This window comes from Myroides odoratus, assembly GCF_001549985.1.
In the GTDB taxonomy this organism is placed as follows: Bacteria; Bacteroidota; Bacteroidia; order Flavobacteriales; family Flavobacteriaceae; genus Flavobacterium; species Flavobacterium odoratum_A.
Genome location: NZ_LROZ01000004.1, coordinates 1 through 57,671, shown reverse-complemented (window position 1 = coordinate 57,671; position 57,671 = coordinate 1). Strand labels below are relative to the sequence as shown.

The following is a 57,671-nucleotide window of genomic DNA, read 5'->3' as shown; positions in this document are numbered from 1 at the left end:
AAATTTTCTAAATTACATTGACGATACGAATACTAATAATATTTTTAACGTCATCACCCAACTTCCTTTTGGTGACATGGAAGAAATGATTGAGAAAATAATTAGTATTAATCCAGATGTAATTGTCTGTGATTTCTTATTAAATGAAAATATTGGTGCATTAGGCCATAATGTACCATATAATGGAGTTCAATTAGTAGAGGAATTCTTAAATATCAGACATAAGTTTCCTTGCTTTGTTTTAACAGCAAAAGATAAAGACGCACTAAGTGATAGTGAGGATGTAAACCTTGTTTATACTAAAAGCTTAATGACTACTGAAATTGCGGATACAAAAGCCAAAGTTAAATTTACAGATAGATTAATTAAACAAATTGAACATTACAAGGCAAGAATTAAGGATTCTCAAGAAGAACTAACCAAATTATTAGAATTTCGTAAACAAGGTAATGTAGATTTTGAGGTAGAGAAGAGAATTATTGAATTAGATGATATTTTAGAGAAGTCTATTGATGCCACACATTCAATCCCTAGTGAGTTTAAAACGTTTTCAAATACACAACGCCTTGATAGTATCTTAAATAAAGTTGAGGAAATGCTAAAAAAAATAGATGAAGATGGCAAATAATTTTAGAAATCAAACGCCTGTAAGAACGTTTGACAAAAGGTATCAAAGGTATCGAAGTTATAAAAAACCTTTAGCTAAAGATTTTAATAATCGATGTGGTTATACTGATTGTCCTGATTTTTGGTTCGGAGGAAAGAATACTTTTCATATAGACCATTTTAAACCTATCTCTAAAAACCCTGCTCTTGAAACAGATTATTCTAATTTGGTTTATTGCTGTTCCTATGTAAACATATTAAAATCAGATGATGAAGGCGATTATATAGATCCATGTAACACAGATTTTAACGAATATTTTGAAAGAGATAATGATGGAACAATACTGCCTAAAGCTGGCCTTAAAGAAGCAAATTATATGCATAGCAAGTTGCAACTACATTTAAGGAGATATAGTTTAATTTGGAAATTGGATGAAATGTATGTAAAAATCCTTAAACTCCAAGAGCAAATTAATAATCCGAAAAACATAAAGATACAAAAGGATTTAAAAATCTTAAATAGTGATTTATCAGAAGAATTTTTCACATACCTAAAATATTTAAAAAAAGAACAATAATTGAGTAAGAACATATATAAATATCTTGAATCATATTCTAATTTCCCAAAAGAAGTGGATAGGCTCATTGTGTCTGCTTTTATTGAGATCAATAATTTAAATCTATTCCATAATCTGCTTCTAAAAGATTATTCCATAACGACAAGAAATACAAAAAAGAGAGAAAAACTAAACGAATTTATTCTAATTATTCAAAATGAAATTCAAGTTTTTAATATTGAAAAATTAATAGAACTTTTCGAATTCGTTATTTCTCCTTCAGACAGAATTGTAAATGGTGCAATATATACCCCTACTGAAATTAGAGAATATATTGTAAATGAATCATTTAACAGAAAAGATATTAACTTAAATAATATTCAAGTTGCTGATATAGCATGTGGTTGTTCAGGTTTTTTATATACAGCAGCAAAAGAATTAAAGAAAAGAACTAATAATACATATCAATATATATTTGAAAATCAAGTTTTTGGTTTAGATATTCAACAATATTCTGTAACTCGTAGTAAATTATTATTGAGTTTATTAGCCTTATCTGATGGAGAGGATATCGAAGAATTTTATTTAAATATTCATCAAGGAGATGCTTTACTTTTTAACTGGCAAGATGTCATTAATGATTTTAACGGTTTTGATATTATCGTTGGTAACCCTCCTTATGTTTCTGCTCGTAATTTAGATGAGGATGCTAAAAAAAACATAAAAAATTGGGAAGTTTGTTCTACGGGGAATCCTGATTTGTATATTCCATTTTTTCAAATAGGGTATGAAAATTTAGCGCTAAATGGTATTCTTGGTTTTATTACAATGAATACTTTTTTTAAAAGTCTAAATGGTAGAGCACTGAGAAGTTATTTTGCAAGAAATAATACTTCTATGAAAATCATTGACTTTGGTACTCTTCAAATATTTAAATCAAAGAGTACCTATACTTGTGTCTGCTTTTTAGAAAAAATAGAGCGAGATTATATTGAATATTATAAATCAATCAATAAAGAGTTACCAACAAATGTAAATTTATATCAAAAAATTAATTATCAAAATTTAGATGCTAGAAAAGGTTGGAATCTTCATAATAATGAAATTATTTCTAGAATTGAATCTATAGGAAGTCCTTTTGGAGAAAAATATAAAACCCGACATGGAATTGCAACTCTTAAAAATGATGTTTACATTTTTAAGCCGGTAGAAGAGGATGATGATTTTTATTACCTACAAAATGGAAGTTTATATCCGATTGAAAAAGGAATATGTAGAGATATTTTAAACTCGAATAAATTGAGTAGAAATGTTAATTTTGATAATGTAGTAGAAAAAATTTTGTTTCCATATAATGATGAAATGAAACCTAAAGTATTAGAAGAAGATTTTTTAGTAGAAACATACCCAAGAGCATTCGATTATTTACAAAAAAAACGATTAATTCTTTCTGAAAGAGATAAAGGAAAAGGAAAGTATGAAAAATGGTTTGCATTTGGTAGAACACAATCACTAGAAAAAGTAGGTAATAAATTGTTTTTTCCCAAATTTTCTGATAAAACACCTAGTTATTTAATTAGTGATGACGATAATTTAATGTTCTATAACGGACAAGCAATAATTGGTCACTCCGAAGAAGAAATGCAATTAATTAAGAAGATTATGGAATCAAGATTGTTTTGGTATTATATTAAAACAACAAGTAAACCATATTCCTCAGCATATTATTCATTAAATGGAACTTATATCAAAAATTTTGGTATTCCTGATTTTTCTGAATATGATATAGATTTTTTGATAAATGAACCTAATAAAAATATTATTGATGCCTTTTTAGAGGATTATTATAATATCAAACTATAGCTCTACATGTTTTAAATTATAATATAGAACAGCTCAAATACATGATGTTTTGGCAATAAGTTAAGAATTTCAAAGCTTCTGTCATAGCCTAAATCTTTCCTAATTAGATACTCACCCCAAATCAAAAAAGTTAACATTCCTATTTATAGGATATAAGAAATAAAAGAGGCTAACCCTCTTTCTCCACATTATAGTACCTAATTAAAGTTTAAAAACAAGACAAAAGCCTGAAAAATTAATTGATTTTCAGGCTTTTATATTTTAATGATCGATTCAATATATTTAAAAGTACTCAAAATATAAATACCTAATTCGAGGCACTATATTTCACAGTGATCTTTTTTTCTTTTTTCGTTTAATTTTCTGTTCAAACATTAGCTCGTCATAATCTACTTCTTGATGATTATCAAGTAGGTTAAATAATGATATATATTCAGTAGTATTAAAGCTTATTGAATCAGTATCCAAATACTCAAATATGGAATGCAATTCAATTTCTTTTGAGTCCATATGTTTTTTAAAGATCTCTTGACTTTGTGTTTTTATAGTTGAATTAATTTGTTCCTCTGTCCTACTCCATTTCTCATTCAGCCTATTAGCCGATAATTCTTTATTTAAATCGGAGCCTTTATAGACACTTTTTGAGTTATGATCAATAAAAGTTACCCCATAGATTCGATTACCCTTGTTTTGAATGATAATTGCGTTTATACCTTGATTTAATAGCTCTTCTTTAAATTCTTTTTGTGAGTTTGTAGCATTCAAAACTATTTCGATAGTATGTTTTAGGTTAGCTTTTGTTGTAGATTTTTGTAAGGTTTCTTTCGATTTCTTGAAATGCTTTTCAAGCTCTTGATAGCTTGCATTTTTTCCGAAAAGTGAAGCCTTAAAAGGATTACTTACCTTCTCCCCTTTTTCATTTAATGCAAAATACACTAAGCCTTGTTTTACTTGTCCGTTGTAAATTGCCTCTACCTTTTCTGCTCTGATATTAAATAGAGATAATAAAGCATTGTAGCTTGTTAAGCTGTCATAATGATAGTATTTGGGTAAGTAGCGTATAACCGAGGCTAATTGAGTTTTTAGATTGTGCTTGGTGTAGTCAACTGGTGTAAATAGAGTTTGCTTAGATTCTTTATTTGTCCGATTGACTGATGAAGTTAGGTTAAACTGCTTTTCAATTTCACGGCAAACTTTCATTGATTTTAAATGGTCATACTTATCGTCAATTTTCTTTCCTTGTAAGTCTGTAGAAACGGTAACGATATGAATGTGCTCTCTTTCTATATCGCTATGTTTATAGACAATATAAGGTTGGTTCTTATATCCCACCTCCTTCATATACTCTTTAGCTATATCGTTTAACATATCATCGGATAATTTATCATTAGGATTGGGATTTAAAGAAATATGCCTCACCACTTTTTCTGTCTTGTTATTTAAAAATAAATAAGGCTCAAAGTGTTTATAGAGTTGAGCGATGTAGTTTAAAGCATTGCTGGGTTCTGGTAAGTTGTTTGTAGACAAAACAATCCCTTGTCCTTTATCAACTTTTAATTGATTATAGGACAAAGCTCCTATAAGATTACTTCCTTTACCAATCTTTGCAATCATAACTTATGGGTTAATATTAAGATGCTTGTCTTCAAACTCCTTAGTTAATTTGATTATATAATAGCAAAGCTTGGATAAGTCTTTGGTATATTCTTCAAGTCTTGAGATAGAACGCTTCGCTCTATTTTCGGAGAAATACTGGTTACATAGTTTAACCATTTGGTTGTAGTTCACTCCTACTGCCCTAAATTGATTAAATAACTTAGTAAGAGCTGCCTGATATTGCAAGGCAGCAACATCTATTTTGACTGTTTTAACCTCTCTATCTAAAAGCATAGAAACAAGAAAGCTTGCTTTGTTTGTCATTCCTGATGATGCAAACAAAGCAAGCAGTCTTTTGTTTTCTGATTCGGTGAGCCTAAAAACATGTCTGTATTTTTTAGGATTGGATTTTAATTTTCTTCCTCCTTTGGTTTTAGTGGTCGTTTGCATGGTTTCTTATCTTTGTTTGTGTCAAAATAAGCATTACCTGTACTACTAAACTTCTAATGACTCTAAGGGGTTGTATTTGGAATTATGTAGCAAACCATAATGTGAATCTATTTTGTCACAGATAACCAATCAACAAAATCACATAAATCAAGCAATTCTTCTTGTTTTAATCGAACTACGGTATTAGCGCTACCTCCAGCTGCATAAAGCACTTCGTGTTTTTTTAAAGATTCATCAAAATAGATTTTGGTTGATCCCTTTACCTTAAAAGGGCAGACTCCTCCAACTTTATGACCTACTAACTCTTCTACATCTTCATATTTAAGCATCTTGGCTTTGATACCAAAAGTGTCTTTAAAGGCTTTATTATCGATTTTACTATTTCCTGAAGCGACGACAAGAATAGCAGTTCCCTCTTCTGGGGCATAAAGCGTTATACTCTTTGCTATTTGGTCGCTATCACAACCAATCGCAATTGCAGCTTCACCTACAGTAGCTGTACTTTGTTCAAATTCAATAAAACAATCTTCAAAACCCATGCTTTTTAGATAGTCTTTCACTTTTAAATGGTTCATAATACTTAATCTTGATTTTTAAAAATAGAAATTATAATGCAATTGACAAATTTTAATGGTGAAGACTTGTTTTCTATGAAAGCCAAATAATACCTTATGATTCCAATGTCAGACTTTGAGATTGATACACTACTACTTTAAATCGTTAATCTTAATTACATTTATTATGCAATCAGAAGACGATTTAAAAGCCCTTGCTAAAATCCTGGCATTTATGCGAGCAGTAAGTATTCTTATTATGCTTATGCATCTATACTGGTATTGTTATTCTTTCCTTTTAAACCTTGGAATTACACACACCATTGTAGATCGAATACTGATGAATTTCAATCGAACAGCAGGACTGTTTTCTCATTTACTTTATACTAAACTCTTCTGTTTGGTTTTACTCTCTTTAAGCCTGTGGGGAGGCAAAGGCGTAAAACATGAAAAGATAACCGTTTCTAAAATCACTCTTGTTTTTTCAGTTGGTTTTAGTTTATTCTTTTTCAACTTCTTTTTACTTGATTTTGGATATTCTTGGAGCGCTATACTGTATATATCAAGTACGTTTTTAGGCTATATCTTACTTCTGGTAGCCGGTGCTTGGATTAGTAGACTCCTAAATGATAATCTCATGCAAGACGTATTCAATTTTGAAAACGAAAGTTTTATGCAAGAGACCTGCTTAATCGAAAATGAATACTCCGTAAACTTACCTTCAAGATTTTACTACAAAGGCAAATGGAACAGTGGTTGGATAAACATCGTTAATCCATTTAGGGCGACTATTGTTCTTGGTACTCCTGGTTCTGGTAAATCCTATGCTGTGGTCAATAGCTTTATTAAACAGCAAATTGAAAAAGGATTTTCCATGTATATCTATGATTTTAAATTCGATGATTTATCAACCATCGCTTATAATCATTTGCTTTTACACAAAGACAAATACGCTATTGTGCCTAAGTTTTATGTCATAAACTTTGATGATCCAAGTCGTAGTCATCGCTGTAATCCGATTAATCCGTCTTTTATGACTGATATATCTGATGCCTATGAATCAGCCTACACTATTATGCTGAATCTAAACCGCTCCTGGATCCAAAAACAAGGAGATTTTTTTGTGGAATCGCCAATCATTTTATTAGCTGCCATTATTTGGTTTTTAAAACTTTATCAAAATGGAAAATACTGCACCTTTCCTCATGCGATAGAACTTCTTAATAAAAAATATGCGGATGTATTTACTATTTTAACTTCCTACTCCGATTTAGAAAATTATCTATCCCCTTTTATGGACGCTTGGGAAGGTGGAGCGCAAGATCAATTACAAGGGCAGATAGCCTCGGCTAAAATACCGCTGTCTCGTATGATCTCATCATCACTATACTGGGTAATGACAGGAGATGATTTTACTTTGGATATTAATAATCCAGCAGCACCTAAAATACTCTGTGTTGGAAACAATCCAGATAGACAGAATATCTACTCTGCGGCACTTGGCCTGTATAACTCACGTATTGTAAAACTAATTAATAAAAAAGGACAACTTAAGAGCTCTGTTATTATTGATGAGTTACCAACAATCTACTTTAGAGGTCTTGATAATCTCATTGCCACAGCTCGTAGTAATAAAGTAGCTGTATGTTTGGGTTTTCAAGATTTTTCTCAACTCAACAGAGATTATGGAGATAAGGAAAGTAAAGTCATTCAAAATACTGTTGGTAATATCTTCTCAGGGCAAGTAGTTGGTGATACGGCTAAAGCCTTATCAGAACGCTTTGGTAAAATCCTTCAAAAACGACAAAGCATATCCATTAATAGAAACGACCGTTCTACCTCCTTCTCTACCCAGCTTGATACCCTTATTCCTGCATCTAAAATAGCCACTCTTACCCAAGGAATGTTTGTAGGGGCTGTATCTGATAATTTTGATGAGCGTATAGAACAAAAGATATTTCACTGTGAGATAGTTGTTGATAATGACAAAGTTTCTAAAGAAATGAAAGCCTACCAAAAGATACCTCAGATAACTTCTTTCTTAGATGCTAAGGGCAATAACACCTTAGATGAAACGATTCAAGCCAATTACAGACAAATTAAACTTGATATTGAGTCAATTATTGAATCAGAGCTAAAACGCATTGAAAATGACCCTGAATTGGCCCATTTGATTAATAAGAAGAAGTAAACCTTTCTTTTTATCCTTTGGGCTTATAATGGTTTTATTTTTTATCAATTATATCACTAAGCTAGGTAACACTTCGCGGTTCGCTTTCAAAAAATTCCCCCATAAATGCTTGACCTTGTCTTCGCTTTATTGCGTTGCTTTTTGAGCTTGCTTAAGCATTACCTGTAGCTGCTCCATAATTAATTTAAAAATATAATATTATGGAAAGTACAGTTTTAAACAGCAAATGGTTAGTGGCATCAGAGATTGAACTAATCTACAAATCTAAAGTTAAAACATCTGAAAGACCTAAGATTGTATCGTCACAATCTGCTTTTGAAATAGCCTTAAAAGCATGGGATGAAAATAAAATTGAATTATTAGAACAATTCAAAGTACTCATGCTGTCAAATAGTAATAGAGTACTTGGTGTACTTGAAATTTCATCAGGTGGTATTACAGGAACTGTGGTTGACCTTCGATTGATCTTTGCTGCTCTTTTAAAAGCAAAAGCAACGGCTTTTATCTTAGTGCACAATCATCCATCTGGGAAATTAAATCCAAGTGAGGCAGATAAGCAGATTACTGCCAAGATTAAACAAGCAAGTCAAGTGCTTGATATTGCTCTTTTAGATCATTTGATAATAACTTCTGAGAGTTATTACTCTTTTGTAGATGAAGGCGTCTTATGACGCCTTCATTTTTTTACATCAAAAGCTTTCAGTTGATTATAAACGATTCAAAATTTTGGAGTATCAAATTTTGGTTCTATTAATGGTTTATCAATTTTAATTGATAATGGCATAGGAAAATCTACCCCCATTATGATGGCTTCACCAGAACCCAAGGAAGGTAGAAACGACAATGTTTCCTTGTTAGCTGTAGAGCAAGCACTTGAAATTGCCTCTTTATCATAATGATTAATAAGTCGATGAGTTACAAATGTACCCATTTGACTTAATGTTCCTATTGGTATATCCCTTGGCATTTGAGTAGCTAAACATAAAAACAAACCATACTTTCGACTTTCTTTTGCTATACTGTCAAAAGCACTTAATTCAGTACTTTCAAAATATTCATCTTTTACCTTTTTATTTAAAAATTGATGTGCTTCATCAACAAATAAAACCAATGGTTTTTCTCTAAAGGCAAGTGTTCTTGACTTATTCAATAAATACCTTCCCAAAGCATTTGCTAAAATTTCTCTTGCTTGAAAATCATAAGGAACATCCTCGAAACTTATTCGTAATACATTTTTATCAGGATTTATAAGAAAAGTATCTATTATATCAATAAGATTTAATGTTACAGGGGCATTAAATCCAAACATCCCAGAAAATTTTTCATTTGAAATGACATTATTTACTCTAATAATTAAGCTAGTCGAATTACTAAAATTCCTCTCATCTCTACTATTTGACCATCGATTATTAAAGACTTGAAAACATTCATTAACTATCTGTTTGTGTAGTAATGAAATGTCAAAATCATTAAGATTAAAATTCTCTATATTGGTCTTATAAATATAACTTGCATTATTAAATGGAGCTGTAAATTGATCCTGTTTAATAATTAGTCCATTATTTATTAAAACATTTTGTGCTCTAAATGTAAAAATGTCATTTAAACCATCATTTCGATGTGTATGAGCAGCTTTATTATCCATTAAACATTTAGACAATTTTAAAGACTTTATTGCATCAAGTAGAACAGGTTGCTGTACTTGACCAGATGGTTTAAATAATACAAATAAATCATTTATTGTAAGGTTTTGATAAGGAAAAAAACTATTTGTAATAAGTTTAGTACTTTCAACTTTTATATTTGTGTCAAAACTCCCGTATTCCCCAGTTGGATCAATAATAATTGCTTTCGAGTTTGTCTCAATAATTCCTTCTATAAACTTACTTATTGTGAAACTCTTACCTCCACCAGTGGTTCCTACTACTGCACAATGTCTAGCAAATAATGATTGTAATGACAAATCAACAGGAACATTTTTATCATAAATCAAATTTCCTAATTTTATCGTGGGTGCTGTTTCTAAATCTTCTGTATTAACACCAAACTTCTTAAAATGTGTTGCTAAAAATTCAGAAGAACAGATAAAAACTTTTGATCCAATCAAAGGCAAAGAATTAACTCCTTTTTCAATGTCTAAAGGATTAAATAAATCGAAGGATAATAATACTTCCAATCTACCTGTTGGATGAAACTCTTTAGTTGAGAAAGTTTTCTCACTCAGTTCCAACCTTTCTTTTTCAGGCAGAGAAATTTCCAACAGTTTACAAAGGAATCCTTTATCTTCTCCTTCAATTACAACATAATTCCCTACAAGACCGCCTTTTAAAATTTCAGAATTATGGTAAAAAGACTTCATTAAAATTGAAGATGGAAAATGGATCTTTATAAAAGAAGGGGATACATGATTAACATATCCTAAAAAATGACTATGTTGAAATGGATTTATCTTCATGTTTAAACAGTTGGTAAGTTTATAACTATTTGTTTATTTGTATCATGATTATAGGTTTGTAAATCAGGATAATGATTAGAAAATTCTTCGAATGTTTCTGCTACTATTGAAATATTAGAATATTTTTTAGCTGCTTCAATGAAAGTTTTTAGGTTGACATTACTTTCATCAATACTACGATTAATTATCATTAGTTGAAAACCTGGATTTTGTTCCAAAGCCTCTATAATAGAAGTAACAATATGTTTATCGCCAAAGCTAAATCCAATCGTAACCAAGAATACATTTTCCTTTCTTAAACTATTTTGAAATCGTGACATCATTTCAAAATAAGGCTGTTCATAGGAACTTTCGTATTTTGATTGATGTGGATAAATCATCAAAGGAGATTCGATTCCTTCACGTTGATAAATTTTATTGTCGATTTTCTCCCAATTTACTGAACCATGTAACTTATATAAATGAAAAACCTTTTCTATAAAATTATCTTCTTCTTTAACTCTACTTTGATTCCTACTTACTATATCATAATCAAAATTTCTTCCACTAAAAACTCTAGGAATCCCAAATGAAAAACCATCTATTATTGTGAAATTATTTCTACTCGCTGCTTGTTCAAACATTGTATCATAATTCAATGTAAATAATCTAAATCTCGGGAGTGTAACCTTTCTCTTTGTCATTTTATTCAACAAAATAGAATGTGGCGCATTATCTGGAAGATTTAGCATACAAGCATTTCTAATAAAATTTTTTATTCTATCCACACAATCTACTAAATCAATTCCATCTTCATCAATATAGGGTATTGCAGGAGTCGCCATTGATAAAACCTTCTCTAGATTTTTAACAATAGATCCATCAGGCCATTTATCATCATACTTGATAACTTCTAATAATTGACTGAATAATTCAGTACTTAATTCTGCTTCAACACCATCCCATAAGCTAACCATTGATTGACCAACTTTACCATCAATCCCCCAATCTATAGATGAGCCTGCACCAGTAAGTAAAACAAGATTTTCAAATTGATGGTTTAAAGTTTTGGCATATTTATTTCTTTTGGTTGCAATAGCATAATCTATTCTATTTTCAGTACTTCCTTTAAAATCATGTTCTTTATTGTCAATAAATACTTTTATGTCTCCAGGATTTGAATCATCATAAGCTACAGAGCTTTTATTATTTAGTAATAGTGTTTTCATTAGTAGGTAAATTTTAAGATAAGATGTCTAAATTACTAAACAATATAACATTCTCTATAATTAAGAATCTAATAATTGAATATTTAGCTATGCTTTCTAATAAGACCAAGCATAAATAGTAACACAATTCCACATTTTACCTGTTACAACCTCGCTTCTGGTATTTCAATAGGCAAAGTTTTTTAGCTTTTTATCTCTTACAAGTTCAAGTCCTTTGAATTACTTCAATAAATCTTCCTCAAGCTTTGAGCGTATTTATTTTATAAAACTTGATAGGATCTAAAAATCAAAACTCAAGTGCCATGAAATTAACCAGACCCTAAGGTCATAATATTATGTATCATGGAAAATTTAATGCACTCAAAAGTTTATGTTGGTACTCATGCTAAGTATAACAATGGTTCAATTAAAGGAGATTGGATTGAGCTTACTAACTTTAGCTCTATGGAAGAGTTTTATGAGTTTTGCTCAGAACTACACGCTGATGAAACAGATCCTGAGTTTATGTTTCAAGATTGGGAAAATATTCCATCAGAATTAATCTCAGAAAGTAGCCTTTCAGAAAATATCTTTTCAATTATTGAAAAAGTATCAGATTTGCAGTATACTACTTTAGAAGCTTTTTTAGCTTGGATAAGTACTGGTAATCACGATATTGCATCTGATGATATAGACTCATTATTTGAAGCCTTTGAAGAGGATTATCAAGGGCATTATGATAGTGAAGAAGACTTCGCCTATCAGATAGTTGATGAATGTTATGATCTTTCTGATTTTGTCAAATCATATTTTGATTATGAAAGCTTTGGTAGAGATCTTTTTATGAGTGATTATACGTATGAAAATGGTCATGTATTTAGAAATAGCTAATCATTTTTTGATTAGTATATATACAAAAGAAGTTATCTAATTGAGATAACTTCTTTCTCTTTGGTTACTTATTATTAAACTCAAATCCAGTGGTGTAATCGTCTTTTAAAACAAGATAAGCATCGTATTTTTTCCCTGCTTTACTTATCAATCCTTTTAGTAGCTTGGTTTTTCCATGCTCTAGTAAATCTGTTACATCATCTACTGAGAGTTTAATTCCACAAATAGCTCTAAACAAAATCCAATCACAATCTAGATCTAAACATTTAACCACCTTCTCTCTTAATTGAAGTGTATGTTGTTTACATTTAGGACAAGATAGATGATCTGCGTCGTTATTTGGTTTGATGGCTAAAAGCTCATTTGTAATCTCAGTAGTGTAGTCTTCAATTTGTCTATGGAAGTCTTCCATATTGGTTTTATTCTCTTCAATGGCTTTAAAGGCAGATTCCCATTTTGCCGTTAACAATATATCAGAGATGAGTTTATCTTTGACTATCTCATATACTTTGAGTCCTTTTTCTGTTGGAACAAGTGACTTGGCTTTTCTTGTGATGTAGTCTCTTTTTAAAAGCGTTTCAATAATAGAAGCTCTTGTGGCTGCTGTGCCAATTCCCATGTCTTTGATAACACTTTGAAGTGACTTATCCAAAACCTCTTTCGAGGCATTTTCCATAGCGGACAGAAGCGTACTTTCAGTATACAATGCTTTTGGTCTTGTTGATTTTTCAAGAGCCGTAGCTTCTTGTATTTTTAACTTATCGCCTTGTTTTAAATCTAGTAATTCTACAATTACCTCATCATCATTAGTAGAGAGTTCTTTTCTTATCGCTCGCCATCCAAGTTCCATAATTGAAGTGGATTTAAAACTAAACTCATAATCCAATACATTTAAGGTTATATCTGTTTGTTTTTTTACACAAGGTTCAAATACGGACTCCCATACGCGTTGTGCTATCAAATGATAAATACTTTCTTCCATTGGGCTAATAGCAGAAGGAAGTCTATCTGTGGTTAATAGTCCATGATGATCCGTTACCTTGACATCATTCACTATATTTTTATTTAGTCTTGCGAGCTTTAGTTTTAAAAGCAGATTACTATACCTACTATCATCAGAAAGCACCTTTAATAAACTGGGAATCTCTGGCCATAAATCCTCAGGAATATACTTACTCGAGGTTCTCGGATAAGTGATAAACTTCTTTTCATACAAGCTTTGAGCAATGTTGAGGGTTTCATCAGCTGAGAATCCAAAGAGCTCATTGGCTCTTTTTTGAAGTGAGGTTAAGTCAAAAAGAAGTGGGGACTCTTCTCTTATTGTCTTTGTTTCTACTTTGGTAATGATAGATTCACTTTGTTTTTCAATGAGTTTGAGTGCTTGTTCTGCCTTTTGTTTGTCTTCCCATTTTTCAGTTGATAGTGATTTAAATAATACCCCTTCTTTTTGATGGGTAAGCTCTATTTGATAGTATAATTTCTTTGTAAAAGAAGTATGCTCTATATAGCGTTTACATATTAAGCTAAGTGTTGGAGTTTGTACTCTACCAAGAGAATACACCGAATCATTCATTGAAACGGTAAGCGCTTGTGAGGCGTTAATCCCAACAAGCCAATCCGCTCTACTTCTACTATGCCCTGCTCTAAAAAGCCCATCAAACTCGCTTCCCTCTTTAAGGTTTTGTAATCCAACTCTTATAGCTATTTCAGTTAGTGAACTTATCCAAAGCCGTTTAAAAGGTTTATCACAGTTTAAATACTGATAGATATAGCGAAAGATAAGCTCTCCTTCCCTACCCGCATCGGTGGCTACAATAATCTCAGAGCAGGTTTTAAACAGCATATCGATGACTTTAAGCTGTTTTAAAGCTCCAGGGTCTGAAGTGTATTTGTTGTCTTTTTTAATCTTTCGTGGTAGTAACAAATAAGAACGAGGCAAGATCGGCAATGTTTCTCTTTTAAAGCCCTGAAATCCATAATCTTCAGGCATAGCTAGTGATACTAAATGACCTATAGCCCAAGTAACACAGTAGCCGTTTCCCTCGATAAAGCCTTCTTTTTTAATTTTGGCTCCAACAAGCATAGCTATCTCCCTAGCTACACTTGGTTTTTCTGCAAGAATTACAATCATAGTCTTTAGCTTTACATTTTACGTCCTTTGTTTTTCTTTGGTTCATCACTTTGCTTTTCTGACTGTGATTGCGCCTTTGATTGTTCTTCTTTATTTGGATTTTGAAACGAGAAGTCCGCTTGCTTCGTTTCTTTATTATATGTCACATAGCCTTGATAGGTATTTCCTCTTTTATCCAACAAATCTTTAATGTAAACAGCCTTGCCTTCCAATAAGTCGCTCTGCTGTTTTTCAGTAAGCTCTTTACCTCTAAAAGTTTTCAGATCATCTGACAGTTGGGATTGATTTTGTGTTTGATTCTTTGCTTGACTTTGTTTATTGGTGTTATCAAACAAGAACTCAATATGCCCTTTAGCTGCGTTAAACTGAATTTCAGCATTAAACAAATTCCCTTTAGCCGAAGTCATCCCTTCTACAAGTAGTGGTTTACCATCTTTTAAAGTTTGGAGTTGCTCTTCACTTAAAACAATCCCTTTTACCTCTTGTGGTAATTGCATTCTTTCAACTCTAGTAACAGCTAAATTATTTGTGAGCCTATCTACGCTCACAACCGATGGAATCTTTTCCTTTGTTGTTGGATGGGTAAGCTCCACTACCCTACCCATATTCCCTGTTTTTAAAAGGTTGTGTTTATCTTGTTTTGAAAACTCATGTCCATAAAGTGGTACATTGAGATTAGGGTATTTCTTTACCCCCTCTATCGCCATAACAACCTTGCCCTCTTCGTTTTTCTGTAGAGATAATCTTGCATCAAGGGAAAACACCGCAGAGCCTAAGTCTAAATTCACTGCGACCAAATCCTTTGTTTTATAGCCTTGTAGCAGTGGTTCCAAAAGATCCATTTCTTGAAGCTTCTCTTTTGAAAGCCCAAGCCTTGATAATGAATCCCAATCAATGTCTTTAATATCAAACTTATTAGAGCTATACTGCCCCTCTCCTTTTGTTTGTTCAGCTACTTTGTTCTCTTTTTTTGGCGCATTGCCTATCTCTGTTATTTGATGTTTTAAAAACAGTTCGTGCGTAGGTCCTGATTGTTTAAGCTCTTTTTGCATTTGATTAGCCATTTTGATGGTCAATAGTTCCGGCACTCTGAAAAAAGTAAACTGCGTTGGGTTTTTAAGTTGACTAAAAAAATTAGAAAAAAAGTTGGAAAAGAAATCTCCGTGTCGATCAACCTTTAAAAATTGATTTTGATTCTTTTTAGTTGGTGGGACGGTTTCAAGTTTACCATCTTTATCTAATCCCTTTACTACTTGAATCTTATTTTTTGTTTTGTCATTGACAAGAAGCACATCGTGCTCTACTTGTCTTTGTGTGGTTTCTGTACTCATAATACCTAGTTTTAAATGATTAAAAACTTAAAACTAAAGCCAAGAGACACTCAGCAGTAAATAGTGCGTCTTAAAGGTTACTCTTGGCCTTTAGCTGCTATTTACTTCTTGCGTACAGGATGTTTCAAACATTCCCTGATGAACTGATTGACATCTGAGCGTTTGTAGTAAAGTTTGCCACTAATGGTATAATAAGGAAGTTTTCCGTCTGAGCGGTAACGCTGTAGTGAGCGTGGGCTTATTTTAAAAAGGCTCATTACATCTTGACTGTCTAAAAGCTCTTCTCCATCTATGGTTTGAGATTTTATAGGGAGGTCTTTTATATGTTCTGACAGGTGGTCAAAGCGCGTCATAATACGCTCCATCCATAAAAGGAATTCTGTGCGATCTATATTCATAATGTTAGAATTTAATGGGTTAATTAAATTTGTTAGCTAACATTACAAAAGTGCAGAGCTCGTCAGAATAAATCTGCCAAGCTCTGCCAATGGGTAGGCATTCTTTCTTATATAAAAACTAAATATTAACATAATCCAAGTAACACAATACCACAAACATTTACAAAACAGAGGTTAAAATCTTAAAAAAAGTCAATAATTTCTCACTAAGTTTGTAAAAATCAAATTATGAAATACTTTAATCAATATAAAAATCTATTCCTTATAACGTTGATTCTAATATTTTTTTGGAACTTTTTTATTCCAAATTATCAGAAATATATAGTTGATACTATTTTAGTACATTTCAATCAATCCAAAATCTCAGATATCATAGTATTTACTGTTATTCTTCTTTTATCTTTTTGGACGTATTCAAAATCAAAAATCAGATTTTATTTAAAGAACAGTTATATAGTCTACTCCCTTTTTTTATTAATTGCTTGTATCTATATACGTCTTAACTATGAAAGTTCGTTATTAGAAATGTATTATCTCCCAAAAATAAAATATTTCGATGTGCTTTTTATTTTAGCGATAATACCTGTAATTTTACTTTTAGGGTTTTGGGGGCAAAATAAGCGTTCAAATAGTGAAGAGTCTGATTTCTTTGATGATAGCCCTATTAATAATCCAGATGAAGATATTTTAAATAGAAGACAAAAAGCAATCCAAGTATCACGATTAATAAAAGGCAACAAATCTAAAACTTCTTTAGCCATAGGAATTGTTGGAGAATGGGGAAATGGAAAAACTTCTTTTATGGGCTTTGTTGAAAAATCTTTCAAGGACGATAATAAGTATATCATTGTTCACTTTAATAGTTGGCTAAATATTTCTATCAATTCAATTATTAATGATTTTTTTAATACTGTTGAAAAAGAAATAAGCATTTATAGTCTTGATATTTCAAAGCAAATAAAGAAATATGGCAATAACGTCTTATCTATAAATAAAAACTCTGTAACAGAAACATTACTAAATGCTATTAAAGTGATTCCAGACAATAGTTTATCTGAGGATTTTAATACTCTTAATAACCTATTAAATAAATTAGATAAAAAAGTAATTGTATTTTTTGATGATTTAGATCGATTGCAGCCAAATGAAGTTTTTGAAGTTTTGAAATTAATTCGAAATACAGCCTCATTTGATGTATTTAATTATGTTGTTGGATATGATAAAGCCTATTTAAATGAAGCTCTGGAGAAATATAATATTCCCTTTTCAAATAAATATTATGAGAAAATTTTTTTGAAAGAATTTCCTTTACCCCCAATTACACAGGGACAAATTAATAATTTTATAAAAGAAAAAATATTACAAATTATTCCTGAAAGACAACATGAGATACAAGCCTTTTTTGGATATCTAGATACCTTTATTCTATATAATGATGAAAATATTTTCAAATCCATAAACAACATACGAAATGCAAAAAGATTTTTAAATGAGTTTAAAATCAGTATCGAAAAAGTGAAACATGATATTTACTTAGAGGACTTTATATTAATAAAACTTTTAAAATTTTCATACTATGATGTATATAGGTTACTTTTTAATAAAGAAGCATATATTGAGGTCAACAAGGACAAATCCATGGGAAACTATAAGTATACACATTTTACCTTACGAAAGAAAGAGGGAAAAGACAATTCTTTTGCTTCCTTTGGTAGAGTGTTTGAAGATTCATTATTAAAAGAGGACATTACTTCATTGAAAATATTTAGTGAAGAAGATCTAAGCATTATAAGTCTAATTTGTGAAAGAATTTTTAATCCTAGCAATGGGACAAATAATATAGACCGTAATTCATTAATATACGGGCATAATTACTATCGTTATTTTGAAGATGAAATCAGCGATTCAGAAATTACAAATGCCGAATTTAATGTCTTTATGAAAGCATCATATCAAGAGAAAAAGAATATTATTGATAAAGCCTATATACAAGACAGATTAGGCGGATTACTTTTATTTCTCTATAAAATACAGATTCACAAAGACATAAAATCCAAAACAGAATATGAAAATTTCATTAGAATTCTTTTCTATATTGCTAATTTAAAATCTGTTTCAGTACATTTAAATTATTATAGTATTGATTTCGATTTTTTAGATCTTAACATAAGTAATTACCAGGACCAACTTATAAGAAAATCTTGGTATGAAGATGAGAGTGAAATTAAAGTTTTTTTTCGATCAATTTTTTATGAAAAAAAGGAATATTATTACTTTGAAACCGATTTTGTAAAACATTTATATGATAAACATGGCACAAGCTCTGATTTTAATATTCCCTTTAATAAACATGAAATTGAAGAGTATTTAATTTATTGCTTTGAAAATGACTCAAAGTCACTTACTAGCATAGACAAAAATTTTTGGCATTGTTATAGACTATGTTTTGTTGAAGATTGGAAACAACTAAGTTCTAATTCGTGGAAATCGACTGAAAAAATTATTGAAGAAAACAAGCGCAAACTATTATATACAATTATACCAAAATTATATAATGAATTTTTAGTCTATTGTGTAACACCTCATGATCTATATGGAATAGGTAGAGATTCACTAAAGCTTGGATTACCAAGTGATTTTCTACCTAAATTATTTGGTTCCCAAGATAATTTTATAAAATATCTCGAATCCGATGCTTTTAAAGATAAGCTAGAGCAACCTTATGAATTTTTAGATGAATTTTTAGTATTTGCCAAAGAAGTAAATAAAGCTGGACAATTTATTAATTTTGAGTTTACTTATCCTCCCATTATAGAAAAACTAAACGCCTTAAAGAAAAATCGTATGTAATAAAATTTTGGCACTCATAGCATAAACTACATACATCCTTTATTTTGGAAGAATATTACTTTAAAGAAAATCAAAGAGCAATGACTCTCCAAATCGACACTGCATATACAAATCAATCGCTATTAAAATTAAGATTAAAAATAGTGTAGATAGTATAATCACTTTTAAATGGGATTTTTTATTATATTCAAAAGTTTTAGGATTAATGTAAAATTCAGAGTATACATATGGTGCGATATTTAAATCAGGCCTGAATAACTTTATTCCTTGTATAAAATGTCTACGCAATAAGTGTCTGTTACCTGAATAATAATTATAGACATGTGTTGAGAAGTATACCGTCTTAGGCTGACCGTCACAAAATACTTTTAGTTCCATTGGACCATACCGATTTAATTTCTTTGTAAAAACATCCCATACTATAACCGCAGAGTTATTTGATCTACTTAATTGCTTATAACTAATTAACTCTACAGAACCATTACTCTTTATATAAGATACACCTTCTTTATTTACAATTATATGGGCAATTGTATTTCTTAAACTCTTTTTAAAGTGACGCAGTCCAAGATAACTTAACCAAATGATCAAGGGATAGTAAAATAAAGAAAATATGGAGATTTCTTCTGCATTTACTGTCCCATCAACATGAAACAGTATGGGAATAGCATAAAATGCAATAAAAAGAAGACCAAATATGACAACAATAAAAATACGATTCAACCAAGTGAGAAACCAATTTGGTACGGAACGAAGTTCTGGAAAGTTGTTCTTAGTAATCTCATTTTTCATAGCATCTATTGTTATGTACTAACAAATATCAACATATTTATTATATAGAAGTATCACTGAAAATCGTTATTTTATTGTTCAAAAGTCACTTTTTGATAACAAGAAACTTTTACTCCCAAATAAAAAGCCCAGCGCAAAATATATGGAGCATTTGGAGTTTTAAACTGATACATATTATAGATGTACAATAGTGAAATTACAAAGGCTCCCCAACTTAGTATAACACTCCAGAGCTCTTCTCTATTTGATGGATGAAACTGTGATAAAACTAGGGTCTTCACAATGTATGCAGGGGCGACGCAACAAAATAAAACACAAACTACCCATGGCAATATCCATAACATACTTCTCTTTAAGCGGAATCCGATTACAATACCTTTAAGAAAATAAATAAAACAAAATAGGAGATAAGTAATTAATAAGGTAGATCCCCAAATCTGAAAGCTGGTAGCCTCTTGCCCAACTAACTTTTTTGATATAGAGTATGCTGACAAAACAAATAATCCAAAAATAATGGCAAATTTAAGGGCAATAACAAACAACACACCCAATAATCTAAGTAATCCTACACCGAAGGTAGATGCAGTATCTGTCCGGTTTAAATATTCCTCTTCTGTTTCATTTTCATCATACCAAGTCATTAATTATATTTTTTGGTTAGATATAAAATCAGGTGAATTACTTATTAAAAAGTTAGCCGTCGCATAAATTTAATAAAAATAATAAATACTTCCCATTTTATTTATTCTCTTTTTATCCTCAAGTATAGTTAATAATACAATAATTTAGATTTGACCTAAGGTATATTATACTAATCATGTCTATTCTTTAGTATGTTTCTTTTCCAACTTCTTAAGAGCTTCTATAATTTTCGGGTTATATACTTTATTACTTTTTTTTGTTTCTTGATTGAACTCTATAATTTCATAAGGTAGTTTTTTTACCTTAGTTAGATATATATACTCTTCCTCAAGTAACTTACCTAATCCTGTATAATTCGTAGTACCTTCAGTTAAAATCAAATCATTATAATCGACTTCCAATAAATCTAATAATTTACCAACATTAACATTACTAGGTTGATAACGATTATTCATCCAATGACTCACAGTTGTATAATGGACATTTAGAAGCATAGCGATCAATTTATTGCTAACCCCTCTAAGCTCAGCTACTTCTTTAAGCCTATTCTTAATTTTAAAATTACTCATATATGCATTATTTGAACAAAAGTTTGTGTTATACTCAAACTTTTGTTACATTTGAATAAATATTTTTCGACAGCGAAAACATGAGACACAATATTTTGTGTTTCATACTGGATGTCTCTCATGAAAGAAAATCGCAAATATTCCACATGAGTACACTTGAGTTCGCCACTATATCTATTAGATTTTACTATTTTTGTAAATCTAGTAGGGCGAACTTCATGTAAGCCTTTTGTGGAAACATGACTTTGTCATGAGGCTTTGCGATGCCGCTTTCTTAAGCATTGGAGTTCACCTATTAGTATTTCTATATATGTATTCCATTAACTTTTTTGAGAAACATCGTTCATATAATCTATGTGAGCGATTTTTTGTTTTAACTACTCACTGTTGTGATTCTTAAAAGAAAAACACAGTATAAGGTCCAAACTTCAAATTGTTCTCATACAAATTGGGGTAATAAAAGAAGGATGTGATTCCTTAGTTTATTTACACCACATCTTTACTTAAAACACTAGTATTTTAAGCAAGATTGGTTTTCTTTAAATGATTCGCACTCTAAAAGTAAATCCTTTCTTAATGTTTTCCAAGAAGAAAACTTATCATTACTAGTAATCTTTAAGTAAAAGATGATAAAATGTGATAGTCTAGTGTCCTACACTAGGCTATCCAAGAGAGCAAAAGTTTTAGACTAATAGCTTAATTTTTAGCTACTCTAAAACTTTCATAATACAAACCTTTAATTCTAGCCTGTCTCCCAAACAAGGCTGTAAAGGGGGAACAAATAGGAAAAATTGTTTTGTATTTATTCGATATAAATACAAACAAAACCTTATCCTTAATGGACTTATCGAATGTTCTATTCGAGAATTTATCAATTATTACATTTTATTAAAACAACAAATTAGTAACTAAACTCACATTTAGCCTATGATTAAATTTTAGTTTAACTAAATCACATTGTTGTAGTTGTATCTAGCATGACTTGTTTGATGTTGGATGGCTACCCTATTATCTATTTAGTTAGCATAATACACTTTTACGCTAGGTCCAAAAATAGTTTTTGGATGCGTACAGGATATCTATTGCCTTGTAATTCATACCTATATAATTCGTTCATCCATTCGATTATAGGGCAATATTAATTAGTTAGTAAGGGAAAAATGCTATGAAATAAGACTTTCCTTCTGTTCTATTATTAATTATTAATCACACTTAAAACTATTTTATTATGGAAAAAACCGCTTGCTATGTTGGTGAATCTGGGTTGGTTATAATGTAGACGTCCACCTATAGTAAGCACAAAAACTCACAAAACATTGTGTGGCTTAAAGGGAGTTTTGAGCCATGCTAAAAGTCCATGGCTATCTCCTTGCTCTTGTGCATTTTGGGAGACGTGCTTAGAGTGAAGGAGATAGTTTTTTATTATCTATTACAAATTACCCATTAACTAACCTTTTGGTGCAACTGGCCGATCAAAGTACTACGGCAATATGAATCTTGATGATTTAAAGGCTTGTTGTATCAAAATCAATTATAAAATTATGAAAATTCAAATTTTGACCACTTGTGGTTATAGGATAGCTATGCTTGTTAGCCTGTTAATTGGCTATCCAACTTATGCCGTATCAAATGATAATCATTTGTTTTTTAGTGCTTCTTACCTATTGCAAGATAAGCAGCAAAAAGGAATTATAAAACTCTCAGGAACTGTAAAAGATGCTCAAGGTGTTCTTGGTGGAGTGATTGTATCGGTTGGGCGTAAAGCAGTGACAACTGATCTTGATGGAAAATATACTATTGATGTAGTCGTTGGAGATAAGATTACTTTTTCAATGCTCGGTTATAAAGAGCGATCCATGGTGTACTCAAGTAGTATGGGACTCGTTTTAAATATTGAACTACTTGAGGATACTACCACCCTTGATGAAATTGTAGTTAATGCTGGTTACTACACAGTAAAAGACCGAGAACGCACTGGAAGTATTGCAAGAGTGACAGCTAAGGATATCGAGTTTCAACCCGTTGTTAATCCACTTCAAGCTCTACAGGGTAGAATGGCGGGAGTTAATATTACTCAAAATACCGGAGTCGCTGGTGGGGGATTTGATATTCAGATACGTGGTCGCAATAGTTTAAGAAGAGATGGAAACACTCCACTTTATATTATTGATGGAGTTCCTTTTACAGAGGATAACTCAAGATTGTTAGCTGGAGGAATATTACCCCTTGGTGAATCAAATCCTTTGAACTCTATCAATCCCAATGATATTGAAAGTATTGAAATACTAAAAGATGCAGATGCTACTGCCATTTATGGTTCACGAGGGGCTAACGGAGTAGTTCTTGTTACTACAAAAACAGGAAAATCGGGAAAAACAAAACTAACAATTAATAGTTCAACAGCATTTAGTAGCGTTGCTAAGTTTTTAAACCTATTAGATACTGCTCAATATCTAAGTATTAGAGAACAAGCATTTAAAAATGATAATATTATTACCTATCCAGATAATGCTTATGATTTAAATGGAACTTGGGATAAAAATAAATATACCAACTGGCAGAAAGAGTTAATTGGTGGAACTGCTAAAGCTCAAACTCTACAAGCTAGTTTAAGTGGAGGCAATAAGCACACTCAATTTATGTTAAGTGGAAATCACAACGAAGAAACTACTGTTTTTCCTGGTGATTTTACATACAAACGAAATACATTATCCTTCTTTGTTAATCACAAAAATCAAGATGAAAAACTACGTTTGAATTTCTCTGTGAATTACAATACACAGAAGAATAATCTTATGACTTTAGACCTCACCTCTACAAGTCGAAATCTTGCGCCAAATGCCCCTAATCTTTTTCAAGAAGATGGTAGTTTAAATTGGCAAGACAATACTTTTGAAAACCCTTTAGCACAATTAAATAGTCTATATCAATCTTCCTCTAAAGGATTAAGTTCTAACTTAAATCTTGAATATGCCTTTCATGATTTATTAAATTTTAAAATCAATACTGGTTATTCCGATAGTAGAGTTCAACAATACAATATAGCATTACATACTAGATTTAATCCTTCTTATGGATATGGACCTGAGAAAACAAGTGTACAGTATGCCACTAGCAATTCAAGTAGCTGGATTATTGAACCTCAATTAAATGGGTATTTTAAAATCGGTAGGCATAAATTCAATTATATTCTAGGGAGTACATTTCAAGAAAACACCTTTACTTCTCTTGGACTATATGCCTTAGGTTTTACTTCAAATTCCTTTGTACATAATCTAAAATCCGCATCGACTGTGGATGTTAGTTCGCAAATCAATTCCACGTATCGTTACAGCGCTATATTTGCTAGGTTAAATTACAACTTCTCTGATAAATACTACTTAAACCTTACTGCTAGACGAGATGGATCCTCTAGATTTGGAGAAAACTATAAGCTCGGAAATTTTGGAGCTATTGGATTTGCTTGGGTTTTATCTGAAGAATCTTGGCTAAATAATCTCTCCTGGCTTAATCTTTTAAAGCTTCGCTCTAGTTATGGAGTAACTGGAAGCGATAACATTGGAGACTATGCGTATTTAGATACCTATACCCTGTCAAGAGGAAAATACGATAATGTAATTGGGTTATATCCATCTAGGCTTTACAATCCTAATTTTAGTTGGGAAAAAACCAAGAAACTTGAAATTGCTTTAGAATTTAGTTTATTTGAGAATCGATTAAACTCAACTATTGCATGGTATAATAATCGCTCATCCAATCAACTCGTTGGAACACCATTACCTGGGACCACTGGTTTTTCCTCTATTCAGTCTAATTTAAATGCTGTAGTGGAAAACAAAGGAGTTGAAATAACCTTTAACACTCAAAATATCAAACAAAAAAAATGGAGCTGGACAACTGACTTTAATCTGACAATTCCAAAAAATAAATTAGTATCCTTTCCAAATCTTGAAGGATCAACCTACTCAAATCAGTATATAATCGGCCAGCCCATTAATATCATTAAACTATATCAATATACAGGTATTGATCCTAAAACTGGAATATACACTTTTAAAGATTTTAATAATGATGGTAACCTCAGCGCAATTGATGATAAGAAAATAATCGAATCATTTTTCCCAAAATTCTTTGGGGGCTTAACCAATACCATTAATTATAAAAACTTATCTGTGAGTTTTCTATTTCAATTTGTTAAACAAAGAAATTATAATCACTTGTATTTCTTTAATAGACCAGGTGCTTTAAACAATACCTCTGTAGACTATTATGACAATTCTTGGAATCAGTACGCGCCTGTTGCTGATTATCAAATATTAACAACAAATAACCCTGATGTAATTAAAGCTTATTCGGATTATAAAACAAGTGATCAAGTAGTCTCTGATGCCTCTTATTTAAGGCTTAAAAATATCAATCTATCCTATACACTACCATCACAGAGTCTTAATGGAATCCATGCTATGGTTTATATTCAAGCTCAAAATATCTGGACTTTGACTCGTTATAAAGGTTACGATCCTGAGTTTACCACAACAGGCTTCCTTCCCCCTCTTCGAACATTTGCTTTTGGAATCAACTTAACTTTTTAAATTATGAAAACGATATACCATTTACTTTATATAATCAAATTGTGCTTTGTTATACTTATTTTAATTAGTACACTTAGCTGTGAATCTTTTACAACAATAGATGAACCTGATTCTCAACTTAACTCCTCTGTTGTATTTCAAGATGAGAAAACTGCAACTGCAGCAATGGCCAATATATACTTAACGAAAGCTATTTTAAGTGGAGATCAAAATGGAATTGGATCCATACTCGGATTATTAACCGATGAGCTAAATTGTAACACACAAAATGAATCTTTTTTAAACTTTTACACCCCCAATATTATAAGTTCAAATAAAGATATTTTACAACTCTGGAATACTACTTATAATGCAATATATCAATGTAATGCAGTTATAGAAGGATTAGATAAATCAATAACATTAAATGAGCAGTTTAAAGATCAGTTAAAGGGAGAAGCCTTATTTATGAGAAGTCTCTACTTGTTTTATCTGAGTGAACTCTTTGGGGATATCCCATATGTAACAACCACAAATTATACGCAAAACAAACAGGTAAAAAGACTAAATAAATCAGGTGTTTATGATTTATTAATTCTTGACTTACAAAAAACAGAAGAACTATTATCTATCAATTATAGCTCTTCATTGCGAATTAAACCTAATAAATTTGCAGCTCAAGCTCTTCTTTCGCGTATATTTCTTTATCAACAAAACTGGAGTAAAGCCATCGAATATTCAACTCAATTAATTGATGATTCTTCCTTTGAAATACAAACAGATTTAAATCAAGTATTTCTAAAAGAAAATAAATCTACAATTTGGCAATATCAATCAGCTGATAAATCTAATACACAAGAAGGCTCTTACTACATTTTTAGCTCAGCCCCCCCAAATCTAATCTCCTTATCAAATTCATTATATGAATCGTTTGAGAGTAGCGATCAAAGAAAGTCTCATTGGATTAAATCCATTGATCAAGGTAATAAAGCATGGCACCATGCTTACAAATACAAACAAAATGGCCAAACTGAAAGCTCTAAAGAATTTTCTATTGTATTTCGTTTAGAGGAAATGTATCTAATTAGAAGTGAAGCTTACGCTAGATTACAGGTGTATGACTTGTCTTGTAATGATTTAAATACAATAAGAAACAGAGCCGGATTACCCTCGATACAAATTAATAATCAAACAGAACTTTTAAAGGCAATACTACAGGAACGACGACATGAATTATTTTTAGAACATGGCCATCGTTTTTTTGATCTAAGGCGTTTTTCTGAACTTGACAACACGATGCTTTCAATTAAAAACAATTGGAATACAAAGTATAATCTATTTCCTATTCCAGAGAATGAAATTCTGTTGAATCCAAATTTACTTCCTCAAAACATAAGCTACTAACAATGAAAAAAGCAGTATCACTTCTCATTAGTATTTTTGGAATAATAACTAGCATCCAAGGGCAAATTCTAATGCCAGAAAAACAATATGATAGCTTGTACACAATACACCCTTATGATATATCAAGTAAGGGTGATGTTGTATATCGAAAGATTTTTGGAGATTTGTCTAGTCAATTTTTTTTACAGACAACTAAAGAAAACTACCAATTACCGCAACTAGATCCATCTGGTAATGCAATTGTATTTTATACCGATACATTACTTATAGCTGGAGACTCCAAACAAAAGGCATTATACTTCATTAATCCTATAAATCAAAAAATTGATACCATTAAACAGGTTCCATTTTTTAAACTATACAAAGAAAATAACTTATTGGTATTTTCAAGGGAAGTAAATACCAACTACTTAATTAATATTATTGACCTGAAATCAAAACAAAAACACATTACTATTAATAAAACCAGTACTTGGGAAGAATTAGGCAATACTCTTATTTTTACAATCGATAATCAAGTAAATTTATTTGATTTAAAATCTGGTGAGTTTACCTATCTAAATCATCTAAATCAAAATACACGTATAGAGAAAATCTTATATCATAAAAACAAAGAACTAATTGCTGTTATCTATAAAGATCAGTCCAAGGTAAAACTTACTATTTACAACACTAAAGGTAAACTACTAAAAACCCTAACACTTCCTACCCAACAAGAAGGTTTTGAACTTATGGTAAACCAGACATCATTTGTAACTGATCAGTATCTCTGCTTATCCTATAGTCAAAAAACAAGCATAAATATCGATGACTCAGAGATTGAACTATGGTATACAAAAAAACCTTTTTATACTAAAAACATCCATCAAAAACCAAGTACTACAGGCGTTTTAAATATTAAGAACAACACCTTAACCATGTTGAATTCAACAGATAGCAATACTACCAAAACCTATGAAGATTCAAAATACTATGTACAATATAATCCAGACCTATATAGTAATCAAATAACCAAATCTGCTTATATTAAACTAACTGTTAAGCATATTGAAAAGCCCAATTTTCAAGTTACTTTAGATAGTATACCCGCTCATCATTTCATTTTATCTGATCAACATAATGGTATATTTTATTTTAAAGATAAAAACTGGTATTTTCATAATCTACTAAGTAATCAAACATCTAATTTGACTCAACACTTAGATGACTATTTTTATACTGTATCTGACTTTGTTGGCCAAGGTCCTAAAAACAGAATTTTTATAAGTTCAAAAGACAATAAAACACTTTATGTAAGTGGTACAAAAAATATTTATGTTATAAAAGACCTACCTACTAAATTAATACCAATTACAAATGCAAATTCAGATACTCAATATTCCATAAGTAGTTACAATAAATTTCACTTTGTAAAGAATATTTCTAATCAAAGTATTGATCAGCTTGACGATACTCATGGAGTATTACTAGAGTATACAAGTAATGGCAATCAGATTCAAGCACTAGAACTTTTAATTAACCATAAATCCACTTTACTGACTAAAGGCAACTTTAAAATAGATAATATCATCTATACCAATCATCAGGTTTTATACAACAAAACAAAGCAGAATACCCCACCATCCTTACATTGTTTTAATTTAAAAAATAATACAGAAAACCTCATCATTGACACAGGTGATCAATTAAATAATTATCTATGGAGTAAAACAAAGGTTATTCATTATCAAGTAGATAATAAAGAACAAAAAGGAGTATTATATTATCCAGCTGAATATGATCCAAGTAAAAGATATCCTTTAATTGTCGATATATATGAAAAGAAATTTAAATCTTCATACGCTTACCTTCCTCCAACTTATAAAAATAGTGAAGGAGTAAATTACAATTTATGGACACAACATGGCTATTTTGTTTTATCCCCTGATATTGATAATTATGGAGGAAATCCTGGGTCTATAGCTCTTGAGACAACGCTTAAAGCAGTAGAAAAAGTAACTGAGTTACCAAGTATTGATACCGAGAATATCGGATTAATTGGACACTCTTTTGGCGGTTTTGAAGTCGGATATATCATTGCGCGTACCAATTTATTCAAAACAGCTATATCAGGCGCTGGGGTTCATAATGCTATAAGTGAATATCTAAGTGTGAAAAAAAATTGGAGAATGTATGGATATCAGCGCTTTGAAAACCAAATTTTTAAGATTAATGCTAAACTACAAGATGACATACAAACTTACTCAGATATAACCAATGTGATGAATTTATCTAACGTATCAACACCTATTTTACTGTGGACTGGTTTTTTAGACACAAATGTATCTGCCCTTCAAAGTTTTGAATACTTTACAGGTCTTAAAAGATTAAACAAAAAGGCAATGCTTTTGAATTTTAAAAAAGAAGATCATGTACTACTAGATCCATCAAATCAAAAAAAACTAACGCTATATATTTTAGATTGGTTCGATTATCATCTAAAAGGGATTGATAAACATTGGATTGAATTATAAAATAAGCCGCAAAATGCGGCTTATTCTTTAAGTCTAATTTAGCGGTTTATAAAGTAGTACGCTACACTCCGATAGAATAGGTTGTCCAAATTCATCAAATCGATTTACCCCAAATACCTGTTGATCTAAATAAGTACAAATAGCTCCAGGTACTTCACTACAATCCATTTTATATTCACACTCTTGCTTTTGGTGATTATAAACATATCCCCACTCACTTGGTGTGGCTAAAGAGTTAGATTTTACTGCATTTGTTGCAAATGCTGCCACTGTTGCCATACCCACCACAACTAGAGGTAATATGACTTGTTTAAAATTAAATTTCATAATATTATATTTTAGCTGGCTTACTCTTTTTTACAGGATTTTCAGCAGGACTCCTGTAACTTTCTATTTGGCCAATAGATAGTAGATCTTATTTACGCATGCGTCTATATTGGATTAATTCTTTATTTTCAAGAATATAGAAATACTGATCCGTCACCCAGAAATCTCTAAATAGCTTTTTATCTTTAATTGGAATAGAAAAACTATAACGATAAATAGCTGACTGATAATCATACACATCAATAACTATAGATTCATCCCAAAGGCTTTTGGATTCATTTTTTCCTTTTAGTTTTGAATGATTAAATAAATCTCCATTATAAGCAAACTGTTTGCTATTGACAAGATTTGAAGGAGAAGACATCTTTACTGTTCCATCCTTTAATTGAATAACCTTGACTTGAGCTTTAGAAATAGTATCAATTGTATTACCCTTTGAAATAAGAGACAAATCTGAATCAAATACTAAAAATTCATTTCGATAATTATAAGTGTAAATACCAAGTGATGTTTTTGTATCAAAAGATAGATTTCCATCAACATCAAAAACTCCATCGATCTGTTTTTCTAAAAAATCTGAATTTACCTTAGTTTGAATTATGGAATCATCAACTATTTCAAATAACCCAAGTACACTTTGATTACTGCCAACTAACTGACCTATAAAAGCAATTTTGTTATCTGAAAGAGCTTTAGCTTTGGTAAATTTACCTTTATCTTCTATTATTACTTTTGTCTTAACATCTGGCAACATACCTTTAAAAATTCGTGATACTGTACCGTCGCTTACAAAAAATAAGGAATCTAAAAACTGCAGTTTAATATCTGTATAATTAAGATCCATTTGCGGAATTTCAACTATCTTTTCATCTTGAAACTGCATATCTTCTGTTATAGAAGTCAACAACAAAGGGGCCGTTGTATTTCCTAAATAAATAGTATCAGCATTAACACCAGCAAAATAAAAAGAATTAAATCCTAAATCTTTTACTTTTGGATAATCAATAACATGAGGCAAATACCTTCTAATAAAAGGATTCTCTTTTTTTATGATATGTTCTGAGGATAGAAAAAGTACAATAACAAGTAAACTACTTATAATTGTTGTGAGGATTAATCCTAGATAAAATCGTTTTCTTTTCTGATCTTGAAAAAACAAAGCAACTAAAGCAAGTAAACTTACAATGATGTTAAACCACAGATGCTCGTTCCATCCCATTTTTTCAAGTATTCCACCACAAGAACAAGGGATGAAATCGCTGTAGTTTAATATCAAATAAATATAGAGAGTAAATGCAACCATAAGCCCATAACTAAGATAAAGTCCTAGGAGTCTTGTTGTTTTAGTACAAAGCAGTAAAGCAAATAATAGTTCGGCTCCTAGCACTAAATAAGCAATGATATTGGCGTAAGCGCTAAGCAGTGGGGACTGTGTTAGTTGAACCTGGAAGGCTTCAAAGGTAATGAGCTTACTTATGGCTGCATATACAAAAAGTAAAATATAGAAGTAGGATATTATAAGGACGTATTTAGCTTTCATAGTCGTTGCATTTTGGGATAATCAAAACTACAATTCACTATAATTCAAATCAATACGTATTTTTACTATAAAATCATTCAATGTCTTCTAGTAGAAGATATCCATTAGATAAGGCATACATAAGCACACCTATAAAGCTAAAACTTTTCGTTTTTTCAAGTAATGCTTCTTTGTGTTTCTCTACTGTTCTTGTACTACAACACAAAGTATCTGCAATTTGTTTTGCGCTGTATTGCAAGGCAAAAAGCTTTATAATACTCAGCTCTCTTTCAGTGAAATAAGTCGTCCCTTGGCTAATATTATTTAGATTTTCTTGAATTTTGTGATATACTTCTTTATCGTAATAATAGCCTTTTTTGCACACCACCTTTATTGCTTTTTTTATAGTGGCTGTATTAGCTACCTTGGAAACATATCCCGATACATTACAAGCAATCATACGCTTGATATGCCCAATATTAGTGTAACTACTTAAAATGATAATCTTTATGTGTGGGTATTGTAAATTAAGTTCTTTTGCCGTTGTAAACCCATCCATTACAGGCATACTGATATCCAAAAAAACAACATCTACTTCTTGTGTTTTTAAATGCTCTAAAAGCTCCAGCCCGTTAGATACACTTACAACTAATTCTACATTTTTTATAGCATCCAACGATAAGGCAAAACCTCCCCTATACATTACATGATCATCAGCTATGGCTATGCGAATACTCATAATCTGTCTATTTTAATACTTATATCATTATTCCCTTGTCTGCTCTTGTGAGTAAACATGGCCTTTATGTGATTTGTTCGAGTTAAAATATTTACAAGTCCTATCCCCTTTTTCTCTTTACTCAAAGCCATAAAGTCATAGGCAATCCCATCGTCTTTTATTTTTAGAAACAAGTGATTTATATTCCAATACGCACCGATTGTAACTTTCGTAGCTTTGCTGTGTTTTAAGATGTTCTGAATTATTTCCTGAAGACTTCGATAGAGTTCAATCTTTTGGGTATTGGATAAAACAAACGTCTGTTTATTGGTGGTGAAATCAATTTGAATCAAACCAACTTTCTGAATTCTGCCAACATATTGTTTTATTATATCAACAATTCGATACTCTTCTATATCAGAAGGATACAGATTGTAACATAGATTAAGGGCATTTTGATAGCTACTTTGAACTGCTTCTTTCAAAGAAGTGATTAAATACTCCTCTTTATTTTTGTCCTTTTTATTGTCTAGATGTTCCATGTATTTTAATACAGCTGCTAGATCACTACAGATTCCATCGTGTATCTCTTGAGACAAAGCTCGCATCTGATGATGCTCAATCTGAATTCTTACGTTTTGCTGCTGCTCTAATTGACGTATCATTCCTTTTTGATAGATGTAGATCAAAACTAGTACTAAACTAAAAAGGCAAAGTGTCATAGCAGTACCTAGCCAAAACATCAAGGTTAAATCATTTTCCATACTCCTAGAATTATCATTATTCGAAAAAAAAAAGTAGCGATCACATTTACAATCCAATAGTCATATAAATACAGATTCAAACTATAAACATGTGGCACTAAAACAAAAAAGAAAATTGTATTGAGGTAATACATAAAAAGCCCAACAATAAAATAAAATGCAGGGGTATTATAAAGCCTTACAACACTACGGCGGCTAAACAATTGGCCTAGCCAATAAAAAGTTCCAGCAAAAACCAACACACTCACCCCTATCTTGCCAATTGATTTACTTTTTAATACATCAACAGGAAATACAAACCAAAAAGTATATAAATACACCAATAAAAAAAGACTTAGATAGACAGCTAAATACCTACTAAGTCTTTGATTAAATATGAATTTAAAAAAGTAAAAGATAACTAAAAACTCAAACAGTGTATAGATTTGAAACCAATAATCGCTATTAATCTTTAGAAAATAACTACAAACAAGTTCATAGCCACTTGCCAAAGCCATAAGTCCAATTAATGGGATATACCCCCAATATTGTTTTGTAAAAACTCTGTCTTTACAAAACAAACCTAGGATTAAAGGAACCAATCCAAGGGTAAGGGCGATATAGACTAGAACTTGATAAATCACTCTCTTTTTATTAATTCACTTTTTTTAGGACAGATTCTAGGACATGGAACAAGTTCCTCCAAAAGAGTCCCCATAGTTAAGTCTTCTTGATTACTATCCACTCCCACTAAAACCATATTGACTTGTGAGTTATCTGGATTCTCACCTAAATAAATTCGAAGACCAATACAATCATTTTGTGATAATATCAGATTTAATTTATCTAGTCCCACAAAAAAGGATTTAGTCTTTTCTGGGTGCTCGCTTTGATAGGTATGCGTATACTCTATTGCTTGTTCTAAGGTAATTACCTTTCCACTTTGACTGCTGATACTCATAATACTACATGTTAAAATTATGAAATAAATCTCTGAATTAATAACAAAATTCGCAATACGTAATTTCCGCAGCATTAAAACGTAATAATACGTATTGACTAGTACGTACTTTCCCCTCTACCTTGTTTTACTTCCATTTCTGAAAATCGTGCAAAATAATAACCAATCCAAAATACAAGTATTATGAAGCACCAAACTTACTTTAATAGCCTGCTTACAAGCATTCAAAATCAGGAAAAATCTTTAAATCTTCTTTTACCTTCAGAAGACATCGTTCAAATTATAAACAACCTTCAGCTTATTTTATATCAGTTAAGTGCATATCTGCTTAATTCAACCTTAACCCTTGAAGAAGAAATCTATTTTTTTAAAGTGGTAAAGCCTACTATCCTTGGTAAACTAATCTATTACAATAAAATCTACCGGCTAGAATCAAGCCTTAACAGACAAATGCATCTGGATAAAAAATTCTTTTCTAAAAAACTTACTCAGCTTAAAAATCACAATAAAAAGTACATTAGTAAATCTAGCTTTTATAAATACTATATAAACAATCGAACAGACAAGGACCATCTTTATTTTAGAAGGGGAAATATAGATCTAAAAGAAGGTTTAAGCAGCGTGGCATTTAAAATCGATTTAGAGTTCTCCACCTATTATGATATCAAGGTAGCTAAAATAATAGCTGATAATATGTTCTACAGCTATCTAACAAATCAATTGGATTTTATAGAAAAGCAAACGATTTATCCTAGTAAATCAAATAAAGTAAAGTCTCCCACTCTACATTGGTCTGAATCTCAAAATGCGCTTATTGAACTGATCTATGCCCTTTATGTAACTGGTTCTATCGGGCATGGTAAAATAGAAATTAGGAAAATAGCTACTGTTTTTCAAGAACTGTTTCAGATTCCTTTAGGGGATGTTCATCATGCTTTTCACCGGATGAAAACAAGGGCTAAATCAAGAACTTGTTATTTGGATAAGTTGAAACAGGTGTTGGAAGAATATATGGATAAAGAATCACAATAGAAGAGAATCAACAGGTCTAAATATCCTTCCTTAGACCTGTTAATCTTCTTACATATTCCTGAATTCAATCTATTAATTCCTTAATCACAATTTTTATTTAAAACAATAAAAATAGTCTTTCACCATTATAAATAGTTTAATCTAGTTACTTTTATACTTCTATAGTATTTAATTGATGATTTCTAATTGATTTCATTATCTTAAAAATCTAAACTTATTAACTCTGATAAACAATTTATTTTTTATAAGATGAATTACTATTAGTTCTTATACCAATGAGATTTCAGTCCCTTTCACCAATTAAAATAAAGGATATGAAATGCCATCTAAAATTTAAAATTGCATATAAAGATATTATATTCAACCTTTTTTTAAAACACAACTATTCTAACACTATACCTCGCAATTTATTTATACAAAAAAACACCAATAGTTTTAACTAATGGTGTCTAAAAAAATTAAATTTATATTTAAATACATTTGTATTACTTCTTAAAAATAGTATTACTAAAATTACTATTAGTACAACAAACTAGCGAAATATAATTGAGAGCTTTATATCAACTAAGCTAACCACATTCTAAAAGTCTAATATTTAAATAGTAGTCTATACCATTATACTACACTAATATATAAAACAAACTACCCTTTACTATCGTTTTATTTTAAGTTAAAAATATATTTATTTCACTCTCATTATTTAAAACACTTCAAAATCGAAGCTCTGATTTTTTAACTCAAATGACTGGTGGCATTTGGCAAGTACAAAATGGTATCCATACTCCAGTAGAAGCATCATAATAATAAAGACCCCTTGATTTTACATTTTGCGTCTTATAAGTACTAGATCCAGAACTATCTGTTATAAATACTAATGTGCCATCGTGTTGGGTGGTATAAGCTGCATCTTTAGATTTAAGCTGAATTAATGTCAAACGAGGTAATAGTAAACCATCCGCTCTTAAATTATCAGTTACATCTGCATCTATCTGTAAAGTAGTAACAGGTGCCGTAGTACCAACTCCTACCTTTGTAGAAGGTTTATCATGATTATTTACACCTTTAATACTACCTAAAACCATAGAATTACTATTAGTGGCCATAGAATTTGCACCAATAACTATAGAATTATTAACACCTTCAGAAAGCATAGCATATGTTCCTATTGCTACATTATATTCATTGGATTCCAATGTTGCCAACGCAGCTACTCCAATAGCAACATTACCCCCGTTACCTTTATTATTACGCAAAGCAAAAGATCCGAGAGCAATATTATCTTTTCCATCTCTATTTAAGTCCAAAGCCCCAACCCCAATTGCAATATTTTGATTACCAGTAATATTACTTACCATTGCTCCTCCAATTGAAATATTAGCACTTCCTGTCATATTAGAAATTAATCCTGACCTTCCAATTGCAATATTACTAGCTCCTGTGGTATTTACTTTTAATGCACCACCACCTACTGCAACATTATTATAACCAGAAGTAGTGTTAAGTAATGATTCGTAACCAAAAGAAGTATTTGAACTAGTTATGGCCCCAGCTATTATATTATTTCTTTTAAACACTACATCTACATTATTAGTAGAGCCTATGAAATCAGTTGCTGTAAGTTGATTTCCTTCTAAATTCCAGCTATTTTTTGGAGCAACCCATGTAGCATTACCCACATTATCAGATGTTAATATCTTACCTACCTCAGGCGTACCACTACTTACTTGTAATACACCAGATATAGTTATAGGGGTTGCTACTGTTAATCTTTTCGTTCCTGTTATATTGGTATCTTGTGACAATTGACCTCCCAGCGTAATAACATTATACTGATTTAAGGTTAGTCCATTAGCTACTTTTGTCTCGATAGCTTTCCATTGATAAGCCTTTGCATCATAATAATAGAAGCCAGTTCTTATAACATTTTGTGTTTTTGATGAAAATGCACGCATACCGGAACCAGAACCAGAACCAGAACCATTAACATCATCTATAACGTAAATTAAGGTAGCATTTTGAGCAAAATCATAAACATCATCACTTTTTGCTTGAAGATCAGAAAGTAAAATACGAGGTATTAATACACCATCTGGTTGGTCTGCTTGTCCAGAAGCTTCAATTTGTAAAGTAGCCTTTGGATTTTGAGTAAAAACCCCGACTCTGGCCATTTGATAAATATTTTGTGTATTATCAGTTGCTTGTGTTTGAGTAGTAGCATCATACCATGGTTGCCCAGGAATATCTCCACCTTCAAATGATTTCCAATATCCGTTAACTACTGAAGTTCCATCTGCATTATCGGGATTAAAAAAATAATAGAATCCTGGTTTAACAGCAACAACCTGCCCTGATTTAGAAACATCTGTCAAAGTATTACCTGTTGCTGAATTATAAACAACCATACCATTAAAAGCTGTTGGAAACGAAATACCGTCTAAATTATCGGTTTTAAAAGCCCATTTGGTTAAATCGGTACTAGGAAAATATAATCCTTTGTTTTGGTTGTTAGGTACACCATTTGTATATTCAGACGCATCTAAAAATGGATGATCAAATGTAATGGTCGTATTAGGTACCATTGACGTATTGATTTGTGCTAAGCCCTTACCTACTATAGATAAAAAAGCAATTACAGAATATTTTTGTAGTTTATTCATTTTATATATAAATAATAGAAATTAAACACTTGCGTTTTTTAGCATTCATACTAATTAAATATACTATCGTAAAACAATAAGTTTAATCACTATGCACTCAAAAATTTCACCTATTTCCCCCAAAAACTTGGGCATAATAATAACAACCTCATGAGCTAACATTAATTATTTTACCTATAGATGTACCGACTACACTACTAACAAATATCATTACACCTTTTTGTTCAGCACTATAAGCATCATCTTTTGATTTTAGATCTTATAATGTAATACGAGGAATAATCAATGCATCTGCTCTAGTATTATCAAAGATACCTGCATCTATCTTTAAAATAACAACAAGTGTCACAGTACCAATACCTACTTTTGTAAAAGGTTCAGTATCCGAATATCGTTCTTCTTCGCTCCAAGAATTATAGAATACAAGCTAGTAGCCTTTACTCTATAACCTATAACTATTATCGCTTTAAGATTATCAGAAATTTCTGTTCTATAAATAATACCAATATTTGAATCTCCATATTTCATTTGATTTATAGCATAATATCATATATCAATATTTTTTTCACCAGAAATCATATAATCACAGAAAAAAACAATATTTATATGTAATGTAGAAAATATTTTATACTGTTAAGTCACTGTAGGCTCCCCCATTCTACTTTATCTGCAGTACTTAGATCTTTTTTAACAAGATATCTTTGAGCATTTATTGTCTAAACTAACATCTGTATATATATTTTTAAGTTTTCGATTTTCCTTTTCAAGCGCTTTTAAACGTTTCAACTCTTGTTTTTCGATTCAACCATAATTCTTTCTTCAGTAATAAAACGTACGCTTATCAATATCAAATATCAAGATATTTCCTTTGCAGATCTTCCTTATCTAATTTTTAAGGAAGCCGCCTACAGAATAAGTGATACAGTTTGAATGTAAACACAGACCCGAATCGAAACGTAATATCAACAAAAAAAAAAAAATAACCATTGCAATAAAGCGTTAGGAAATAAATATTCTAAAAAATATATCAAAAAAGGGAAAGCCTTCACATTAGGCACTCCATTTTTTTTAAAATTAAAACGTATTGAACTACTTTTTAAACAATTATTTAATACTAAAAATAACTAACATACATAATCAATTTCGATTTTTCTGCTTATAATATCTAATCAGTTTAAGTATCAGTATAATACTTGTAATACCGTACAAAAAAACTACTGAACTAATTTCCATTAATTCAAATAGATGTTGATGTTTCATTTGAGATTTTTTAAAAGTTAATTAATTTATAGGAATATATTTTACTCAACTTACCGCCACTAAAAACTCTTAAAAAGAGTACTAAAATTAAACTGCACGTTAAAATAAATCTAATAAAAAAAGAAGTACTATTGTACATGATTATAAAAACCTTTACACAAAAAAAGTTCTAAACTATCTTTAAGATCCACATTGACACTCTTTTTATTACCCAAATCAAGCTGTAAGAAATTTAAATCAAAATCTATAGCCACCAATTTAGCATATAAAAAACCTTTATCCTTTACTAAAAAAATATAAGTTTCTTCTATCTTTAATTCATCCCAACTCACTTTCTTACAGAAAGTAAAAAGAATTTTACTTTTTAGTGATTTTTCATTTTCTACAGCAATCTCTATAACAATATCAAAATCGAAATCTTTAAGTAAATAAATAACAGGCATTATCTCAGTATTCTTAAAAATAGGATTAAAATAATAATCCCAATAATTGTGAATATATAAAATAGGAACTTTAACATAGTTATTCTCAAGACTTTTTATAAAACTATTTTCAAAAAATAAATAATTCAAGTCTATATTATATTTTAAACATATCTCTAATAATATATGACAAGGCATTGAATCTCTAATTATCCATGACGAGATTGTATTAGGTTTAACACCAATAAATTTAGCTAATTCATTTGATTTTTTAAATCCTAATTTAATTTTAAGTTTATTTAGTATATCTCTTGTAGATGATAATTTAATTTCTTCATTCATTATTATTAATTTAACTATTAAGGCAAGTACTCCAATAATATACTTTTATTATGTTTTCATCCAATCTTATCTAATAGAACTACTAAAAAATTATTAATATAAGATTTTATGCACTAGGAGTTGAACTAAGCCAAATAATAAAACATCAACTCAATATTGCATATCGTTTTTTATTGTTGTTTTTTTAAGAAATAAGTATTATTGAAATACTTTCAACTAACAGTATCAAAAAAGAAGCTCCTTAATAGGAGCTTCTATTATGGAATTAGTCAATAAATTTGAAACTATTTTCAAACCACTTACCAATTAGAGGTAATGGTGTTTTTTCAGAATTCGAGGCTCTTACTATACCTAAAATTATAAAAACCAAGAAAATAATTCCAAAGTATCCTATAAAGGATAAGAAAGGTGCCATAAATACAATTATACTAACTATAATATTAAATACTATGGCAATAATAAGCACCCCTAAAGCTTGTTTCAAATGATATTTTAATAAATCATCTGCCTTTTCTTTCCCTATAAAATATGCTACCAACCATCCTATTAAAGTGATGTAAGAAATAATTGACAAGATTTTGTTATTCATAATTCTATTTCTGTTAATGTATTTTTTTAAATATTAAACATTTTTCTCTTCTTTTTCCAACTTGCTAAAGTATTTCTACTAATTCTAAAGAAATTAGACACATCTACATTACTAAGAGAATTTTCCTCTTGAAATTTCAAAATCTTCATAACACTAATTAAATCATAAGACTTGAATTTTTGATTATTCCATTCCTTAATATTATCAAATTGATAAAACAACAAATTATTAAGTTCTATAACTTGTATACTATTTGTTATATCTACTGATAAAAGAGAAGAAAATTCTTCTACTCTTTCTGGGAATTGCTTTTCAATTAAATCTCTATAAATATTATTATAATTAGGTCCATTTTTCATTATTTTCAATATTTGAATATTTGTGTAACCATCTATATAAAGTGTTTTTAGGGATATTATATTCCTTTATTACCTCCCTTTTTGTTTTTTCATTAGTTAGAATCTGTTGAATTATGAAATTAATAATTTCCTTTGTATAAATATTCTTCCTGAAAGTAGGCAAACTACTTTCTTTTTTTGCTAGATTAGTCAAGTCTACACGTTGTGGAGAATAAAACACTAAATGCCCACTATAAAGTCTAAAAAAATCGTACTCTAGAATTTTTGACCATCTCAATAACAACTCGGTTGAAATCGTTTTTTCTTCATAACTTTTTAAAACTTCTTCTTCACTCATATTTAAAAAATCAGACAACCTTGATGATTCTATTTCTAACTCTTCTACTCTCTCTTTTAAGAATTTCCCAATGTGGATATCTTTTAAAAACATCATTTAAAATTTAAATTTCTAATTCAGGATAACTATGATACAAAAATACAAGTGCTGAATATTTCAAATGATACATAAAAAAATATAAAAACAAAAAAAAAAGCTTTTTTTTAGTAGCTAGTATTCTACAAAACTTAAACTCATCTCTTAATAATTCTATTACTATTATTCTTTTGATATACGCTTTCCATGGGGTATAAACCAAACTCTTTATAGTATAATAATGAAAAATAAGATGCTTTTTGAAAACCTAAAAAATATGCCACATCATATACTCGTTTGAATTCACCACTCTCTAGTAATTTTTTTGCTAGTAATAATTTCTCCTTTCTAAATAAACTAACTGGTGTTAAGCCATATATCTCTTTGAAGAGATTAATATATTTTGAAACAGACATATTAGCATATTTAGCTAGTGCTATCATACCAGGAAATGGAATATAAAGATTAGAAAGTAAAAATTTATGGCTTCTAATTATAGCTTCTCGATCACCTACATACATATTTGACGATGAAATATCTAAGATTAATCTATCGGTAAAATACCCTAATAAATTATACGACACACTTTTTAGTATAAATTCATAATTAAAATCGTCAATTTTATACTGTTGTAATTTATAAAGCATCATTTTACTCTTACTATCAATTAATCCATAGAAAAATTTTTGATTTTCAATTAACAAAAAATTAAATTTAGCCAATAATATATCATCATTTAACATTGACTTTAAAAAAGTTTTTCTGATAAAAATCCTTAAAAAAAAAACTCTTTCATCCTTTTTTGCTCGATAAGTACTACTAATAGAACTATCAACTATTGCAAAAGTAAAACTCGAATCTATACCTGTAATATGTTTAATTCCTTCTAAGATATGTTCATTTAAAAATTCACTCATGTCATAATAAATAATCCAACATTCATCCATACTTGGAAAACGAGTAAATTCAATTGACTGCATAAATTTCATATCAATTACCAGCACTGAAACATCAGGTAAAATTTCTAAAAAATAGGATCCTCCTTGGGCTATATCTTCAGGGAAAATCAGTAGCCTATCATCAACTAATTGACAACCTAATTCCGAAACAAATTTTCGCAACCATTTTGGATCTAAACTAAACTCATGTCCGAATTTTAATAAAGAATCTTTCATAAAAATAAATTAAAAGTAACTTTGATATTCTTTTGGGAACACGCCAAACATCTTTTTAAAGCTTTTAGCAAAATAAGAACTACTACCATAATTCAACTTTTCTACTATCTCATTTACTCGATAATTTCTTGATTCCAACAATTCCTTAGAATAATAAAGTTTATTTGTATAGAAAAATTTATTAGGAGGTAAACCTGTGATTTTTAAAAACAACTTCTTATACTTTGAAGTAGACATGGATACTTCACTAGCTAGCAAATCTATACCTGGAAATTGTCCTTCTAAAGACTCTAATAGGCTAATCTTAGAATATAATATTCTCTGAAAATCTTCATTTAAAACATCGCTAATGATGATTTTTTTTGTATTTAATTTTTCTAAATAATTATTTAGCAAACCATATACGAGTCCCTTAAGAAAATTATCAAAATACAAATGCTGATAAGAGATTTTTCTAAAATCATTAATTAAAGCTGAACTACTACTAGGCATTCGATCCATATAAACAATTATGTTTTGATTTGCATCAAAAATTGAGTGCACATTTTGTTTAATATTTGGAATCTTAAAAAAAATATTTTTTAAAGTATCACGCTTAACAAAAACACAAATTGAATATACAGAAGTTCCCTTTTCCACTTTGTATTCGGAAAAAACATTTGAATCAATAATCAAAAAATTGTAATTAAGTCTTCCAATAGAATTAAATTTGTTATCAATGGTGAAATTGACATCACTCGTTGTAATATAAAAGTAAAGTCCTATATATTCAACTCCTTGACATTTATAACTTATGGTAGCATCCTCTTTATAGTATAAATCTGTCAACATAACAAAAATATCTGATTCGATGGGAGTTAGATAATGAGTACCTTCATAAAAAGAATTATTTCCTCTTATAAATTTTCCATCAACATTACCTCCCATAGATTCTGCAACTATAGTACTCCAATCTAAGTTGATTGCACAATCGTGATTTATTATTTTCATCTTGAATTAAAAAAAATGATTATCCTAAAATTTTATTATTGTCTATATATTTAATAATTACCGGAGCATCTCTATAATTCCAATTACTTAACAAAAAAAATAAATTAAAAATAATAACACACTAAAAATAATAAAAAAAAATAAATAACTTTATTTTTTAACAAATTAATGAAATAAAAAAGGGCTAAAAAAGGGCTAAAATAGTCAAGAAACCATTTCAACCCTAATTCAACAAACTACAAATAGACTAGAAATTAGATCTCCAATATAATAAACTCAGATCTTCGGTTCTTTTCATGCTCAGCTTCAGTACATTTTACACCTTTACCACAATTATTCAGTAAATGTCTTTGACCATATCCTCGTCCTGTTAATCGCATTGGATCAATACCATGATCGACCATCCACTTAATAGTTGATTGGGCACGTTGATTAGATAAAGTCTTATTATAAGATTCACTTCCTCTACTATCAGTATAAGATCGAATATCAATTTTCATCGTTGGATACTCTTTCATAACTTCCAAAACCTTCATAAGCTCAATAGCAGTTTCTTTCCGAATATTTGATTGATTAAAATCAAAATGAATAGGTTGAAGTTCTAACTTTTCAAATAAATCATCCTCTATTGTCAATAATTTTTTTGTTTCCTCTAATCCTATACTTACTATTTTATTTTCTTGTTCCTGATTTATATTTAAAACAACTTCAACAGTATTATAAAACTCTTTCTCAACTTTTATACGATATTTATGACCACATTCTAGATGAGAGGTTATGAAATTTCCACTATTATTAGTATAAACTGTATCGCTTTTCTCATATAACGCATCTGAAATAATAACAGTAGCATTAGATAATACTTCATTAGTATCTTTATCATATACTTTTCCTTCAAGGATTTTTTTGCAAGGATTTTCTACTACTAAGTAGATATCATCAGAACCATTACCTCCAACTCGATTTGAACTCACAAATCCCTTTCCTTGTTTAGGTTCAAAATAGAAACCAAAATCGTCTAAACTACTATTTATTGGTTTTCCCATATTTCTAACAGGGCCTAAACTACCATCAGGATATATTTTTGATACAAAAACATCCATACCTCCTAAACCAGGATGGCCATCAGAAGAAAAATATAATTGATAATCTGAGGATATAAATGGAAAATTTTCTCTTCCTTCTGTGTTAATTACTTTTCCTAAATTTTCTATTGGTCCATATCCTCCATTTTCATACAGAGCAACACGATATAAATCTGACTGTCCCAATGTACCCTTACGATCCGAAGAAAAATATAACCATTTATCATCAGGAGTCAAGGCCGGATGGGCTGTATTAAAATTATCCGAATTAATCGGTAATTCCTCTACTAGTCCCCACTTCCCATCCGCTTGCTTGACTGACTTATATAACTTTAAAAAAGAAAAATTCTCTTTATTTTGCTTACTATTGCCACTCAATTTGGAATTATTGCGAGTAAAATACATCGTCTTCCCATCTTTAGTAAAAACAGCTGTAGCATCATTAACTTTAGAATCAATTTCCGGTGCAAAAAGTACTGGTTCTTCCAAAAAACCATTTGAGGCAATTTTAGATTCATATAAACTTGTATAACTTTCATTGTTCCAAGAATGAATTCCATTTTTATCATTATTCATTGAACGCGATGAAGTGAAAACAAACTTATTATCTAAAATTGTTCCTCCATAATCAGAATACTTACTATTAATATCCAAAAGTGTGACACTGTAGCGATCTGAATGATTTTCTATATAAGTTAAATAATCTCTATTTTTATTATATAAATCTACTCTAGAGTCTTGGTTTTCTATAATAGCAAACTGATCCAACATTTGTTGAGATTTATTGTAATCTCCAACTGATTTTAAAGTTTGTGAATAACGATAATAATATTCTGAAGGTAATTCGGACAAGTTTTTATCTTGATAATGGCCATCAAATAATTCAGTATACCATTTATTTGCTTCTATCAACTTACCATTAAAGTAATAGGAATCAGCTAATTTCTCCAAAATTGATGTATTTACATACCCTTTATTAGCAATACTTTCATATACTTTTATTGCATCTACATAAGCCATTTGATTAAAGCTCTTATCCGCTTGTTTCTCTTTTTTAATTTGACTATATCCAACAATAGATCCACCTATTAAAAGCATAGACATCAAAGTAAGTTTTTTTATATTTTTACCCATAATTTTAACTTTTTAAAAAAATCTAGGCGCTACTATACGCTTAAAACTATTAAACAAAGTGAATCGCATAAAAATCTCATGTGATCCTGAACTATAACGAGCTAGTTTTGTTGTATCCGCATCGTAACTATAACCCACAAAAATATTATCAGAGACTTGAGCTCCTACAAGACCACTTATTGAAGCATCCCAACGGTAGGCTGCTCCAAGTGTAAACTTATCTACAAACATAAAGTTGGCAGTTAAGTCAACTTGTAAAGGAGAGCCTTGTACTAATTTTACCATAGTAGCAGGTTTAAACTTCAAATTTGGATTTAAATCAAAAATATATCCTCCAGTTAAATATAAGTGCATTTTCTCGCGTAACGTTTTAACATTATTATCATCATAACGGGAGCGCGTTAACAAAGTCGGTGTAGATAAACCAACATATGATTTATCTGAATACAAAAATAATCCCGCCCCTATATTAGGTGTAAATTCATTTTTAATATCGCTTTCAATAACAGGATCAGTTGGATTATAAATATGTAATTTACTGTAGTTTACATCTAGTAAATTTGCCGATCCCTTTAATCCAAAGGCCAATTTATATTCATAATTCAAATCAATAGCATATGATAAATCAATAGATAAGGTATTTTCATCCATCACTCCTAAGTGATCATTCATAAAATTCACTCCTAATCCCAAACCTGAATCCCCTAGAGGAGTATTCACCGATAGTGTTGCTGTTTTAGGTGCTCCCTCTAGCCCAACCCACTGAGTGCGGTACAATCCAAAAATATTCAAACCTTCTCTACTACCAGCATAAGCAGGATTGAAGCTCGAATGATTATACATATACTGGGTGTACTGTGAATCTTGTTGTGCATATGTCTGTTCTAAACAAAACAAAACAAAACCTCCAAGAAAAATCGTTTTTAGTGTATTTATTGCTTTCATCTACTTTAATATTTAATTGGATTCTAAATGTAAATTAGCAGCTTTTCTAATCATACGGCTACCGTTATCATCTTTATACTCATAGTTAATCACATAATAGTAAGTACCACTTGGTAATTTTTTATTTTTATCAACTGTAACTTTACCACCAGAATAACCTGTAAATACGTTAGTACTACCATCTCCATTTGAATCATAATTAGTAGTCTCATAAACCTTCACTCCCCAACGATTGTAAATTTCAACACGATTATTAGGATATTTGTTAATGTTCTCTATAATAAAGTAATCATTCTTACCATCATTATCAGGTGTCACAAGATTGTAAATGACAACGTCTCCTTCTAAATTCCAACCTTTTTTTACTGTTGCTAGTGTAAAGACCCCATAGCCTTTTACTGTAGAGATAGTTGTAATTTCTTTAGAAGACATATCAACGACTCCTCCTTCATCAACCCATAACTCTTGATCTGAATCCCAACGAACAATATGCATGTTATTTTCAACATCATTCAATAATGTAGCGGGTGTTGTACGCTCATCCCAACTCAAAGTCAATAAAATGTCACCTGCAGTATTATCTGCTCTATCAATTATCCAATATTCTTTATTATTTAATTCTTGAATCAATCCAGATTTAGTAACGTGTTTATTAAAAAAATCTTCATCCTCAAATACATACTTACCTACAAAAACATCTTTTGAATTTTTTGAAGCAGATATCTTCGCATAGCGATATTTTTTCTTATTACCAATAGGATACTTAAAAATCTCATTCCCTTTTTTATTTACTTCCCCTTCTACATAACTCTTATCTGAAGCATTAACATGAGTAGCCCCTTTTAAAAAAAGAAATGCGCCACCTTCTTGTTTATTAACCCAGACAATACCATCCATAAAATCAACACTACCTTCAGACGAAATATCATTAGACAAATTAAAAGAATAATCATCTCCACTTTTATTAAATATCACATTATAAAAAATACTTGGTGAATCTCCACTAATATTTTGAATACTCTTGTTATCACCTTCAAACACAACTTTTCCAGTACGTTGAGTAGATGAAAAAGCGAATAGTCCATCATTTTCATAATCATCATGAAAATAAAACTCTCCATCATTGAACACATTTCCTGAAGCAGTATTTACAAAGTTAAAATAGGTAGAAACTTTAGTCTGAGGTTGTATTGACATAGTACCTATATTGGTGATTTGATGAACTTCCTGGGCTACTGAAGCAAAACTTGCCAGCATTATTCCAGATAGTAAGGCTATATTTTTTTTCATATTAACAATTTTATTTATATTATTTTATAAAAAACATATTTCTTTTATAGAGATAATTTATTAATTTTTTAACTAAATGACTGGTGGGGTTGATTGACAAGCACAAAATGATTTCCATAGTCCCACAGGAGCATCATAATAATAAAAACCTCTAGAAGTTATGTTATTTGTTTTAGTTGTAACTGATCCATTTATTACAGTAACAAATACCATTGCACCGTCTTGTTCAGTACCATAAGCATTATCTTTTGCTTGTAGTTGTACTCTTGTCATACGAGGAACTATTAATGCATCTGCCCTAGTATTATCAGTAGTATCAGCATCTATTTGTAAAGAAGTAACAGGAGCAGTAGTACCAATACCAACTTTAGTAGAAGGTTTGTTATACCCATTTTCTCCATTAATACTACCTAAAATCATAACATCACTAATAGTGGCTTTAGATTTTGTACCAATAACTATAGAATTATTGACACCTTCAGAAACCCGACTACTTAATCCTATTGCTATATTATTTTCATTAAAGTTCGTTTCCATCATTGCAGCCATTCCAATAGCAATATTACCGTTACTTTTATTATTACGTAAAGCAAGAAAACCGAGAGCAATATTATCATTTCCATCTGGATTTAAGTACAAAGCACTAGGACCTAATGCTATATTCCTACTACCAGTTATATTACCAATCATTGCTCCTCCAATTGCAATATTACCATCTCCTATCGTATTAAGGCCTAATACACCATGTCCAATTGAAATATTATCAGCTCCTGTCGTATTTTCTTTTAATGCATTACGACCTATTGCAACATTTCCATACCCAGATGTATTATTAAGTAATGATTCCTGACCAAAAGAAGTGTTACGAGTACTTATAGCCCCAGCTATTATATTATTTCTTTTAAATACTAAATCTACATCATTGGTAGAACCAATAAATTCGGTTCCAGTAAGTTGATTTCCTTGTAAACTCCAGTTTGAAGGTACAACCCATGAAGCATTACCTGTAGTATCTGATGTTAATACTTTTCCTGTACCTGGTGTACCACTACTTATTTTTAACTCTCCTGAAATTGTAGTTGGTGTTGCAAATGTAAGTCTGCTTGTTCCTGTAATATTTGTAGCTTCTGTTAATTGACCTCCCAACTTAACTTCATTATATAGCGTTTGCGTTAAACCGTTAGATGCTTTTGTTTGTAAAGCTTTCCATAACAAATCGTTTGCATCATAATAATAGAAACCGCTCTCAAGTACATAATCTGCTTTTGAAGCAGGACCTCCAGGACCAACACCACCAACACCACCTCCAGGAGGTCCAACAGGAAGACCATTACCTAAATCGTTTATAACATATATCAAAGTAGCATTTTGTGCAACATCATACGCTGTGTCTTTTGTTTGAAGATCTGACAACAAAATACGAGGTATTAATAACCCATCTGGTTGGTCTGCTTGCCCAGAAGCTTGAATTTGTAAAGTGGCATCTGGGTTTTGGGTATAAACTCCCACTCTACCCATTTGATAAATATTTTGTGTATTATCAGTTGCTTGTGTTTGAGTAGCTGCATCATACCACGGTTGTGCTGGAGCGTCTCCAGCATTAAATGCTTTCCAATATCCGTTGGCAATCGAAGTTCCTTCGGCATTGTTTGGGTTATAAAAATAATAAAACCCTGGTTCTACAGTTACTGTTTGCCCAGCTCTTGAAGCATCGGTCAAAGTTCTGCCTGAACCAGTATTGTAAACCATCATACCGTTAAAAGCAGTTGGAAACGTAATACCGTCTAAATTCTCGGTTTTAAACATCCATTTGGTTAAATCGGTACTTGGAAAGTACAAACCTTTGTTTTGATTGTTGGGTGTACTATTACTATATTCGGATGCATCTAAAAATGGATGGTCACTTATTATAGTTGTATTAGGTACCATTGATACATTAATTTGTGCAAAGCTTTTAGCTCCTACAAGAAAGAATACAACGAATGCGTATTTATATATTTTTTTCATTATTATATTAATTAATAGTATTATATCCCACTTTAAAATCTATTATTTCAATAATTCAGTGTCTTGCAAACGTGCATAACGACCTTGTATAACCCCTTTTTCATTTACTACATAATAAGTTGGTGTACCAATTACACCATAGTTTTTAAAATCAGGACTTGCAAAACCTCTAAAATCACAGTATTTGTTTTTCCAAGGGAAAAGATCTGATGATTTTTGGTATTCTTCTTGATCAATATCTGCTGCTATAGACACTACTTCATAGCCCTTTTTCCTTATAGTATTATAATTGGATTTAAGTATTTCCATTTCCCTGTCACAATTACTACAACCATTTTGATAAAAAATAATCAATAATTTTCCCTTAGGCAATTCCCCTTGAGTTATATTAGGGATTTTGCTTCCTTTAGTCAATCTGTATAGGTTCATTAATACTTGTAATTTTCCTATAGGATTCTTTATACGTTCATGATTTATTAAAAAATGAGCTAACTGTTCCTCTAAGTCATTCCATCCTAAAGTCTCACAAATAGTAAATAGGTTTTCACTTAAAGCTATGTAGGTTTCATCATATTTACATCTTTTTAGTAAACTTTCCATATCCTTAATAAAATCTTTATGATATGGAGTACCATTATCATAAATTACTAATAAGCCATTAAGTGTTTCAAACCACAAACCTGAGGTAAAAAGATAATCCACATCAAGGCTGTCCTTTACAAAAGCCCTAGTTTTTTCAATTTTCGCAGAATCAGCATATAAGAGACTTGTAATATCATTATTCAAATAATTATAAAACTGTATAAATTTTGACGCATATAAAGGACTTAGATTTAAACTATCTACAAATCTCAACTGCTCTTGATTAAGATTCTGAATTTCATTTACCAATTGTGGATAAAAATAGTTATCTTCTTTATATAAAAACTGAGCCTCTTTCAGTATATCTGTTTTTTTTCCACGTATAGCTTGGGACATAAACCATTGTTGTAATGATTCATTCTCGGGAGAATTACTAAAGATAACGGTACCTCCGTTAGGATATTCTTCCTTGCTGTAGATGGTAGGCGATTCATTTGAACTCACTATAAAATCTATTCCTGAGCCATTTTCAAAGTTCAACTTTACAAAACCATTATAGTCCTTATGTGGCAGTGAAGGTATACTAAGAGCCTTTCCCTGTTTATCCAAAGTCGAATAGAATATAGTATCCAGCATTGTTCCTTGTTTCAGAAGCATAGTTACCTTCTTACCAGCCAGCTTAGGAAAGTGAAGTTCAATTTCTTGACTGTATAAAGATTCCATAATAAGTAGACCAACAAAAATTAAATATATTTTCTTCATATTTTACTTTATTATACTTGATGGGGAAATAAAGTTCCCCATCAAGATGATAATATTAATCACATTTATTCTTGGATACAACGAACCTGTGCTCCTACAGCTCTAGCAACAAATCCAACACTTGGCATGCTTGTAGAATAACCTTGCTGTACAAAGAACGCAAAAGCTTCTGGCGCATTACCAGATCTATAAGCTGACGTAGTAGACCAAAGAGTTACACCATTCCCTCTAAATGCAACATCTTTTGAAGTATTTCCTGCTGCAGGTAAAGTTAACCATGCAACACTACCATCTCCATCTTTAGGTCCCACACGAATTGCTTGAGTATAACTTTGGCTTTCTGGCATAGTAGCAGAAGAACTACCCCAGTTACCTATCTTAGTAATTTTGTTATTATTTAGAACAGCTTTCCATTCTTCAGAGGTTGGTATTCTGTAGCCGCTAGGACAAGGATCATTAATCCCTTTGCCTTCTGAAACTTCCCAGAAAGATTTGTTGTTGTCTGTTATTACCATAGTGCTCCAATTTGCAATTTGTACAGTATTCAAATCAACCATTGGTGCTGCTCTATATCCATTAGGACCATCATTAGGTGCCGTTTGCCAATCTATCGTAGAATCTCCTGTTACTCCTATAGGTCCTCGTTTGCCCCATTGCACATATCCTCCCATAATTTCTTTAGAAGGTATATTAGGATCTGCGGATGTATCTGCTCCTAAGTTGTGACAAAGGAAATTTCTAAATACCCCTCCTCCCATATCTGCCATACAACAAGCACAATCTTTTATATCTACAGTAATTTTTATACGGTAATCTGTTCCTCCTCCTGTTGGTGAGCTGTTATAGATTACATAAATATCTGCTTGTAAAGCATTAGTACTAGTGAGTCCCGCAGCTCCTCCTTGTGCTGCAGGAGCATTCAGATTTTGTTTATAGTGTACCGTAAAAACTACAGGCGCTGTAATATTATTACCTGCATTCCCTCCACTAGAGCTTTCTACAATAGCTGCATTTCCCCTAGGTACTATCTCAAATCTTACATTACTTACAGTACCTACAGGGGTAAACTTATATTGTTGTATATAAGTAGATGCTTGGGTAAAATTTGCCTTTGTAGCTTGTCTTGAAGACAAAGGTCCACAACCTGTAGCACCATCGGTTTCTGCTACATCGAAACATGTGTTACCAGAAAAAGTACCCTTTCCTTGTGGCAGGAATGATGGTGAATTTGTCACTGCAATTTTAAGTTCTGTTAAACACTGTACTCCTCCAAATTGTAATGAAAAAATAGCATAATTTCCTGTACTGCCTGTTACTGTTGGCGTACCTGAAATCGTAAACTGAAAGTTTCCATTCCCACTTGCTAAGGTACCTCCTTGCAATGTAAGAGTCAAACCTCTTACCCCTGTTGAGTTGATGATTTGGGTAGAATAAACACCTCCATTACCTCCGGTATAAGGCACCAGTACCGTTCCGTTAACAGGGATTGCATAATAAGCCTGAGTTGGGCTGAAAGTAGCTGAAGTACAGTCTAATTCTGTCACACTAGCAATTGGCGCAGCAACAGGGATGCTAAAACTACATGTACTGCCCGCAAAAGTAAAATTGAAATTTGCTGTACCTGCCTTAGTGGGGTTACCTGTGATTGTAAAGGTTACACCGCCATCTCCATTCGCCAAAACTCCAGCATCTAAAATTGCTACAAGACCTGGAACACCTGAAGATGGTACAGAAAGTGACGAATAAGATCCTCCATTACCTCCGGTATACGTAACGGCATAAGTTACCCCTGTTAGTGTTTCTCCTGCTTTTGCTGATCCTGTAAGCGTACCTGCTCCACACTGAATGGTTGCTACAGCTCCTGGCAATTCGATATTCAGTTTAAATTCACAGCTTACTCCTCCAAAGTCTACAGAAAAAACGGCATCTCCCGTACCCTGAGCGGTTCCAGTGATGTTAAACACTAGCTTTCCTGAGCCATTATTTAAGGTTCCTGGGTTCAAAACTGCTGTTAAGCCCGTTACCCCTGTACTCCTGATCAACATATTGTTAAAAGATGTACCATTACCGCCTTTATAAGGCAACTCTATGAATAATCCATTGACAGGAACGCCTGCTACTACCACGTCCGTTGGTACGGCTTGTGAACAGTTCAACTCACTCACCAAAGTTTTGGATACTGCTGAACGTGTAAAATTACAACTGTTAGACACATTCAACAAATAAGAGTACGTGCCTGCACTCAAAGGAACGCCTGAAGCTTGTAAAACTATGGTCTGATTTCCTGTACCTGCAAACGTACCCGATGCAAAAAATGTTACACCGTCATTAGTTACTTGTATATCATATGTGCCGGCTGTCGTAACATTCGCTGTTACCGTTTGGGTAACTCCTGATACCTGCTGTCCTACAATCATTTCTCCTGTAGAGTCTGTACTACAATCCCAGCTCTCTACCGCTGCTGTCCCATTAGAGGAGCCGTTTTGTACATTAATGTCAAAACTACAGGATGGGGTTGTATTAAGAGTAAATGTTGTTGTTTTGGCCTCTATAGGAGTACCAATGGCCGTAAGGATAATCTCCTGAGGGCCTGTTCCGGCAAAGACGCCACTCCCGAAGAAGGTAACTCCATTGCTAGTAGCAGCGATAACATAGTTCCCTGCTTTGGTTACATCTGCTGTTATTATGTGAGTAATTCCATTGGCTGAAACGCCAGTACTTAATATACCTAAGGTGCTACCTGCGCAATTAAAGCTACTTACTGTTGCCGAGCCATTACTGGAAGGGTCTCCTCCTGTACAGCTCCATACAGGGGAGGTTGTACTTCCTGTATTAGTTTGCAAACAGTTGAGCGAGGTGTTGTAGATCATCAAACCTGTGGCTGGAGTTGTTATAGCATCTCGCTGAGCCGTGGTCATGCGGGGAAATAAAACCCCTTTATTAGTGACACTACCTGATTGAATATCTAAGGCTGCAGACTGATCAGGACTATCCGTATAAATACCTACTTGCCCCATTTGGTAAATACTCTCTGCATTGCTAGTTGCAGCTTCTTTTGACACTACACTGTACCAAGATTCTGACATAATTCCTGAAATGCCTACAGCTTTCCAATATCCGTTAGCAATCGAAGTGCCTTCTGCATTGTTTGGGTTGTAAAAATAATAAAACCCTGGTTCTACAATTACTGTTTGCCCTGATTTAGAAGCATCTGCTAAAGTACTGCCCGAACCAGTGTTGTAAACCATCATACCGTTAAAAGCGGTTGGAAACGTAATACCATCTAAATTCTCAGTTTTAAACATCCACTTGGTTAAATCGGTACTTGGAAAGTACAAACCTTTGTTTTGATTGTTGGGTGTACTATTACTATATTCGGATGCATCTAAAAATGGATGGTCACTTATTATAGTTGTATTAGGTACCATTGGTACATTAATTTGTGCAAACCCTTTACTTATCATAAGTAAAAACACAACCACAATGTATTGGTATATTTTTTTCATCTCTTATTTTTTTTCAAAATATTTTTTTAAAATACTTGTTGGGGAGAAAATTCCCCAACAAGATAAATATCATTCTGATATTGATTATTCTGCAATACAACGTACTGGTACTCCCCAGCCAAAGACAAGACCTACACTTGTATTCACCAAATCTTGTGTTAGGTATAGAATTTTTGCTGAATCACTACCAGGGTTAGTTGTAGAACTCCAGTAATAACCACTTCTACCTGGATTAGCAAGTTCTCCTGCTTTATCCTGTCCATTATATCGACCACCAGCAGCTGGTAAATATAAGTTGTCTCCTACTTTGTAGCCGTTACCCGTCCACGTCCAAGTGTTTGCCGTAGCAGTATTAGGAGCGCCACTTGTTGCAGCTTGGAAAATAGATGCCCACTGTTGTTGGGTAGGTAGTTTAAATCCGGCAGGGCATGGATCATTAACACCCTTAGGCATATTTGCATTCTGCGTACCATTTCCCCAGCGGGAAGTTTGTCCACCTCCTCTCAACCAATCTCCGCTTAGTGATCCTCCAGGAAAAGTAACAAAATATGAATTATTAGGAGTAATAGAAGTAGCTAGTACAGTGGTAGTAGCACTATTACGTTTTTGATGTCCATCGGAGCGACGCCCCCATTGGTACAATGAACCTTTGATGTCCGTATCTATAAAAAAGTTGTCTGATTTCCATACAAACGGATCAAGACTTTCGTCAGCTCCCAAGTTGTGGCACATAAATGTCAGCCAATCACCTGTAGTCGTTTTGGCTCCACAAGATAAACAATCCATAAAGCTTAAGTTCAATTCTAGTTTTTTATCTGAACCACCGCTAGTGTAAACTACATACAATTTGGCCTTCAATGCCTGGGCACGGGTAAGACCTCTCAACGTATTATCTAGATTCGGGTTGTATTTTACTGTTACCTTACATGGAGTAGAAATACCACTTCCTGAATAAGTACCATTAGGAGTGACCTCTTGGATAATACCTCCTGAAAGAGGGTCTTCCCATTCAAATCGTACATTACTCACTGATCCACTAGGTGTAAAGGTATAGACCTGAACCCCCGTATAAGGACCACTTGTATTATCCTGAGGAGTTCGATTACTGAAAACGGTTTTTTGAGTGGCACGGCTGATAAGAGTACCACATGAATTAATCCCATTATTACCTTGGGCAATATCAAAAACAATTTTTCCAGTGAAAATACCGGTACCAATAGGAAGTGTGGCAGGATCCTGAGTAACATTTACTGTAAACTGTGGTGAATTCACAATAGTAGTACATCCTCCTCCAGCATTAACCTCTGCCCAATAATAATAAGTTCCAGTAATAGATTTAGATATAGTTATTGAATTAATTGTAGAAACTATAGGTTTCGATTTATCACCAATAGTTCCTTCATACCATTTATAGGAATATGGCTGTGTTCCTGTACCTGGAAAAAGACTTAAGGTTACTACTTTATTTAGTGTTGTATTTACATTTTGAGAAGGAGCTACAGTAATATTACCTACATTCGTACAAAGTGGACTTACTGTTACAGTTTGAGATATAGGACTTCCTGTTGCATCTCCACAAGCATTCTTTGCTATACAACTTATTGTAACATTTTCATCAACAGGAAAGGTTATATTAACTGAAGATGTTCCTTGACCATTGGTAATTTGTGCACTACCAGTCACTGACCAAGTATATTGAGCTGATTGGGGAAAATCAAGGCTTACAGCAAAAGTTTTATTTTCACCCTTATTAACAGATACTGGATTACTTACCCATGAAAGCGTAGCGTAATCAGAAGCTATAATCTCCTTATGTGCAGATTCAATACTGCTGCACCCACCATTTACAGCCATCACTGTATATTTACCCGTACCCGTTATCGTAATGGAATTTGTTGTTTGCCCTACTATTTCAACACCATCTTTGAACCAAATAAATGATGTAGCTGTAGGCGAATTAACAGCTGTTAATATGGCTTGTCCACCACACAACGCATCTGTATTAGCCATAATAAAAGGAACATTAGGGGCTGTACCTGAAATAACAGTAGCTTCTACCAATGCTTCTGTAGAACAACCCGCCCCTGTGGCACGAACTCGCAAAACAAACTGATTCGAAGGTACTGGAATGTAAGCACTTACTCCTCTGGAAACTTCTTCATTGTTGATATACCAAATATATTGAGCATTAGATTCAGGATTTCCCACTTGAAGATACATTGATCCGCCCTGGCATAAACTTATAGTAGAGCCTGAAGTTATCGCCGTACCGTTTAATTTCATTTGAGGAATATCTAATGATACTCCATCCAAATTCTCTGTAACTTCAACTTCTTTGGATGGTAATGAACTACATGAACCATCCTCTACAACTACAAACCAAACACCTTTTTCTGCTTGAATTTTTCGTCCAGTTTTGGATGTTTTCACTCCATTTTTATACCAAACAATTGTACCTGTTGTAACTGAATTTACAATCAAATCCACAGTTCCGCCTGCTGAACAAGCTACTCCATTATTACCAATTACAATAAAACTAGCAGTAGAAGGGGCAATTGTAGTAGATCGTGTTACTGTAACCGCATTTCCGGCTAAAATATTACAGCCTACATTGCCCATAAAAACATCATAAACACCAGTCTGAGTAACAGTTATACTCGATACTCCACGCGCTACCTCCACTCCATTACGAGTCCAAATCAACTGATCTAAATCAGGAGTATTAGAAGGAACTGATAGAAAAGCTGCCCCACCTGCACAAAAAGAAACATTCTTATTACCACTTATTGATGGGGCTTTACCTAAACCTTCGTCACAAGGTTGACCTTGTTGTGTAAACAAAAAGTCTTTGTAAAGACCAGTACATGAACTTGTTACACGAACAATCACTGCACGTACATTAACCGAATTATTAGGTAAAAAAGATAAACGAAAAGATCCCGCAGTTTCATCTTTCTCTGAAATAGACGCATAGTCACCTCCACCTACTACAACAATAGAAAAAGGTCCGCCCAAACAATCAGGATCTGTAACAGTAAATTCATTATCGCAACCTGTACCATCGGCTGCTACAGCTGTACATGGTGCTGGACCTATTTCCATAGAACTAGAACCAGATGCTCCGATTGATTTCCAAGAACCATTAGCAACACTGGTACCATTTTCATTGTCTGTATTTTGGAAATAATAAAACCCTGGCTTAACTGATACTACTTTTCCAGATTTTGATACATCTGCCATGGTGTATCCCGAACCAGTATTGTAAACCATCATACCGTTAAAAGCGGTTGGAAACGTAATACC

The 57,671-nt window shown here is 31.6% G+C and carries 41 protein-coding genes and 1 pseudogene (1 of these 42 running past the window's edge); 11 read left to right on the top strand and 31 right to left on the bottom strand.

Translation table 11 applies throughout. The features are described from left to right. The 3 genes in view from AWV75_RS06050 to AWV75_RS06040 are tightly spaced (each overlapping or abutting the next) and all read left to right on the top strand, a layout consistent with a single transcriptional unit that may run on beyond the window. Positions 1-628 carry the 3' portion of a hypothetical protein gene (locus tag AWV75_RS06050; protein ID WP_060873533.1) on the top strand. 44 nt of this gene lie to the left of the window's left edge, so 628 of the gene's 672 nt are visible here — the last part of the coding sequence; its start codon lies beyond the left edge, outside the window; its stop codon occupies positions 626-628. Then, entirely contained in the window at positions 618-1,184 is a 567-nt protein-coding gene (locus tag AWV75_RS06045; protein ID WP_156424177.1) for a hypothetical protein, read from the top strand. Before AWV75_RS06050 ends, AWV75_RS06045 begins: the two co-directional genes overlap by 11 nt. Beyond that, positions 1,185-3,026 carry an HsdM family class I SAM-dependent methyltransferase gene (locus tag AWV75_RS06040; protein WP_060873531.1) on the top strand — a complete coding sequence of 614 codons (1,842 nt, stop codon included), beginning with the start codon at positions 1,185-1,187 and terminating at the stop codon, positions 3,024-3,026. A gap of 327 nt (positions 3,027-3,353) precedes the next feature. On the opposite strand, the gene mobB is transcribed toward AWV75_RS06040, so the two are convergent. The 3 genes from mobB to AWV75_RS06025 all read right to left on the bottom strand — a co-directional run bounded on the left by mobB (position 3,354) and on the right by AWV75_RS06025 (position 5,647). Then, positions 3,354-4,640, bottom strand: coding sequence for a conjugal transfer protein MobB (gene mobB, locus AWV75_RS06035; RefSeq protein ID WP_060873530.1), 1,287 nt, complete (start codon positions 4,638-4,640; stop codon positions 3,354-3,356). Positions 4,641-4,643: 3 nt separating this feature from the next. Beyond that, positions 4,644-5,072: a hypothetical protein gene (locus AWV75_RS06030; protein WP_060873529.1), complete on the bottom strand. Its 429-nt coding sequence runs from the start codon at positions 5,070-5,072 to the stop codon at positions 4,644-4,646. Between the two features lie 107 nt (positions 5,073-5,179). Then, the gene (locus tag AWV75_RS06025) at positions 5,180-5,647 is read right to left on the bottom strand and encodes a YbaK/EbsC family protein (RefSeq protein ID WP_060873528.1); all 468 of its coding nucleotides are present in this window, start codon (positions 5,645-5,647) and stop codon (positions 5,180-5,182) included. Between the two features lie 166 nt (positions 5,648-5,813). On the opposite strand from AWV75_RS06025, the gene mobC reads away from it, so the two are divergent. Continuing rightward, positions 5,814-7,817: a conjugal transfer protein MobC gene (mobC, locus tag AWV75_RS06020; RefSeq protein WP_060873527.1), complete on the top strand. Its 2,004-nt coding sequence runs from the start codon at positions 5,814-5,816 to the stop codon at positions 7,815-7,817. 200 nt (positions 7,818-8,017) lie between these two features. Then, positions 8,018-8,488, top strand: coding sequence for a JAB domain-containing protein (locus tag AWV75_RS06015; protein ID WP_060873526.1), 471 nt, complete (start codon positions 8,018-8,020; stop codon positions 8,486-8,488). A gap of 47 nt (positions 8,489-8,535) precedes the next feature. Here the strand turns inward: AWV75_RS06015 and AWV75_RS06010 are convergent, their stop codons facing one another. Together AWV75_RS06010 and AWV75_RS06005 are read right to left on the bottom strand one after the other, a co-directional pair. Beyond that, a complete protein-coding gene (locus AWV75_RS06010) occupies positions 8,536-10,272 on the bottom strand; it encodes an ATP-binding protein (protein WP_082711044.1) in 1,737 nt (578 codons plus the stop codon). Between the two features lie 2 nt (positions 10,273-10,274). Then, positions 10,275-11,480: an SIR2 family protein gene (locus tag AWV75_RS06005; RefSeq protein WP_060873525.1), complete on the bottom strand. Its 1,206-nt coding sequence runs from the start codon at positions 11,478-11,480 to the stop codon at positions 10,275-10,277. A 342-nt stretch (positions 11,481-11,822) separates the two neighbouring features. On the opposite strand from AWV75_RS06005, the gene AWV75_RS06000 reads away from it, so the two are divergent. After that, positions 11,823-12,350 (top strand): antirestriction protein ArdA, encoded by a 528-nt coding sequence (locus tag AWV75_RS06000; protein WP_060873524.1) that lies wholly within the window; start codon positions 11,823-11,825, stop codon positions 12,348-12,350. A 64-nt stretch (positions 12,351-12,414) separates the two neighbouring features. On the opposite strand, the gene AWV75_RS05995 is transcribed toward AWV75_RS06000, so the two are convergent. The 3 genes from AWV75_RS05995 to AWV75_RS05985 form a co-directional block, all read right to left on the bottom strand. Then, complete coding sequence (locus AWV75_RS05995; protein ID WP_060873523.1) at positions 12,415-14,481, bottom strand: type IA DNA topoisomerase; 2,067 nt, start codon at positions 14,479-14,481, stop codon at positions 12,415-12,417. Between the two features lie 11 nt (positions 14,482-14,492). Continuing rightward, the gene (locus tag AWV75_RS05990) at positions 14,493-15,812 is read right to left on the bottom strand and encodes a DUF3945 domain-containing protein (RefSeq protein ID WP_060873522.1); all 1,320 of its coding nucleotides are present in this window, start codon (positions 15,810-15,812) and stop codon (positions 14,493-14,495) included. A gap of 101 nt (positions 15,813-15,913) precedes the next feature. Further along, positions 15,914-16,210 (bottom strand): helix-turn-helix domain-containing protein, encoded by a 297-nt coding sequence (locus AWV75_RS05985; RefSeq protein WP_060873521.1) that lies wholly within the window; start codon positions 16,208-16,210, stop codon positions 15,914-15,916. A gap of 558 nt (positions 16,211-16,768) precedes the next feature. Here AWV75_RS05985 and AWV75_RS05980 point away from each other — a divergent pair. Next, positions 16,769-19,060: a KAP family P-loop NTPase fold protein gene (locus AWV75_RS05980; protein WP_197429558.1), complete on the top strand. Its 2,292-nt coding sequence runs from the start codon at positions 16,769-16,771 to the stop codon at positions 19,058-19,060. Between the two features lie 60 nt (positions 19,061-19,120). Here the strand turns inward: AWV75_RS05980 and AWV75_RS05975 are convergent, their stop codons facing one another. The 3 genes from AWV75_RS05975 to AWV75_RS05965 all read right to left on the bottom strand — a co-directional run bounded on the left by AWV75_RS05975 (position 19,121) and on the right by AWV75_RS05965 (position 21,063). After that, positions 19,121-19,852: a hypothetical protein gene (locus AWV75_RS05975; RefSeq protein ID WP_060873519.1), complete on the bottom strand. Its 732-nt coding sequence runs from the start codon at positions 19,850-19,852 to the stop codon at positions 19,121-19,123. A 71-nt stretch (positions 19,853-19,923) separates the two neighbouring features. After that, positions 19,924-20,493, bottom strand: coding sequence for a hypothetical protein (locus tag AWV75_RS05970; protein ID WP_060873518.1), 570 nt, complete (start codon positions 20,491-20,493; stop codon positions 19,924-19,926). Positions 20,494-20,673: 180 nt separating this feature from the next. Further along, on the bottom strand, positions 20,674-21,063 hold the full coding sequence (locus tag AWV75_RS05965) for a helix-turn-helix transcriptional regulator (protein WP_060873517.1): 390 nt from the start codon (positions 21,061-21,063) through the stop codon (positions 20,674-20,676). Between the two features lie 1,541 nt (positions 21,064-22,604). On the opposite strand from AWV75_RS05965, the gene AWV75_RS05960 reads away from it, so the two are divergent. The 3 genes from AWV75_RS05960 to AWV75_RS05950 are packed head-to-tail and all read left to right on the top strand — an operon-like array spanning position 22,605 to position 29,551. Next, entirely contained in the window at positions 22,605-25,655 is a 3,051-nt protein-coding gene (locus AWV75_RS05960) for a SusC/RagA family TonB-linked outer membrane protein (RefSeq protein ID WP_060873673.1), read from the top strand. 3 nt (positions 25,656-25,658) lie between these two features. Then, entirely contained in the window at positions 25,659-27,038 is a 1,380-nt protein-coding gene (locus AWV75_RS05955) for a RagB/SusD family nutrient uptake outer membrane protein (protein WP_060873516.1), read from the top strand. 2 nt (positions 27,039-27,040) lie between these two features. Next, the gene (locus tag AWV75_RS05950; RefSeq protein ID WP_060873515.1) at positions 27,041-29,551 is read left to right on the top strand and encodes an alpha/beta hydrolase family protein; all 2,511 of its coding nucleotides are present in this window, start codon (positions 27,041-27,043) and stop codon (positions 29,549-29,551) included. A 33-nt stretch (positions 29,552-29,584) separates the two neighbouring features. On the opposite strand, the gene AWV75_RS05945 is transcribed toward AWV75_RS05950, so the two are convergent. The 6 genes from AWV75_RS05945 to AWV75_RS05920 form a co-directional block, all read right to left on the bottom strand. Continuing rightward, positions 29,585-29,878: a DUF6520 family protein gene (locus tag AWV75_RS05945; protein WP_060873514.1), complete on the bottom strand. Its 294-nt coding sequence runs from the start codon at positions 29,876-29,878 to the stop codon at positions 29,585-29,587. A gap of 88 nt (positions 29,879-29,966) precedes the next feature. Further along, positions 29,967-31,418, bottom strand: coding sequence for a MauE/DoxX family redox-associated membrane protein (locus AWV75_RS05940; protein WP_060873513.1), 1,452 nt, complete (start codon positions 31,416-31,418; stop codon positions 29,967-29,969). A 73-nt stretch (positions 31,419-31,491) separates the two neighbouring features. Next, the gene (locus tag AWV75_RS05935; protein WP_060873512.1) at positions 31,492-32,136 is read right to left on the bottom strand and encodes a response regulator transcription factor; all 645 of its coding nucleotides are present in this window, start codon (positions 32,134-32,136) and stop codon (positions 31,492-31,494) included. Then, positions 32,133-32,879: a sensor histidine kinase gene (locus AWV75_RS05930; protein ID WP_060873511.1), complete on the bottom strand. Its 747-nt coding sequence runs from the start codon at positions 32,877-32,879 to the stop codon at positions 32,133-32,135. The genes AWV75_RS05935 and AWV75_RS05930 overlap by 4 nt, the downstream gene beginning before the upstream one ends. Further along, positions 32,864-33,502 carry a hypothetical protein gene (locus tag AWV75_RS05925; RefSeq protein ID WP_060873510.1) on the bottom strand — a complete coding sequence of 213 codons (639 nt, stop codon included), beginning with the start codon at positions 33,500-33,502 and terminating at the stop codon, positions 32,864-32,866. Before AWV75_RS05925 ends, AWV75_RS05930 begins: the two co-directional genes overlap by 16 nt. Further along, positions 33,499-33,819 carry a hypothetical protein gene (locus tag AWV75_RS05920; protein WP_060873509.1) on the bottom strand — a complete coding sequence of 107 codons (321 nt, stop codon included), beginning with the start codon at positions 33,817-33,819 and terminating at the stop codon, positions 33,499-33,501. Before AWV75_RS05920 ends, AWV75_RS05925 begins: the two co-directional genes overlap by 4 nt. Positions 33,820-34,002: 183 nt before the next feature. Here AWV75_RS05920 and AWV75_RS05915 point away from each other — a divergent pair, with 183 nt between their 5' ends. Next, on the top strand, positions 34,003-34,851 hold the full coding sequence (locus tag AWV75_RS05915) for an RteC domain-containing protein (protein WP_060873508.1): 849 nt from the start codon (positions 34,003-34,005) through the stop codon (positions 34,849-34,851). 737 nt (positions 34,852-35,588) lie between these two features. Here AWV75_RS05915 and AWV75_RS05910 read toward each other — a convergent pair. The 14 genes and pseudogenes from AWV75_RS05910 to AWV75_RS05845 form a co-directional block, all read right to left on the bottom strand. Then, positions 35,589-37,508: a hypothetical protein gene (locus AWV75_RS05910; RefSeq protein WP_060873507.1), complete on the bottom strand. Its 1,920-nt coding sequence runs from the start codon at positions 37,506-37,508 to the stop codon at positions 35,589-35,591. Positions 37,509-38,896: 1,388 nt separating this feature from the next. Beyond that, entirely contained in the window at positions 38,897-39,532 is a 636-nt protein-coding gene (locus AWV75_RS05905; RefSeq protein WP_060873506.1) for a helix-turn-helix domain-containing protein, read from the bottom strand. A 265-nt stretch (positions 39,533-39,797) separates the two neighbouring features. Continuing rightward, positions 39,798-40,121 (bottom strand): import component protein, encoded by a 324-nt coding sequence (locus tag AWV75_RS05900; RefSeq protein ID WP_060873505.1) that lies wholly within the window; start codon positions 40,119-40,121, stop codon positions 39,798-39,800. A gap of 26 nt (positions 40,122-40,147) precedes the next feature. Continuing rightward, positions 40,148-40,480, bottom strand: coding sequence for a hypothetical protein (locus AWV75_RS05895; RefSeq protein WP_156424176.1), 333 nt, complete (start codon positions 40,478-40,480; stop codon positions 40,148-40,150). Further along, positions 40,464-40,910, bottom strand: a complete 447-nt coding sequence (locus AWV75_RS05890; protein WP_060873672.1) for a transposase — start codon at positions 40,908-40,910, stop codon at positions 40,464-40,466. Before AWV75_RS05890 ends, AWV75_RS05895 begins: the two co-directional genes overlap by 17 nt. Positions 40,911-41,050: 140 nt before the next feature. Then, on the bottom strand, positions 41,051-42,067 hold the full coding sequence (locus tag AWV75_RS05885; protein ID WP_060873503.1) for a helix-turn-helix domain-containing protein: 1,017 nt from the start codon (positions 42,065-42,067) through the stop codon (positions 41,051-41,053). A 9-nt stretch (positions 42,068-42,076) separates the two neighbouring features. Next, positions 42,077-43,057, bottom strand: a complete 981-nt coding sequence (locus AWV75_RS05880; RefSeq protein WP_060873502.1) for a helix-turn-helix transcriptional regulator — start codon at positions 43,055-43,057, stop codon at positions 42,077-42,079. 254 nt (positions 43,058-43,311) lie between these two features. Continuing rightward, positions 43,312-45,276, bottom strand: a complete 1,965-nt coding sequence (locus AWV75_RS05875; protein ID WP_060873501.1) for an OmpA family protein — start codon at positions 45,274-45,276, stop codon at positions 43,312-43,314. A gap of 12 nt (positions 45,277-45,288) precedes the next feature. Continuing rightward, positions 45,289-46,221, bottom strand: coding sequence for a PorP/SprF family type IX secretion system membrane protein (locus AWV75_RS05870; protein ID WP_060873500.1), 933 nt, complete (start codon positions 46,219-46,221; stop codon positions 45,289-45,291). A gap of 12 nt (positions 46,222-46,233) precedes the next feature. Next, positions 46,234-47,511: a gliding motility-associated C-terminal domain-containing protein gene (locus tag AWV75_RS05865; RefSeq protein WP_082711042.1), complete on the bottom strand. Its 1,278-nt coding sequence runs from the start codon at positions 47,509-47,511 to the stop codon at positions 46,234-46,236. A 72-nt stretch (positions 47,512-47,583) separates the two neighbouring features. Continuing rightward, positions 47,584-49,440, bottom strand: a complete 1,857-nt coding sequence (locus tag AWV75_RS05860; RefSeq protein WP_156424175.1) for a hypothetical protein — start codon at positions 49,438-49,440, stop codon at positions 47,584-47,586. A gap of 120 nt (positions 49,441-49,560) precedes the next feature. Next, positions 49,561-50,862 (bottom strand): peroxiredoxin family protein, encoded by a 1,302-nt coding sequence (locus AWV75_RS05855; RefSeq protein WP_060873497.1) that lies wholly within the window; start codon positions 50,860-50,862, stop codon positions 49,561-49,563. 65 nt (positions 50,863-50,927) lie between these two features. Beyond that, a complete protein-coding gene (locus AWV75_RS05850) occupies positions 50,928-54,368 on the bottom strand; it encodes a hypothetical protein (RefSeq protein WP_060873496.1) in 3,441 nt (1,146 codons plus the stop codon). Positions 54,369-54,452: 84 nt separating this feature from the next. Further along, a pseudogene (locus AWV75_RS05845) lies at positions 54,453-57,671 on the bottom strand (FISUMP domain-containing protein); the annotation flags it as partial.

Coding starts and splice junctions, on each gene's coding strand:
- AWV75_RS05965 (WP_060873517.1), bottom strand. CDS start 21,063: ATGAGTAATTTTAAAATTAAGAATAGGCTTAAAGAAGTAGCTGAGCTT.
- AWV75_RS05865 (WP_082711042.1), bottom strand. CDS start 47,511: ATGAAAAAAAATATAGCCTTACTATCTGGAATAATGCTGGCAAGTTTT.
- AWV75_RS05990 (WP_060873522.1), bottom strand. CDS start 15,812: ATGAGTACAGAAACCACACAAAGACAAGTAGAGCACGATGTGCTTCTT.
- AWV75_RS05900 (WP_060873505.1), bottom strand. CDS start 40,121: ATGAATAACAAAATCTTGTCAATTATTTCTTACATCACTTTAATAGGA.
- AWV75_RS05970 (WP_060873518.1), bottom strand. CDS start 20,493: ATGACTTGGTATGATGAAAATGAAACAGAAGAGGAATATTTAAACCGG.
- AWV75_RS06045 (WP_156424177.1), top strand. CDS start 618: ATGGCAAATAATTTTAGAAATCAAACGCCTGTAAGAACGTTTGACAAA.
- mobC (WP_060873527.1), top strand. CDS start 5,814: ATGCAATCAGAAGACGATTTAAAAGCCCTTGCTAAAATCCTGGCATTT.
- AWV75_RS05860 (WP_156424175.1), bottom strand. CDS start 49,440: ATGGTACCTAATACAACTATAATAAGTGACCATCCATTTTTAGATGCA.
- AWV75_RS05975 (WP_060873519.1), bottom strand. CDS start 19,852: ATGAAAAATGAGATTACTAAGAACAACTTTCCAGAACTTCGTTCCGTA.
- AWV75_RS05880 (WP_060873502.1), bottom strand. CDS start 43,057: ATGAAAATAATAAATCACGATTGTGCAATCAACTTAGATTGGAGTACT.
- AWV75_RS05955 (WP_060873516.1), top strand. CDS start 25,659: ATGAAAACGATATACCATTTACTTTATATAATCAAATTGTGCTTTGTT.
- AWV75_RS05905 (WP_060873506.1), bottom strand. CDS start 39,532: ATGAATGAAGAAATTAAATTATCATCTACAAGAGATATACTAAATAAA.
- AWV75_RS05945 (WP_060873514.1), bottom strand. CDS start 29,878: ATGAAATTTAATTTTAAACAAGTCATATTACCTCTAGTTGTGGTGGGT.
- mobB (WP_060873530.1), bottom strand. CDS start 4,640: ATGATTGCAAAGATTGGTAAAGGAAGTAATCTTATAGGAGCTTTGTCC.
- AWV75_RS05940 (WP_060873513.1), bottom strand. CDS start 31,418: ATGAAAGCTAAATACGTCCTTATAATATCCTACTTCTATATTTTACTT.
- AWV75_RS05875 (WP_060873501.1), bottom strand. CDS start 45,276: ATGGGTAAAAATATAAAAAAACTTACTTTGATGTCTATGCTTTTAATA.
- AWV75_RS05890 (WP_060873672.1), bottom strand. CDS start 40,910: ATGTTTTTAAAAGATATCCACATTGGGAAATTCTTAAAAGAGAGAGTA.
- AWV75_RS06015 (WP_060873526.1), top strand. CDS start 8,018: ATGGAAAGTACAGTTTTAAACAGCAAATGGTTAGTGGCATCAGAGATT.
- AWV75_RS05870 (WP_060873500.1), bottom strand. CDS start 46,221: ATGAAAGCAATAAATACACTAAAAACGATTTTTCTTGGAGGTTTTGTT.
- AWV75_RS05930 (WP_060873511.1), bottom strand. CDS start 32,879: ATGGAAAATGATTTAACCTTGATGTTTTGGCTAGGTACTGCTATGACA.
- AWV75_RS05935 (WP_060873512.1), bottom strand. CDS start 32,136: ATGAGTATTCGCATAGCCATAGCTGATGATCATGTAATGTATAGGGGA.
- AWV75_RS05995 (WP_060873523.1), bottom strand. CDS start 14,481: ATGATTGTAATTCTTGCAGAAAAACCAAGTGTAGCTAGGGAGATAGCT.
- AWV75_RS06025 (WP_060873528.1), bottom strand. CDS start 5,647: ATGAACCATTTAAAAGTGAAAGACTATCTAAAAAGCATGGGTTTTGAA.
- AWV75_RS06000 (WP_060873524.1), top strand. CDS start 11,823: ATGGAAAATTTAATGCACTCAAAAGTTTATGTTGGTACTCATGCTAAG.
- AWV75_RS05915 (WP_060873508.1), top strand. CDS start 34,003: ATGAAGCACCAAACTTACTTTAATAGCCTGCTTACAAGCATTCAAAAT.
- AWV75_RS05850 (WP_060873496.1), bottom strand. CDS start 54,368: ATGAAAAAAATATACCAATACATTGTGGTTGTGTTTTTACTTATGATA.
- AWV75_RS05895 (WP_156424176.1), bottom strand. CDS start 40,480: ATGAAAAATGGACCTAATTATAATAATATTTATAGAGATTTAATTGAA.
- AWV75_RS05885 (WP_060873503.1), bottom strand. CDS start 42,067: ATGAAAGATTCTTTATTAAAATTCGGACATGAGTTTAGTTTAGATCCA.
- AWV75_RS05950 (WP_060873515.1), top strand. CDS start 27,041: ATGAAAAAAGCAGTATCACTTCTCATTAGTATTTTTGGAATAATAACT.
- AWV75_RS06010 (WP_082711044.1), bottom strand. CDS start 10,272: ATGAAGATAAATCCATTTCAACATAGTCATTTTTTAGGATATGTTAAT.
- AWV75_RS06005 (WP_060873525.1), bottom strand. CDS start 11,480: ATGAAAACACTATTACTAAATAATAAAAGCTCTGTAGCTTATGATGAT.
- AWV75_RS05910 (WP_060873507.1), bottom strand. CDS start 37,508: ATGAATAAACTACAAAAATATTCTGTAATTGCTTTTTTATCTATAGTA.
- AWV75_RS06030 (WP_060873529.1), bottom strand. CDS start 5,072: ATGCAAACGACCACTAAAACCAAAGGAGGAAGAAAATTAAAATCCAAT.
- AWV75_RS05985 (WP_060873521.1), bottom strand. CDS start 16,210: ATGAATATAGATCGCACAGAATTCCTTTTATGGATGGAGCGTATTATG.
- AWV75_RS05920 (WP_060873509.1), bottom strand. CDS start 33,819: ATGAGTATCAGCAGTCAAAGTGGAAAGGTAATTACCTTAGAACAAGCA.
- AWV75_RS05855 (WP_060873497.1), bottom strand. CDS start 50,862: ATGAAGAAAATATATTTAATTTTTGTTGGTCTACTTATTATGGAATCT.
- AWV75_RS05960 (WP_060873673.1), top strand. CDS start 22,605: ATGAAAATTCAAATTTTGACCACTTGTGGTTATAGGATAGCTATGCTT.